This window comes from Escherichia sp. WS3063, assembly GCF_046486595.1.
In the GTDB taxonomy this organism is placed as follows: domain Bacteria; phylum Pseudomonadota; class Gammaproteobacteria; order Enterobacterales; family Enterobacteriaceae; genus Escherichia; species Escherichia coli.
This window is the reverse complement of record NZ_JBJQKY010000008.1, coordinates 115,343-173,013: the sequence shown is the minus strand read 5'-3', so window position 1 is coordinate 173,013 and position 57,671 is coordinate 115,343. Positions and strand designations below refer to the sequence as shown.

Below are 57,671 nucleotides of genomic sequence, written 5' to 3'. Positions count from 1 at the left end.
GGAGTGAAAGCGGGCACTATCAGCCACGGGCAAATGTGGGCAATCCTGCCGCAAACCTGGCTGGGTAACCTGGTTGGTTCCGTCTTTGTTGCCATGCTCTATAGCTGGGGCGGCGGTAGCCTGCTGCCGGTAGATACCAGCATCGTTCACTCCGTCGCGCTGGCTAAAACCACTGCACCGGCAATGGTACTGTTCTTCAAAGGTGCATTGTGTAACTGGCTGGTTTGCCTGGCTATCTGGATGGCGCTGCGCACTGAAGGGGCGGCGAAATTTATCGCTATCTGGTGGTGTCTGCTGGCATTTATCGCGTCCGGCTACGAGCACTCCATCGCGAACATGACGCTGTTCGCCCTCTCCTGGTTTGGCAACCACAGCGAAGCCTACACGCTGGCGGGTATTGGTCATAACCTGCTGTGGGTGACGCTGGGTAATACTTTATCAGGTGCCGTATTCATGGGATTGGGTTATTGGTATGCTACGCCGAAAGCGAATCGTCCGGTTGCGGACAAATTTAATCAAACTGAAACAGCTGCCGGTTAATTACTAAGGGGTTTTTACGTGGATCATTTGCCTATATTTTGCCAATTACGCGATCGCGACTGTCTGATTGTCGGCGGTGGTGATGTCGCGGAACGCAAAGCAAGGTTGCTGTTAGACGCAGGCGCTCGCTTAACGGTGAATGCATTAGCGTTTATTCCACAGTTCACCGCATGGGCAGATGCAGGCATGTTAACCCTCGTCGAAGGGCCATTTGATGAAAGCCTTCTCGACACCTGCTGGCTGGCGATTGCAGCGACAGATGATGACGCGCTTAACCAGCGCGTCAGTGAAGCCGCTGAAGCTCGTCGCATCTTCTGTAACGTGGTCGATGCGCCGAAAGCCGCCAGCTTTATTATGCCGTCAATTATTGACCGCTCACCGCTCATGGTCGCGGTCTCCTCTGGCGGCACCTCTCCGGTTCTGGCACGCCTGTTGCGTGAAAAACTTGAATCACTGCTGCCGTTGCATCTGGGCCAGGTAGCGAAATACGCCGGGCAATTACGCGGTCGAGTGAAACAACAGTTCGCCACAATGGGTGAACGTCGCCGTTTCTGGGAAAAACTGTTCGTTAATGACCGTCTGGCGCAGTCGCTGGCAAACAACGATCAGAAAGCCATTACTGAAACGACCGAACAATTAATCAACGAACCGCTCGACCATCGCGGTGAAGTGGTGCTGGTTGGCGCAGGTCCGGGCGATGCCGGGCTGCTGACACTGAAAGGACTGCAACAAATTCAGCAGGCAGATGTGGTGGTCTACGACCGTCTGGTTTCTGACGATATTATGAATCTGGTACGCCGCGATGCTGATCGCGTTTTCGTCGGCAAACGCGCGGGATACCACTGCGTACCGCAGGAAGAGATTAACCAGATCCTGCTGCGGGAAGCGCAAAAAGGCAAACGCGTGGTGCGACTGAAAGGCGGCGATCCGTTTATTTTTGGCCGTGGTGGCGAAGAGCTGGAAACACTGTGCAATGCAGGCATTCCGTTCTCGGTGGTTCCGGGTATTACCGCAGCTTCTGGTTGCTCTGCCTATTCGGGTATTCCGCTCACGCATCGCGATTATGCCCAGAGCGTACGCTTAATTACCGGACACTTAAAAACCGGTGGCGAACTGGACTGGGAAAACCTGGCGGCAGAAAAACAGACGCTGGTGTTCTATATGGGGTTGAATCAGGCCGCGACTATTCAGCAAAAGCTGATTGAACACGGTATGCCTGGCGAAATGCCGGTGGCAATTGTCGAAAACGGAACGGCAGTCACGCAGCGCGTGATTGACGGTACGCTCACGCAGCTGGGCGAACTGGCGCAGCAAATGAACAGTCCATCGCTAATTATTATTGGTCGGGTTGTTGGCCTGCGCGATAAATTGAACTGGTTCTCTAACCATTAATTTAACCAGGGCCAGAGAATTCTGGCCTTTTTCGTTTACAACTCTCTTTATATATTCAGCAGATAAAAATACCCCCCTTAATAAATATTATCTGCTAATGGGTTATATTCACCGTTACAGCGACTTACAAAATTAAGTCATTCGTTCACTGACGCCAATTAAATATTCCTGTATCATTCTTAATGAGCAGTCTGCTTATATTCATATAATCAATGAATATTAATCAATATATAATACATAGGGAATGTAAATGAACAAATTTATTAAAGTTGCACTGGTAGGTGCGGTACTGGCTACGTTAACTGCATGTACTGGTCATATTGAAAACCGTGATAAGAACTGCTCTTACGACTACCTGCTGCACCCAGCTATTTCTATTTCTAAAATCATTGGCGGTTGCGGTCCTACTGCACAGTAAGTCTCTGACAGAAATTGGCTGATGCTGATTTAATTGCCTGACGCCCTCGAGATTTTCCGAGGGCGTATTTTTTCTCCATACTCTTCGAAAAACATCGTTCCCAGAATTAAACGTCGGCAATACTCTCGCGCAAAATCCGCAATACCGTCTCTTCACCGCTGCGATTTGGGTTAATGCGAATCGCGCAATGTTCTAACTGCGGATTCGCCTGGCGAAACGTTCCGGAAAGTCGATAAAAAAGTGGCGGAATTTCATATTTCGACTCTGCACCAACCGGGTAAGGCAAGGCACCGCGCTTTTGCGCCTCTTCCAGTACTCTGGCGGCAATCGGCTGATGAAACTCCACAATCAACACCTTCGACTGCGCATTGGCAATCACCGCGCTTTTCACTTCCGCCACTGCGCCACCGTTAAGTAAAGCCAGCAACCGTTCAGATACCCCCGCCTGCACCGCGTGCATCACTGGCGCAAACACCAGCCCACGCAAGACTTCCAACGCCTGAGCGCCCTGAATCTGGCTGCCGCCGGAGTAGAGCGTGGCGCGAATACGGTTAATAACATCAGCATCGCCTACCACCGCGCCAACACCCTCTGGCCCAAATAGCTTGAAGCAGGAAAATGTCGAGACATTCGCCCCGCATTCACAGCCAATGCGCGCCACCTTCATCACCGCATAGTTGTCATCGGTTAAGGCTGGAACACCTGCTGCGCGCAGCGTTGCCAGCACATCTGCCAGAATGTAGCCGTCCTGCGGCTGCTGGCGCGTATGCTGCACCAGCGCGGCATCTGGTTGTTGCTCGTCGACGACCTGCTTCAGTGCCGACAGGTCATTGAAATTAGCAGTAATAAGCGTCAGCCCCATCTGCTCAATAATGACCTGAGTCGTCGGGTAAACAGGCGCGTCATGCACCAGAAGACGCTGCCCCGGTTTGAGCAAAGCCGCCAACGCCGCACGGATCGCGCCAGTACCCGCGCCCTGTACCAGCGCTGCAGCCTGTGCGTGAAATGCATCAGCCAGCACCTGTTCCACTCGCTGGGTAATGCGCGGTTGATTCAGCCCCGGCGTTAAGCCTAAATCACCGCCAGCAAGAAACTCGCTGCCGGGAAAATGGCGACAAATGCTATCCACCAGCGCAAACTGCTTTTGCTGCGCCTCAATAAGCGTCAGGCTTTGCAGAGGAAACGTCTTCATAGGTGCCTTCCTTAAGCCGGAACGAACAGGCCAAGCCAGTAAAGAACATTCAGCAGAATACCGGTGATCATTACTGCCACGACCGGTGCCGCCATTTTCTGTACCGGACGGCCCAGGGATTCGTTGAGGAAGTAAATGGCAACCGCGATAGAGAATCCGGTATAGCCCGCCATTTTGATTGCTGCAAAGATCGAACCGACCAGCAACGCCACTTCCATCAGCATATTCATGGCGTTACGGATGTTATCCGACGCATTACGCACCGACGGGTAGCGCCCCAGCCATTTGCCGATCGAACGAAGCAGCAGGACTTCCGCCGAAATAACCACTGCGCCTAATACCGCTGCAACCATCGGATTCGGCGAGAGATAGCCCACCGCATAAACAAAGGTAAAGCCCGCAACTGCATATACGCCGGTGGCTAACGCGGTGGTGGCAATCAACGGCACAAAACCCAGTCCGCGCATAAATTCCGCCAGAGCTGCCTGGTTGATCAGCGTTTGCGATTGTTCCGGCGTTACGCCTGCGGAGTACGCTTTCTCCAGAGTGAAGATCGACACTTCACTACCGGCGAAAATCTTCATGCTGGCAACGGCGGCAATCAATGCTCCCACGATGGCGATATACGGTAAGTTTTTGATAATCCGTGACGTGCGTTCTTCAAACACCGAAAGCCCGCTGGCATCAATGTCATTTTCATCACGATGACGCAGGTCGTGAGTTATCGCGATCCCCAGCAGCATCACCATACCAATAAAGATTTCGATGGATTCAGGGTTAAGATGTGGGAAATAGCGCACGACGACCACACGGGTCATCAGTACCACCACGGCGGCGATCAGACTTTGCTTCCAGCCAAACTGGTAGAAAATCGCCACCAACGGGAACAGTGCAAAAGCTGAAACCACCGGCGAGCTTAATTCCCCCAGGCTACCTAATACATCCACCGGAAGCGCGGTCAGCAGCTGGTTTACTGGCAACAGACAGGTGAGGATCAATATTCCCCAGATAGCACCAAGACCAAACGCCATCAGGCTGTTTATCGCCAGTACGCCGAGGATATCGGTAGGAAGAAAGAGTAACCATGCGTTGAGTAGGCCGGTTTTCAGGGTAAAGGAGATCCCCACCGAGGCCACAAAACCAATGCTCAGACCAAAAGCGATACTCCCCGCCTCGCGACGGTTCATATAGCCTTCAATCAGTTGCGGCAGGATCGGGCGGATACCGTCATGAAAAACGGCTGCCGAGCGATGCGCCAGAAGCGATGTCATACCCGTCAGGCACGCCACCACGATAATCTGAATATACAGATCCATAGTCGTGCCTTTTATTTCAGATGGTTAATCAGCATCGGAATCGCGTGTTCGACGTGCTCAACGGAAAGGCCAAACGCCACTTTTCCTTCAGCGATCATTTTGGCGATATGCTCGTCTTTCGCTTTAATGCCTGGTTTGGCAATGGTGCAACTTTTGTTATAGCCAATCACCGCGATGGCAATCGACAATGCCGCGCCCGCACCGGTATTACACGCGCCGATGTAGTAATCCAGTTGCCCGGATTTCACTTTCATCGCCGCTTCCATGTCGTTATGAATGAAAACTTCAAAACAGCCAGGAGCCGTCGCTTCAATGGTTTTTTTAATCTGCTCACGCTGTAAGCCTGCAACACCAATCTTTTTCATGAGTCTGTCCTTATTGGAAAAATTGAGAGGGATTTTCACGTAACATCACATCCACATCGGCCTGACTGAATCCTGACTGGCGCAATTGCGGAATAAAGGTGGTCAATAAAAAGTCATAGCCATAACCACCGTTGGCTTTTAAATGAGAGCGCCGCGTAATATCCATCGACAGCATGACGCGGTTCAGCAACCCACGGTCACGTAGCGCATGGAGCATCGCAATCCGCTTTTCGTCCGGGTAGTAACTGTTCTTGCCGATGGTGTCGAACTGCACATACGCGCCGAGATCGATCATCTTCAAAATGTTGTCGAGATTGTCTTTCAGATCGCAGTGGCCGACGGTGACGCGCGAAAGATCAACTCCGTGGGCTTGCAACAGAGCCAGTTGCTCCAGCCCCATGGTGCTAAAAGAGGTATGCGTGGAGATCGGACGTCCGGTCTGGTTATGTGCCAGCGCGGCGGCAATAAACACCTTCTCTTCCAGCGGCGTAATCTTCCCTTCGCTGGAGCCGATCTCCGCGATGATCCCGGCTTTCAGCTCCGTGCCATCGATACCCTGCTCAATTTCATCGACCATCTCCTGCGCCAGTTCCTGCACGCTGCGGGTCGCCACATGTTCCGGGAAAAACGCGTCCTGGTAATAACCGGTACAGGCCACCACGTTGATCCCCGTCTCGTGCATTACATCGAGCATAAATTGTGCATTGCGCCCCATGTAACGGTTGGTCATCTCAATCACATTACGCACACCCAGTGCCATCAGGTCGTTCATCTCCTGGCAAATGAACGCATACTGATCAAGGCGGCAGTCCACGTTGTTTTTAAAGCCGGAGAGATCAATATGCAGATGCTCATGGGCCAGGGTGTAGCCCGTTGAATCAAAACTCATAGGGTGTCTCCTGCAAACCGGAGGGAGGAAAGAAAAGAGCGACCATTTTGTGGCGGTGGCGCACGGAAAAATTCACACACGGTAGCGCCCACATCGGAGAGCGTGGTGCGAACACCAAGCTGCGTGGCAGCCAGGCCTTGCTGATAAACCAGCACCGGCACGACTTCGCGGGTATGGTGGCTGTGACCGATTGTCGGATCGTTACCGTGATCCGCCATCACGACCAGGCAATCATCTGGCTGCATCGTCTCAACCAGGAGAGCAAGATTACGGTCAACGACCTGCAAACGTTCGGCATAACGTGCGACGTCTTCTGCGTGACCAGCGAGGTCGGTTTCCTGAATGTTGGTGCAAATAAACGCTGTCTGATGGGTGATAAATTCGTCGAGGGTGATATCCATAATCCGCTGGCTATCCACCAGGTTTTGCCAGCTCACGCCATAAGGATTGTTGACGATATCTGCCACCTTACCCACCAGCACGGTTGGCACGCCTGCTTCATACAGTTTTTGTGGCACCTGCACTTTTTCATCGACGCCATAGCCCATATGCACGACCTGGAAACCGTTGTCATAAGCGCCAGAACGCGGCGCGTTGATGCCAATAAAGCGCCCTTCTTTGCTTTCTGCGGCATCGAGAATGCGTTGACTGTCGGTTAACAGGCCGCCAAATGTAATGACCCGCCCGACCGGTACCTGCTCACGCACGATACGACCAATTTTGATTGCGTCGTCAAAAGAGACCACAGAGAGATTGGCGGTGATGTTATAGACCTGGCCTAAATCCGCCTCGAGATTATCGCCAATCGCAACCGCCTGATTGACCCACAGAAATTGCAACTCTTCGCCACGGCGCTCCACCTGCCAAGCGGCGGAAACTAATGCCTGCTCAACACGGTCAATCACATCGCGAAAAGGCATCCGCAGCGGCGGTAACGGGCGCGTGCCTAAAATTTCCTGATGCCCCATAAAGGTATCGCCACCTTCATGTTGCAGCTCTGCCACACCCCAGGTTGCGGAGTCTGACGGCTGCATATCACCTGGCGCATAACCCAATGCGTTGATTAGCCCCAACTTCTCCAGCGTTGGTAGCTGCAAATGCGGCAGCTGGCTCAGGATGTGACCACAAGTATTCGCCCCGGCATCCTGTGGACGCACCAGCGTGACATCTTTCATTGCGCCTACGCCAAAGCTATCAATCACTAACACCACAAATCGCGCCATTACGCCCCCAGAGAGTTTCCAAGACTGTCATAACGACCGACGATTTCCGGTTCGCCACGGTGAATACCGGACAGCAACACCACATCGCTACGGGTGACAAAAATCTGCGTGCGAAAACAGAGCACTACTGCACTGCTTACCGGAAACTCGCCTGCCAGCGGCAGGGTGTAGTCGATACTGCTGTCATCCACAGTTTTGAGATTGGTTTCAGTAATCTTTTGATTTTCTGGCGTAAACACCAGCGCATGTTGCGCGTGACCACGACGGTAGTAACCGCCGCCGTAGCAGTAGCTGTCGCCACGGAAATGATGGGAGATTTCACTTAACCAGAGCATCGCGATACGTTCAGGCTGATCGCCCTGCTGGTTTGCCGGAATAGTGCCCGTCAGCGCATGACCGGGTTCGGCATGAGTCACACCGTATTCCGCCAGCAATGGCAGCGAAGTGCAGCTGGTCGCTGAAGGCGCGTTCAGTTGCTCAATCGCAATACCAGATTTCGCCAGTTGATCCCGTGCTTGTACCAGCGTGTGAAGATTCGGTGTCGGCAAAACTTTCCCGACAGCTTCATCCCAAAGCAGGCAAGGGAAATGGGTAAGTCCCGCCAAATGTAACCCCGGCAGATTCTGGATTTCGGCGACAATCTCCGGCAACACCTGGAGGGCAAAACCGCTCTCCTGGCCCGGATAAAGAAAATCATCGTCGCTATAAACTTTGAGTAGCACAGACTGCACACGTCCGGTCTTCAACGCTGCCGCAGAAACTTCCCGCGCTTTGTCGAGAGTAAACACGGTGATGACATCAGTTCCCTGTTCAACGGCGTCAGAAACCAGATGACAAGGGATTTGTACCAGATGCCCCTGATGCGCCACCGGCAAACCAGCGCGGCGCATGACTCGCGCCTCTTTGTAATCCACCGCCACAATGCCGCTGTAGCCTAATGCCAGCAATTTTTCCGCCAGCCACGGATTACGACCAAACTGCTTGGTCATCAGATACAGTTCAATGCCGTAAAGCCGCGCCGTCTCAATCAGCCGCTTACCGTTTTCCAGTATCTGATCCACGTCGATCACCCAGCTGTCCGGGGCGATCTTGCCCTTTTGCCACAAACTTAGTGCGGCGGAAATTAGCGCCGGGTTCTGGCGTTTCAATGCTTCTACAAACATCTTGTTGCCTCGTTTCTGTTCCTTGAATTAAATATTCATTTTTTTGAATATTTAGGTTGTGCGACGTGGATTTGTCGGGAGCTTCAAACCTCTTCGTTAACAGCCATCCATAATCCATAAAGGTTGGCCAGCAAATAGCCTTCTTCACACGGGTTAACTTCCAGTGCAAATTCCTTCAACAACACCTGATGCAATTGCACAACGGCTTGCCAGTGGCTGGATTGCGCCAGTTCTGCCAGCAATTCGTTATCCAGCGGCTCTATTTCTTCACCGCGGCGACTGCGCATCAGTGCGCTCGCCATATGTGTCATCGCCATCATTCCTTGCTCGCTGCGCACCGGTAGATGACACTCTGTTTCCAGTACGTTGACGACCTGCATCATGCCTTTGCAGATGTCCTTATCAATAACGCCTGCATCGCAAAGCAGGTTGAGTCTGGTTTCCATTTCAGATGCCTTTCGTTTAATAACTGGGTTCCTGTTCCCCACTGACCACTCGTTGTTGATGGGCAAGCAGGGCCTGTTTATCAACAACTGCACGCAGCAATTGTTGCATCGGGTAATCATCGACTCGCGTCAAAACCACGGCTTCGGTGGCCTGTAAAAATCGCGGATCGTCTGTGAGCGGCGTCGCTTCTAATCCCAGCATGGTCAGTTCGTTTTCCGCCACCACGTTCCAGATCACCGCATCGACATCGCCTTTAACAATGCGTTGTAAACTCTCGTGATAAGAGAGATCGACACGTTCCACATCACTATCGCCAAAAAAGACATCGGTCATGATTTTCTGATCCGCCGAACGGTTATCCAGCCCCACGCGCTTCACGTTTGCGGACTCGCCTTTACGGCAAATCAACTGGTGCTCGCCAACGTAGGTGTGCGGCCCCAACTCCAGCGCGAGGCATAAGCCTTTTTGCGTGAGATAACTTTCCGCCGCCAGTCGGGAAACAACCGCCATGTCATACACGCCGTTAAGTAAACACTCCACGCGAATATCCGCGCCGCGCATATGCGCATAGTAAAAAGGAATACCATCAAACTGAGCTTTCAATCCGCTCGCCAGGCCTTCGTACAAACGGGTATAGGGCAAGGGCATCGCGCACACCACATTGTTGATATCTACATGAGTCAGCAATGCTTTGTTATCCATCTCGACCAGATAACTGCCATTGCGCCCACGGCGTTCAATCCGTATCGCTCCGCTTGATTCCAGCGTTTTCAACGCGGCCTGCGTCAGGCCAACCGATGAACGGCATTCAGTTGCCAGCTCATCTATGGTTTTCAGTCGATTACCGCACTTTTCACCCAACAAATAACGGGCCAGTGTCGTGATAACGACGCCTTCTTTTTTGATAAACGTTCGACGCATAATATATTTTCAATAAAATGAATGTTTATATCTTCATTAAAATGAAGATAAGTGGCAACTGTGAGATGTGGAAACGGCGAGGTGCTTCACATTTTTTCGGATTATTGCAAATGAGGATAAAAAAACCGGGTTTCCCCGGTTTTTGGCATTAATGTTAAATTACGGCTTCGCCACAAAACCAATCGCTTCGTACACCGCTTTCAGCGTACGAGAAGCGTGTGCACTGGCTTTTTCCGCGCCGTCTTTCATCACCTGTTGCAGGAAGGCTTCATCGTTGCGGAAACGGTGATAACGTTCCTGCAATTCAGTCAGCATACCGGAAACGGCATCAGCCACTTCGCCTTTGAGATGACCATACATCTTGCCTTCGAACTGTTTTTCCAGTTCCGGGATGCTCTGGCCCGTTACCGCAGAAAGGATATCCAGCAGGTTGGAAACGCCCGCTTTGTTCTGCACATCGTAGCGAACTACCGGCGGCTCGTCGGAGTCAGTGACCGCACGTTTGATTTTCTTCACTACCGATTTCGGATCTTCCAGCAGGCCGATAACGTTATTGCGGTTATCGTCAGACTTGGACATCTTTTTGGTCGGCTCCAGCAGCGACATTACGCGCGCGCCAGATTTCGGAATAAACGGCTCCGGCACTTTAAAGATCTCGCCATACAGCGCGTTGAAACGCTGGGCGATATCGCGGCTCAGTTCCAGGTGCTGTTTCTGGTCTTCACCCACCGGTACCAGATTAGTTTGATACAGCAGGATGTCCGCAGCCATCAGCACCGGATAGTCAAACAGACCAGCATTGATGTTCTCGGCATAACGCGCAGATTTATCTTTAAACTGCGTCATGCGGCTCAGTTCGCCGAAGTAGGTATAGCAGTTCAGTGCCCAGCCTAACTGCGCATGTTCCGGCACGTGGGACTGAACAAAAATGGTGCTTTTCTCAGGATCGATACCACAAGCCAGATACAAGGCCAGCGTATCCAGCGTCGCTTTACGCAGCTTCTGTGCATCCTGGCGCACGGTGATCGCGTGTTGGTCAACGATACAGTAAATGCAATGGTAGTCATCCTGCATGTTTACCCACTGACGCAGCGCACCCATGTAGTTACCAATGGTCAATTCACCTGAGGGCTGTGCGCCACTAAAAACGATGGGCTTAGTCATTTTTCGATTCCTGATTTTCGCTATGCGGAAGCCCTAATGCGGGCAGAAGGTCATTTATAGACTGATAAATTACATCAGGCTGGCTGAGATCGATAGCCTCGCCGTAGTTATATCCGTAGGTTAAGCCAACTGATGGGCAACCTGCCGCTTTTGCTGCCTGAATATCATTGCGTGAGTCGCCAACAAACAGCATCTGTTGTGGAGCAATTCCCATCCGCTCAGCCACCAGTAACAGCGGGTCCGGATGCGGTTTTTTGTTTTGCACATCATCACCACCAATTACCACGCTGAAGTATTTGGCGATATCTAAGGCTTCGAGCAGCGGCGCGACGAACGGCGTCGGTTTGTTGGTGACCAGACCTAGCGGCAGGCCTTTAGCCTGCAATGCGCCCAGCGTATCGGCAACGTGCGGGAACAAAAACGTCCCCTCTTCGGCAACCTCGCCATAGTAGCGATCGAACAGTTTACGCAGAATACGTACTTGTTCTTCTGCCGGAATGTCGTCATCAACGGGCGGTTTACCCATTGTTTTACGCAGAGTCGCACGTTCCTGACGCGCCCAGGTCAATGCGCGCTCCATCAGAACATCTGCGCCGTTACCAATCCAGGTTATAACGCGTTCTTCACCTGCGACGGGCAACTCCAGCGCATACAGCGCCATATCTACTGCGGTAGCCAAGCCAGGAGCACTGTCCACCAGCGTACCGTCGAGATCAAAAGCGACGCCGCGAATATCTTCAAACTTATTCATGACTTACCTTTGCCAGTTCACTGCGCATTTCATCAATGACTTTTTTGTAGTCTGGCTGGTCGAAGATTGCCGAACCGGCGACGAACATATCCGCGCCCGCCGCAGCGATTTCGCCAATGTTGTTCACCTTCACGCCACCGTCCACTTCCAGTCGAATGTCAAAGCCAGACTCGTCGATACGACGACGTACTTCGCGCAGTTTATCCAGTGTTTGAGGAATGAAAGACTGACCGCCGAAACCAGGATTAACGGACATCAGCAGGATCACATCCAGCTTATCCATCACGTAATCCAGATAGCTCAGCGGTGTCGCCGGGTTAAATACCAGCCCCGCTTTACAGCCATTTTCTTTAATCAGTTGCAGCGTGCGGTCAACATGCTCGGAGGCTTCTGGATGAAAGGTAATGATGCTGGCACCAGCGGCAGCGAAATCAGGCACAATGCGATCGACGGGTTTCACCATCAGATGCACGTCGATAGGGGCGGTAATGCCGTAGTTACGCAAGGATTTCAGCACCATTGGCCCAATCGTCAGATTGGGAACATAGTGGTTATCCATGACGTCAAAATGCACGACATCAGCGCCAGCTGCCAGGGCTTTTGCGGTATCTTCACCCAGGCGGGCAAAATCAGCCGACAGAATTGAGGGGGCAATCAAATACTGTTTCATCCGCTTCTCCTTGAGAATTATTTTTTCGCGGGTGAAACGACTCCTGGTTTGTACAAAGCCAGCAGTTCGTCCACCTTTTTACGTGTGCCGCCGTTGCTGCTTATACTGCGTCGAACTTTGACGACATGCAATTTTGCGCGCTGATACCACTCACGCGTTAACATCGTATCGTGATTGGAGATCAGCACAGGAATATGGCGATCAACCAGACCTTCGGCGATCTCCGCCAGATGCGCTTGTTGTTCAAGCGTAAAACTGTTTGTGTGATACGCCGTAAAGTTGGCGGTCGCAGACAGCGGTGCATAAGGCGGATCGCAATAGACGACGGATGCATCATCTGCGCGTGCCATGCTATCGGCGTAAGACTCACAATAGAAAAAGGCATTCTGCGCTTTTTCAGCGAAGTGATACAACTCTGCTTCCGGGAAATAGGGTTTTTTGTAGCGGCCAAACGGCACGTTAAACTCACCGCGCAGATTGTAACGACACAGGCCGTTGTAACCGTAGCGGTTCAAATATAAAAACAGTACCGCCCGACGGAACGGATCCTGGCTTTTGTTGAACTCTTCGCGGAACTGATAGTAAACCTCGGCGCAATTTGTTTCGGGAACAAACAGCTCGCGTGCGGCCTGTACGTACTCATCAGTACGCATTTTCACAATGTTATAGAGACTGATCAGGTCGCTATTGATATCGGCAAGGATATAACGAGAAAAGTCGGTGTTGAGAAACACCGACCCGGCACCTACAAAAGGCTCAACCAGACATTCGCCCTTGGGCAAATGCCGTTTAATATCATCAAGCAGGGGATACTTGCCCCCTGCCCACTTCAAAAAAGCGCGATTTTTCTTCATGCTGACTAACTAATTACACCTTCTCCGGCTGTGGAGAAAGCTCCGACAGCATCCAGCGCTTCAGGCAACTCCCGCGATGATAAACCATTGCGGGAGATAACCTTGATTACTTCAGATCGGCCTGTACCTGACGCAGCGGTTTCGCCCACGGGTTTTTGGCCTGGACATCGGCTGGCAATGTAGATACCGCTTTTTTCGCCTCTTCTTTCGAAGCGTACACGCCAGAAACCAGGACATACCACGGCTGACCATTACGCGTCGTTTCATAGACAACGTAGTTTTTCAGATTCTCTTTCTTCGCCCAACCGTTCAGGTTGTCGTAGTTAGAGGAACTGCTCAGCTGCAGAGTGTAATGGCTGGACGGTGCCGATTTCAACGAACCCACATTACCTGCGGTCTTCCCTCCAGCGGCTGGTGTTGCCGTGGTTTGCGCCGGGGATGCCGTCTGTACTGGAGCCGTAGTTGCGGTCTCTTTTGGTGCTGGCGTAGAGGTCGCAGCCGGTGCCTTCGTGCTTGCCACAGGAGCAGCTGGTTCAGTACGCTTCGGCGTCTGTGCTACCGGCTTCGGCTCCGTTTTCACGGTTGCTTGCGGTTTTTTCGGTTCAATCACCGCCTGCTGGCGAGCTGGACGCGTAGTGGCCGGACGTTCAGCGGTTTGCGTTTTCGCCGTGTCACGCGATGCATTGCCATTGCGAACAGGCGCGACCGTCGCGGGTTCAGTCGGCAACGTGGAATTGACCGCCACATTATTCAACTGTTGCTGATTTTGTGGCTGGGTCAGCGCATTGTTCAGGTCACCCTGCACTTCAACACGTTGTTGACCATCCGTTGCCGCCGGGGTTTGCCCTTGAGTCGGCGTAGAAGAGATCGGCGGCAGAGAAACATCCTGCTGAGTATTTTCCGCAGACGTGGTTCCCGGCGCTGGCTGCACACCATTCGCCTGATCGGTCGCATTGCCTGCAAGATCAATACTCTTCTCGCCAGACGCGGTTTGATCGCTGGAAGAGGTCGAGGGGGCTTTTAGCGCAGAACCGATACCGATGATCAACAGTAGGAGAACCAGAATGCCGACCCCCATCATCATATACTGACGAGAAGCGGGTTTACTGGCTGCTTTTTTGCGCTTACGCGGACGACGCTCTACGCGCTCTTCATCCACGATTTCATCTTCGGATTCGTCAATTTCTTCTTCGATTTCCGGCTCATCATTGCGCTCTTTTTGCGCACGAGTCGGACGGCGATCGTCAGTGTCATCAAGTTCAATATCATCAAAATTGATCTGCGGTTCGCCACGTTCAGTACGCTCAGAACGTTCAGAAGATTGACGAGAACGACCAGTACGACGATCGCTGGGATCGGGTTTCAGCTCGTCTTCTGGTTTGAATTCATCCATTTAACACCCCACTAAAAGGTTAATGCTTACCACGTTGCAATTAACCTGAAGCTAATAGACCGCTTGATAAGCGGCCTGACCTTTCTTGTTGTTACGCTGATTGACAATCGGCAATGGCGTTAAGAACAAGCTCGTGCGAAACGCCGCTGCGAACTTCACTCTTACCAATTGCCAACGGAAGAATTAAGCGCATCTCTCCCGCAAGGACTTTCTTGTCACGCAGCATATGCGGTAAATACGCCTGCGCAGACATTTCGCGCGGCCCATTGACCGGTAACCCAGCCCGCGTGAGCAGGGTTATAATACGCTGCGTTTCGGCAGAACTAAACTGCCCGAGACGTTCCGACGTCCGCGCCGCCATCACCATACCCGCAGCAACCGCTTCACCGTGTAACCAATTGCCATACCCCATTTCAGCTTCAATGGCATGACCAAAGGTGTGTCCCAGATTCAGTAAAGCACGTAACCCGGTTTCGCGCTCGTCGGCGGCGACAACTTCTGCCTTCAGTTCACAACAACGGCGAATACAGTACGCCATTGCCGGACCGTCCAGACGCAACAACGCATCCAGATTCTCTTCCAGCCAGTTAAAAAACGCACCGTCAAGAATAATGCCGTATTTGATGACTTCTGCCAGCCCCGACGCTAACTCACGCGGGGGAAGCGTTTTCAGACAGTCGAGATCCACCACCACTGAAGCAGGCTGGTAGAACGCGCCAATCATGTTTTTACCGAGGGGATGGTTGACCGCAGTTTTGCCGCCAACGGAGGAATCGACCTGCGACAGTAACGTCGTCGGGACTTGAATGAAACGTACACCGCGCTGATAACTCGCCGCCGCAAAGCCGGTCAGATCGCCCACTACGCCGCCGCCAAGCGCCACCAGCGTAGTATCGCGACCATGCGGCTTTTGTAACAACGCCGTAAAGACGGTATCGAGTACAGCCAGGCTTTTATACTGCTCGCCGTCAGGGAGGATAACGCTATCGACGTTAACACCCGCCTGTTCAAGTACGCCGCGGACCTTATCGAGATACAGAGGAGCCAGGGTTTCGTTGGTAACCAACATGACCTGCTCGCCCGATTTCAGCGGTAAGAATGAAGCTGGTTCATTAAACAAACCAGATGCGATGGTAATTGGGTAACTACGTTCCCCGAGAGTAACGACAATCCTCTCCATAACGCGACATCCACCTTAATTACTGTACCCGCAGACGAGTGTATATAAAGCCAGAATTAGTTGCTTTCCAGCATGTGAATAATCTGGTTTGCGACCACTTTAGCGCTTTGATCATCAGTACGAATGGTCACGTCGGCAATCTCTTCATACAGCGGATTGCGTTCATTGGCCAACGCTTCCAGAACTTCACGCGGCGGTGTTTCAACGTGCAGCAACGGGCGTTTTTTATCACGCTGCGTGCGTGCAAGTTGCTTTTCGATGGTCGTTTCAAGATAAACGACAACGCCACGTGCGGAAAGACGGTTACGCGTTTCGCGGGATTTCACAGAGCCGCCGCCAGTAGCCAGCACAATACCCTGTTTCTCGGTCAACTCATTGATGACCTTTTCTTCGCGATCGCGGAAGCCTTCTTCACCTTCTAAATCGAAAACCCAGCCCACATCAGCTCCGGTTCGTTTCTCAATCTCTTGATCGGAATCGTAAAATTCCATATTGAGTTGTTGAGCTAACTGGCGCCCAATAGTGCTTTTTCCGGCACCCATAGGCCCAACCAGAAAGATATTGCGTTTCTCTGCCATTTTTTCGGTACTACTAAGACTATTCGTTAATGATAAACCCGCTTCGCTCAGAGAGCGCCGCAGGACATGAACTGAAACCTCATAAGATATTGCGAGAGTCAGACTGAAAATTATCTCAATACTCCAGCGGGTTTGGCAACTGAATAAATCACCCATCCCTCTGCATATCTGGTCGCTGCAAGCGCGCTGCCTTGCTACCACCGCTCTGGCGATAAATCACCGGGTAAGATTAGCGTAAAAAAGACAGCAAAATGCCGCCTGAATGATAAATCATCATCATGGAACGCAGGCAGCGAAGAGCACCAACTCTCAAATCGGTACTCCTTGTATGCTAAATACCTGCGCGCGTCAAATAGATGAAACACGTTCAGCGTAAAAACATTACCGCTTTTACGGCTGTTTACTCACTGGAAACCAGTCGTGGCGTGATAAACACCACTAACTCGCGTCGTTCATCTTCTTTTCCGTCATGACGAAATAATTGCCCGAACCAGGGAATGTCGCCAAGCAACGGTACGCTATCCTGACCCGATTTATTTTTACGGGTAAAAATGCCGCCCAGCGCCAACGTTTCTCCGCTTTTGACCTCGACCTGCGTTTCGATCTCTTGCTTATCAATCGCCAGCACTTCGCCATCTGCCTGCTGTAGCACCTGCCCCGGAACGTTCTGGCTGATGTGTAATTTCAGCCGGATGCGACCTTTTTGTAACACCGTGGGCGTGACCTCCATCCCCAGGACTGCCTCTTTAAATTCCACCGACGTCGCGCCACTTTCCCCGCTGGAAACCTGATATGGAATTTCGCTCCCCTGTTTAATGCTGGCAGGCTGAAGATGTGAGGCCAGCAGACGCGGACTGGCGATAATATCCAGCTGCTGTTTTTGTTCGAGCGCGGAAAGCTCAAGATCCAGTAAACGTCCGTTGATGCGTCCAATGTTAAAACCGACATGCGTTGTCGCCGTCGCTACGGAGAGGTCGCTGCCAAGCGTGGTGACTTGCCCAACGCCACCAGCTTGTTGCGCATCGGCCAGCGTCCATTTCACGCCTAACTCACGCAAACTTTTTTCATTAATGGTGACAATATGCGCCGACAGCTCAACCTGCCCGACCGGCAGATCCATTTGCGCTACCCACTGTTCAAGGGCGCTTAACGCCGTTTTGTTATCTCGCAGCAAAAGGCGATTGGTGCGTTTATCGACGGTCATACTCCCTTTGGCACTCAGTAGCTTCTCCCCCGCTTTCGCCAGCTCTCCGGCGTCGGCGTATTGCAGAGTAATATTGCGATTTTCCAGCGGCAGATTTGCCTGCGCCCGCGTCTGCTCCGCCTCCTGGCGGGCGATATTGTCATTCTGCCAGGCAACGGAATGCACCGAGAGAATATTGCCTTCCTGCCGCGTTATCAGTCCGGCGCTTTTCACTACAGTTTGTAGTGCCTGCTTCCAGGGAACATCTGTTAGATGTAACGACACCGTACCGCTGACGTCTGGCGACACCACCAGGTTCAACTTCTCCTGTTCAGCCAGCGCCTGCAACACCTGAGCTACCGGAACGTCATCCACCATCAGCGTCACTTTTTGCGGCTTTGCCGCCTGTACGCCGGGTATCAGCATCAACAGTAGTGCGGCTATCCATTGCTTCATTTGTATCTCCTTGCCGTTGCCACAACCATTGTGGCGGTTCGCAGTTTGTTCCGGTTCCCAGCGTTAGTGCGTCTGGCGTCAGCTGTAAAATTGTCCAGCCGTTTTCCAGCACATCGTTTTGCTGCACCCGTCGCCATTTCTTTTGCCCGTCTTTTATTACACCGATGATGCGCTCGCCTCGCCCTACTATCCCCTGATAGCGCCACTGGCTAAGTTCGCTAATCCGGCATAGATCTTCCGGCGGTTTAAAAGGGTCACGCATACCGGTTAAAAGGCACAATGCAATACCTGCCAACAACCAGCGTTTACCCCTCATGCGGCGTCTCCAGTTGTAGCGTGAACAAAAGATCATCACCTTCCACGCTTAACGAAAAACGGCTCACGCTGACGTTGCGCTCTGCCAGCCGTGTAAATGCCGACGGCACTGCTTCCCACAGCGTTTTCAACGCCAACTCACCTCCCTGCGCGGATGGATGCCAGGAAACCAGTTGCGCGCCGGGCAACTGAAAATCCAGTGGCGAAAAGGGCAGCGTTTTTTCTTCGCTGAAGGAAGTGGTGTCTACCAGGCGATACAGTGCGGCCCACTGCTGGTGATGACTCGCCCGTAGTCGAATTAATGCGTCGCTCTCTTCCTGGTGTGTCGATGACAGAAAAATGAGCGTAACTAACATCATCAACCAGAATGCCCAGCAAAGCTGGCGGAGGCGGGGTGATGCGGCGAACCACCAGTCAAAGAGCATGTCCATCGCTAACCTTCCTTGTTAACTGATACTCAAATTGCCAGCGTCCCTGCGCATCCTGCTGCGTGGCCCCCCGCTGATTGAGATGAAAAGATGCATCCTGGCGGAGTGACGTTTCCAGCGCGTTTAACGCGGTAATGCTTGTTGTCAGCCCCTTGATCTCCAGCGTTCCCTGCTGCCAGCTTATCGTTGTCAGCCAGGCGTGCTCGGGTAAAAGCGCCGCCAGTGCTTCCAGCGCAGATTGCCAGTCGCGGGTAAATTGTCGCTGGCGCTGCCTTTGCAAACGCTGTTCGCGTAACTGCTGTTGCTCCAGCAAACGTGGTTTCGTTATCTGTAAGCTGCGAGCGAGTTGTTGTTCCGCCTGAAGCAAAACGGCGTTTACGCGTGCTTCGGCGTTGCTTGTCAGACGCAGTATTAGCGTAATCCCGACGGCCAGCAGCAGAGGCGCAACGAACATCAGCAACCAGAAACGCAGAAAAGCAGTCCGGCGTTGCTGTCGCCAGGGCAAAAAATTAATTGGCGGGTTCATCAGTTCGCCTTCCCTAGCGCCAGCCCCAGCGCGATGGCAAAGTCTCCACCTGGCGGCGGTAGCGGCGGCTGACGAACAGAAACGGCCTCCCAGGGATCAAATCCGCCTTCGCCACATAGCGCGACGCTTTCGGGATCAACGGATAACGCTGCCGCCAGCTCCTTCGCGCTAGTCATCCCCACCGCCAGTTTGCGCCCCCAGCGATAGCGCGTCGCCCACAGCCACTGTTCGTTATCACGCCAGGCCAGACATTGCTGATGAGAAGGTAAAAAAGGCAGGAATCGCTGTAATGCACTGGCATCCGGGGTGATCGCGCTAACATGAACACGCAACCTTTCTGCCAGAGTAAGCAGCGTTGCCAGCTCTTTGCTTTGCGCGGCAGTCACGTTATAGGCGGGACTGAGTGAGTCTTCGCTGTAATCGAAGCGCAGGGAGTCCGGATCCATATCCAGTTCACGGGCCATCGTCCCGGACAGCCAGGCCGTTTGCTCCCGCTCACCAAGGGACATCGACGGGCGCGGAAATGACCGCTGTAATGTGCGACTGGCGGGAAACGCCAACATAATGTGATGACGCTGCGGCAGTTCGCGGCTCCACGGTAACAACGTGTTAGCCAGCCGCTGCGCATCAACAATCCGCCCATCTTTGATAATGTCATTCTCCAGCGGCAACCGCCACCAGCGTTGCAAAAAGCATTCTTTTGCGCCCCGCACGATCGCAACCGCTACCGCTTCTTGCTGTTGTAAATGCAAACCAATTTGCCAGATCTTAAATGCCATTGTGATGATCTCCTTATCACCCGTCACTCTGACGGGTATATCAATGCGTCTGGCTTGCCTTTATACTACCGCGCGTTTGTTTATAAACTGCCCAAATGAAACTAAATGGGAAATTTCCAGTGAAGTTCGTAAAGTATTTTTTGATCCTTGCAGTCTGTTGCATTCTGCTGGGAGCAGGCTCGATTTATGGCCTATACCGCTACATCGAGCCACAACTGCCGGATGTGGCGACATTAAAAGATGTTCGCCTGCAAATTCCGATGCAGATTTACAGCGCCGATGGCGAGCTGATTGCTCAATACGGTGAGAAACGTCGTATTCCGGTTACGTTGGATCAAATCCCGCCGGAGATGGTGAAAGCCTTTATCGCGACAGAAGACAGCCGCTTCTACGAGCATCACGGCGTTGACCCGGTGGGGATCTTCCGTGCGGCAAGTGTGGCGCTGTTCTCCGGCCACGCGTCACAAGGGGCGAGTACCATTACCCAGCAGCTGGCGAGAAACTTCTTCCTCAGTCCAGAACGCACGCTGATGCGTAAGATTAAGGAAGTCTTCCTCGCGATTCGCATTGAACAGTTGCTGACGAAAGACGAGATCCTCGAGCTTTATCTGAACAAGATTTACCTCGGTTACCGCGCCTATGGTGTCGGTGCTGCGGCACAAGTCTATTTCGGAAAAACGGTCGACCAACTGACGCTGAACGAAATGGCGGTGATAGCCGGGCTGCCGAAAGCGCCTTCCACCTTTAATCCGCTCTACTCAATGGATCGTGCCGTCGCGCGGCGTAACGTCGTACTGTCGCGGATGCTGGATGAAGGGTATATCACCCAACAACAGTTCGATCAGACACGCACTGAGGCGATTAACGCTAACTATCACGCGCCGGAGATTGCTTTCTCTGCGCCGTACCTGAGCGAAATGGTGCGCCAGGAGATGTATAACCGTTATGGCGAAAGTGCCTATGAAGACGGTTATCGCATTTACACCACCATCACCCGCAAAGTACAGCAGGCCGCACAGCAGGCAGTACGTAATAACGTGCTGGACTACGACATGCGCCACGGCTATCGCGGCCCGGCAAATGTGCTGTGGAAAGTGGGCGAATCGGCGTGGGATAACAACAAGATTACCGATACGCTGAAGGCGCTGCCGACCTATGGTCCGCTGCTGCCTGCTGCAGTCACCAGCGCCAATCCTCAGGAAGCGACGGCGATGCTGGCGGACGGGTCGACCGTCGCATTGAGTATGGAAGGCGTTCGCTGGGCGCGTCCTTACCGTTCGGATACTCAGCAGGGACCGACGCCGCGTAAAGTGACCGATGTTTTGCAAACGGGTCAGCAAATCTGGGTTCGTCAGGTTGGCGATGCATGGTGGCTGGCACAAGTGCCGGAAGTGAACTCGGCGCTGGTGTCGATCAATCCGCAAAACGGTGCCGTTATGGCGCTGGTCGGTGGCTTTGATTTCAATCAGAGCAAGTTTAACCGCGCCACCCAGGCACTGCGTCAGGTGGGTTCCAACATCAAACCGTTCCTCTACACCGCGGCGATGGATAAAGGTCTGACGCTGGCAAGTATGTTGAACGATGTGCCAATTTCCCGCTGGGACGCAGGTGCCGGTTCTGACTGGCAGCCGAAGAACTCACCACCGCAGTATGCCGGTCCAATTCGCTTACGTCAGGGACTGGGCCAGTCGAAAAACGTAGTGATGGTACGCGCAATGCGGGCGATGGGCGTCGACTACGCTGCAGAATATCTGCAACGCTTCGGCTTCCCGGCGCAAAACATTGTCCACACCGAATCGCTGGCGCTGGGTTCAGCGTCCTTCACCCCAATGCAGGTGGCGCGTGGCTACGCGGTCATGGCGAACGGCGGCTTCCTGGTGGACCCGTGGTTTATCAGCAAAATTGAAAACGATCAGGGCGGCGTGATTTTCGAAGCGAAACCGAAAGTAGCCTGCCCGGAATGCGATATTCCGGTGATTTACGGTGATACGCAGAAATCGAACGTTCTGGAAAATAACGATGTTGAAAATGTCGCTATCTCCCGCGAGCAGCAGAATGTTTCTGTGCCAATGCCGCAGCTGGAGCAGGCAAATCAGGCGTTAGTGGCGAAGACTGGCGCGCAGGAGTACGCACCGCACGTCATCAACACACCGCTGGCATTCCTGATTAAGAGTGCCTTGAACACCAATATTTTTGGTGAACCAGGCTGGCAGGGTACTGGCTGGCGAGCAGGTCGTGATTTACAAAGGCATGATATAGGCGGAAAAACGGGTACCACTAACAGTTCGAAAGATGCGTGGTTTTCGGGTTACGGTCCGGGCGTTGTGACCTCGGTCTGGATTGGCTTTGATGATCACCGTCGTAATCTCGGTCATACAACGGCTTCTGGAGCGATTAAAGATCAGATCTCAGGTTACGAAGGCGGTGCCAAGAGTGCCCAGCCTGCATGGGACGCTTATATGAAAGCCGTTCTTGAAGGCGTGCCGGAACAGCCGCTGACGCCGCCGCCAGGTATTGTGACGGTGAATATCGATCGCAGCACCGGGCAGTTAGCTAATGGTGGCAACAGCCGCGAAGAGTATTTCATCGAAGGTACGCAGCCGACACAACAGGCGGTGCACGAGGTGGGAACGACCATTATCGATAATGGCGAGGCACAGGAATTGTTCTGATTAAAAAGGCGCTTCGGCGCCTTTTTCTGTTTGCTGACAAAGTGTCACTTTATTTATACCGGATACGGCGTGAACACGTTATCCGCCTGGCAACATCGAGAAAAATCAATATATTGCAGGAGCCGCGCAGGCCTGATAAGCATTGTGCATCAGGCAAACTTCACGCATTTACAACCGCCCCTGCCCCTTCAACCATTCGCGCACGAGGAACAGCGCGCTGACATTACGCGCTTCGTTGAAGTCAGGGTCTTCCAGCAAATCCATCATATGCGCCAGCGGCCAGCGCACCTGTGGTAGCGGCTCTGGCTCATCGCCTTCCAGTGATTCCGGGTAGAGATCTTGCGCTACCACGATATTCATTTTGCTGGAAAAGTAAGACGGTGCCATGCTGAGCTTCTTCAAAAAAGTCAGATCGTTCGCACCAAATCCCACTTCTTCTTTTAGCTCGCGGTTAGCGGCTTCGTAGACGCTTTCACCCGGATCAATTAATCCTTTCGAAAAACCTAATTCGTAGGATTCCGTTCCCACTGCGTATTCGCGGATCAGGATCAGGTGATCGTCCACAATCGGCACAATCATCACCGCTTCCCGGTTGGTTGGACGCATTCGTTCATAAACACGCCGCACGCCATTGCTGAACTCCAGATCCACGCTTTCGACGGTAAACAGTCGTGAACGGGCTACAGTTTCAATATTCAGAATGGTGGGTTTTTGTAATGATTTGCTCATCGTGGGATCTATGCTGTGAAATCAGCGGTTATTGTGCGATATCGGACACGCTTTCGGCAATGTGAATTGCATGTTATTTACATTTATGTAACTTATTAAATAATCATCCTCAAATCAAATTAAAAGTCAATAGGTTGAAATAACTCCAGGAATTTGCTGATATTCCGCCTTCAGAGGGTTTGCTATGATCAGCGGTTACTGTGATGTGCTTAATGATGCTCAAGTTAAACTCCACGCTTGCCGATAGCCAACCGCAGAATCATGTATTGTGTCCGGTGCGACTGACCACGCCTGACAGACTAAGTAAGATGGGGAAAGCATGAGCACCATTGTGATTTTTTTAGCTGCTTTGCTGGCCTGCTCACTACTTGCGGGATGGCTGATAAAAGTGCGATCCAGACGGCGTCAACTGCCCTGGACCAACGCTTTCGCAGACGCGCAAACGCGCAAACTCACACCTGAAGAACGTAGCGCCGTTGAAAATTATCTTGAGAGCCTGACGCAGGTATTACAGGTGCCTGGCCCAACGGGAGCCAGCGCGGCACCGATCTCTCTGGCGCTGAATGCCGAAAGCAACAACGTCATGATGCTAACACACGCTATCACGCGTTACGGCATCTCTACCGACGATCCGAATAAATGGCGTTACTACCTCGATTCGGTAGAAGTCCACCTGCCCCCTTTCTGGGAGCAGTACATCAACGATGAGAATACCGTTGAACTGATTCATACCGATTCGCTGCCGCTGGTTATTTCACTCAACGGTCATACGCTGCAGGAGTACATGCAGGAAACTCGCGGCTATGCCTTGCAACCTGTTCCGTCAACACAGGCGTCGATTCGCGGGGAAGAGAGTGAGCAAATCGAGCTACTCAATATTCGCAAAGAAACGCACGAAGAGTATGCGCTAAGTCGTCCGCGCGGGCTGCGCGAAGCGTTGCTGATTGTCGCCTCCTTCCTGATGTTCTTTTTCTGCCTGATTACCCCGGATGTATTTGTTCCGTGGCTGGCAGGCGGCGCGTTACTGCTGCTGGGCGCAGGACTGTGGGGGCTATTCGCGCCCCCGGCAAAATCCTCCCTGCGGGAAATTCATTGTCTACGCGGCACACCCCGTCGTTGGGGATTGTTTGGCGAAAACGATCAGGAACAGATCAACAATATTTCACTCGGTATTATCGACCTGGTCTATCCCGCACACTGGCAGCCCTACATTGCTCAGGATCTTGGTCAACAAACCGATATCGATATCTATCTCGACCGCCACGTAGTGCGTCAGGGGCGATATCTTTCGCTGCATGATGAAGTAAAAAACTTTCCGTTACAGCACTGGCTGCGCAGTACGATTATCGCTGCGGGCTCGCTGCTGGTGCTGTTTATGCTGTTATTCTGGATCCCGCTGGATATGCCGCTGAAATTCACCCTCTCGTGGATGAAAGGCGCACAGACCATTGAAGCCACCAGCGTAAAACAACTGGCTGACGCTGGCGTGCGGGTTGGCGATACATTGCGTATTAGCGGTACGGGAATGTGTAATATTCGCACTTCCGGAACCTGGAGCGCGAAAACCAATTCACCTTTTTTACCGTTTGACTGCTCGCAGATCATCTGGAATGACGCCCGCTCATTGCCATTACCAGAATCTGAACTGGTCAACAAAGCGACGGCTTTGACCGAAGCAGTTAATCGCCAGCTGCACCCTAAACCGGAAGATGAATCTCGCGTCAGCGCCTCATTACGTTCAGCAATTCAAAAATCCGGCATGGTATTGCTTGATGATTTTGGCGACATAGTACTGAAGACAGCGGATCTGTGTTCTGCCAAAGATGACTGTGTGCGACTGAAAAATGCGCTGGTCAATCTCGGCAACAGTAAAGACTGGGACGCGCTGGTAAAACGCGCCAACGCCGGGAAACTCGATGGCGTGAATGTGTTATTACGCCCGGTGAGTGCGGAATCACTGGATAACCTGGTGGCAACCTCCACCGCGCCGTTTATCACGCATGAAACGGCGCGAGCGGCACAATCACTAAACAGTCCGGCCCCCGGCGGATTCCTGATTGTCAGCGACGAAGGCAGCGATTTTGTTGATCAGCCCTGGCCTTCGGCATCACTTTACGACTATCCGCCGCAAGAACAGTGGAACGCTTTCCAGAAACTGGCACAAATGCTGATGCATACGCCGTTTAACGCCGAAGGTATCGTCACAAAAATCTTCACTGACGCCAATGGTACGCAGCATATTGGCCTTCATCCGATCCCGGATCGTTCCGGCCTGTGGCGCTATCTCAGCACCACGCTGCTGCTACTGACGATGCTGGGTAGCGCCATTTATAATGGCGTACAGGCCTGGCGTCGTTACCAGCGTCATCGCACTCGCATGATGAAGATTCAGGCCTATTATGAAAGCTGCCTGAACCCGCAACTGATCACCCCTTCAGAAAGCCTTATCGAATAACACGTTTGCGCGGCAGGTTATGCTACCCTGTCGCGCAAATTGCTTCACTCTGGAGATTTCCCTCATGCATATCAACATTGCCTGGCAGGACGTAGATACCGTTCTGCTGGATATGGACGGCACGTTGCTCGACCTCGCCTTCGATAACTATTTCTGGCAAAAGCTGGTGCCTGAAACATGGGGCGCGAAAAACGGGGTTACGCCACAGGAAGCGATGGAATATATGCGCCAGCAATATCACGACGTACAGCATACGCTAAACTGGTACTGTCTTGATTACTGGAGTGAGCAACTGGGTCTGGATATCTGTGCGATGACCACCGAGATGGGACCGCGCGCCGTACTGCGTGAAGATACCATTCCGTTTCTTGAGGCACTGAAAGCCAGCGGTAAGCAGCGAATTTTGCTCACCAATGCGCATCCGCACAACCTGGCGGTAAAACTTGAGCATACCGGTCTGGACGCACACCTTGATTTATTACTTTCCACCCACACATTTGGTTATCCGAAAGAGGATCAGCGGTTATGGCATGCGGTGGCCGAAGCTACGGGTCTTAAAGCTGAAAGAACGCTGTTTATTGATGACAGCGAAGCGATTCTCGATGCTGCCGCGCAATTTGGTATTCGTTACTGCCTCGGTGTGACTAATCCTGACTCCGGGATTGCCGAGAAACAGTATCAACGCCATCCGTCACTGAATGACTACCGCCGCCTGATCCCCTCGCTAATGTGAAGGAGATGCCATGAAAGAAAAACCTGCTGTTGAGGTTCGACTGGATAAATGGCTATGGGCTGCCCGTTTTTATAAAACCCGCGCGCTGGCCCGTGAAATGATTGAAGGCGGTAAGGTGCATTACAACGGGCAGCGCAGCAAGCCAAGCAAAATCGTCGAGCTGAATGCCACGCTCACTCTGCGCCAGGGAAATGACGAACGCACGGTGATTGTAAAGGCGATTACTGAACAGCGTCGCCCCGCCAGCGAGGCAGCCTTGCTGTATGAAGAGACTGCGGAAAGTGTAGAGAAACGCGAAAAAATGGCGCTGGCACGTAAACTTAATGCCTTAACCATGCCGCATCCGGACCGACGCCCGGACAAAAAAGAGCGCCGCGACCTGTTACGATTTAAACACGGCGACAGTGAATAACTGTCACCTGCAAGAGAGATGATTATGCCGCAACATGACCAATTACATCGCTATCTGTTTGAAAACTTTGCCGTTCGCGGCGAACTGGTAACCGTTTCGGAAACCCTGCAACAGATCCTTGAGAATCACGATTATCCGCAGCCCGTTAAAAACGTGCTGGCAGAACTGCTGGTTGCGACCAGCCTGTTAACCGCTACGTTGAAGTTTGATGGTGATATCACCGTACAGCTGCAAGGCGACGGTCCGATGAATCTGGCGGTTATTAACGGTAACAACAACCAGCAGATGCGCGGTGTAGCGCGCGTGCAGGGCGAAATTCCAGAAAATGCCGACCTGAAAACGCTGGTCGGCAATGGTTACGTGGTGATCACCATCACCCCAAGCGAAGGCGAACGCTATCAGGGCGTGGTGGGTCTGGAAGGTGATACCCTGGCGGCCTGCCTGGAAGATTACTTTATGCGTTCTGAACAGTTGCCGACGCGCCTGTTTATTCGCACCGGCGACGTAGACGGCAAACCGGCTGCAGGCGGTATGTTGTTGCAGGTAATGCCTGCGCAAAATGCCCAGCAGGACGACTTTGACCACCTGGCGACGCTAACCGAAACCATCAAAACCGAAGAACTGCTGACCTTACCGGCAAACGAAGTGTTGTGGCGTTTGTATCACGAAGAAGAGGTGACGGTTTACGATCCGCAGGATGTGGAGTTCAAATGCACCTGCTCGCGTGAACGTTGCGCCGACGCGCTAAAAACGCTGCCGGATGAAGAAGTCGATAGCATCCTGGCGGAAGATGGCGAAATTGACATGCATTGTGATTACTGCGGTAACCACTATCTGTTCAATGCGATGGATATTGCTGAAATCCGCAACAACGCGTCTCCGGCAGATCCGCAAGTTCATTAATGAGTATGTCCGGCAGAGAGGGCTCTGCCGGATTTTACGACGTAATGGCCTGATGCGCTGCGCTTACCAGGCCTATGAAATAAATCGCAAGTTATTTTGGTCAGATACAGCGTCGTATCCGTTAAAAGCGTTGTCACTTACTTAAGTTTATTTCCAGCGTTTCACCATCTACCGTCAGATCGCGCCACGCTTTAGGCCTCGTCCCCAGCTTTCCATCCTTCGCAGCAGCGAGTAATTTTTCTTTCGTTATTTGGCGCGGAAGTAAACTCATATCAAGCGCGTCCCATTCTTTTCTATCTGAGTCAAAGCCATAGACAATGACTCTGTCATCATTAAAAGCAAACAGGATCCGCTCCGCCTGACCATCACTATTCAGATCTTGCTCGACCAGTACGCAGGCGTCTTTTTCAATACAGGTCATCACGTTATAGCGATCCTGGATTAAGGCCGACCAGAATGTCGCATCCGGTTTACCAGAACCTGGGGCAATTAACACATTATCGGCTAATACTTTTTCCGATACCTGTTCCTGAAGATGTTGCTCTCCATCTAACGCCATCAGCAGATCCCGCGCGCGTTTCGGGTCTTTCATAAACCCGGCATCGCTTTTCAGCGACTCAAGCGCCGCACGTCCATAGCGACCGCTCTGTTCGAGCATGTAGATAGTTACCTGGTCTGGCGTGTTTTTGCCGCTCTGATAACGCGCCATATGACTGTTCACGCTAATGCGCATACTGTCCAGCACCGGCGAATTAAGAAGCACCAGCATTACCAACACCAATAACGAAACCGCAAGGTTCACTTTGCCCTGAAGATCAAGGGGATTTTGCCCTTTACGCCAGACGATACTGACAAAATACCCCAGTGACCATACCAGTAACACCAGCACCGCCAGCGCGCCCTGCAAGCGGTCGACAGTCCAGCCGTACTGAGCGACCCGCAGCCATAACGCCCAGGCGGCGACGAACACATACAGCGGAGCAACCAGCAAAGCGGTTTTAATCAGGCAACGCAACGGCCCCGTCCAGGGAAGAGACGCTTTTTGCGGATCGCGGACAATAGCCATTAAGATCAATTGCAAAAAGGCCAGCGTTAACAGCAACCCAACGGCGGAGATGTGGCGAGAAATCGCGCTCAGGCCCGTAAACGGCAGGGTGATAATAAACATCAGGGTTAGCAATGATACTAACGGCAGCAACCCCGTGGCGATTAACGTGAACAACTTTTGAATAGAGTCGATTAAACGTGACTGTGTACGCGCGAGGATCACCGCCAGTGCGGTAACCAGACCTAACGTGAGATAAATAAACCAGTCGGTTGCAAAAAAGAGCGTTTTGAAAAACGTGATGCCAACAAGTTTAAACAACTCACTCCACAGTAAAAGCACCAGCCACGTCAGGCCATTGGCGAGAAAAATCACCAGTAATATAAGTACATTATGCCATATTGACTGGTAAAAATAGCGATAGCGGCTACTGTCATTGCGGATGCGAAGGCTTTGTTGTATCCACGGTAGCAACAACATTGCCATCAGCAGCAGATAGCAGCCAAAATCCCAAAGCGCCTTTTCAGCTCTCCAGGGGTTCATGCCATCAATTTGCCACTTTAGCCAACCGCTCATCCCTAGCGTGGCAATAAACACCAGCGCCAGCCATCCCCAAAGGCGCTTCTGTTTAAAGGAGATCACGGAGAAGAGTAAAACGGATGAAAACGCGACGGTCGCAGGCACGCCATAAACAATCCAACTGAGATTTTTTCCGGCAAGCCAGGCGATCAGCAGGTAGCAAACCAGACCCTGAAGTAATCCGGTAGCAATCATCCCCCAACGTGTTGCGGGTGAAAGTTCAACGTTATCCATGTTAGTTATCCAGAATCAAAAAGTGGGTTAATTATCGCATCCAGGCCGTAGTATTTTGCTTTTTTCAGAAAATAATCAAAAAAAGTTAGCGTGGTGAATCGATACTTTACCGATTGAATTTGCATCAATTTCATTCAGGAATGCGATTCCACTCACAATATTCCCGCCATATAAACCAAGATTTAACCTTTTGAGAACATTTTCCACACCTAAAATGCTATTTCTGCGATAATAGCAACCGTTTCGTGACAGGAATCACGGAGTTTTTTGTCAAATATGAATTTCTCCAGATACGTAAATCTATGAGCCTTGTCGCGGTTAACACCCCCAAAAAGACTTTACTATTCAGGCAATACATATTGGCTAAGGAGCAGTGAAATGCGCGTTAACAATGGTTTGACCCCGCAAGAACTCGAGGCTTATGGTATCAGTGACGTACATGATATCGTTTACAACCCAAGCTACGACCTGCTGTATCAGGAAGAGCTCGATCCGAGCCTGACAGGTTATGAGCGCGGGGTGTTAACTAATCTGGGTGCCGTTGCCGTCGATACCGGGATCTTCACCGGTCGTTCACCAAAAGATAAGTATATCGTCCGTGACGATACCACTCGCGATACTTTCTGGTGGGCAGACAAAGGCAAAGGTAAGAACGACAACAAACCTCTCTCTCCGGAAACCTGGCAGCATCTTAAAGGCCTGGTGACCAAACAGCTTTCCGGCAAACGTCTGTTCGTTGTCGACGCTTTCTGTGGTGCGAACCCGGATACTCGTCTTTCCGTCCGTTTCATCACCGAAGTGGCCTGGCAGGCGCATTTTGTCAAAAACATGTTTATTCGCCCGAGCGATGAAGAGCTGGCAGGTTTCAAACCAGACTTTATCGTTATGAACGGCGCGAAGTGCACTAACCCGCAGTGGAAAGAACAGGGTCTGAACTCCGAAAACTTCGTGGCGTTTAACCTGACCGAGCGCATGCAGCTGATTGGCGGCACCTGGTACGGCGGCGAAATGAAGAAAGGGATGTTCTCAATGATGAACTACCTGCTGCCGCTGAAAGGTATCGCTTCTATGCACTGCTCCGCCAACGTTGGTGAGAAAGGCGATGTTGCGGTGTTCTTCGGCCTTTCCGGCACCGGTAAAACCACCCTTTCCACCGACCCGAAACGTCGCCTGATTGGCGATGACGAACACGGCTGGGACGATGACGGCGTGTTTAACTTTGAAGGCGGCTGCTACGCAAAAACTATCAAGCTGTCGAAAGAAGCGGAACCTGAAATCTACAACGCTATCCGTCGTGATGCGCTGCTGGAAAACGTCACCGTGCGTGAAGATGGTTCTATCGACTTTGATGATGGTTCAAAAACCGAGAACACCCGCGTTTCTTATCCTATCTATCACATTGAAAACATCGTTAAGCCGGTGTCCAAAGCGGGCCACGCAACTAAGGTTATCTTCCTGACTGCTGATGCTTTCGGCGTGCTGCCGCCGGTTTCTCGTCTGACTGCCGATCAAACCCAGTACCACTTCCTCTCTGGCTTCACCGCCAAACTGGCTGGTACAGAGCGCGGCATCACCGAACCGACGCCAACCTTCTCCGCCTGCTTCGGCGCGGCATTCCTGTCGCTGCACCCAACTCAGTACGCAGAAGTGCTGGTGAAACGTATGCAGGCGGCAGGCGCGCAGGCGTATCTGGTTAACACCGGCTGGAACGGCACTGGCAAACGTATCTCGATTAAAGATACCCGCGCCATTATCGACGCCATCCTCAACGGTTCGCTGGATAACGCAGAAACCTTCACTCTGCCGATGTTTAACCTGGCGATCCCAACCGAACTGCCGGGCGTAGACACGAAGATCCTCGATCCGCGTAACACCTACGCTTCCCCGGAACAGTGGCAGGAAAAAGCCGAAACCCTGGCGAAACTGTTTATCGACAACTTTGATAAATACACCGACACCCCTGCGGGTGCCGCGCTGGTAGCGGCAGGTCCTAAGCTGTAATCAGCTGATATCTCATTGACCCCTTATCCAAACGGATAAGGGGTTTTTTTATCTAATTAGCTACCAATATGTACACGGTACACTTATAATTATCAATAGACCGCAGGATGCATTATGTTCACCTTTATTGAACTACAAGGATTTAGCAAACGCCGCCAGTTATTGCTACCTGATGATGAGTTCCGGGCTTTTCAGGAACTACTCATTCAAGATCCCACTGCCGGTGACATTATCGCAGGCACAGGCAGTTTTAGAAAAATTCGCTGGAACCGTTCTGGAATGGGGAAACGGGGTGGCATTCGGATAATTTATTACAACGTAACACGCAATGGCCGAATTTATCTGGCGTTGATTTATCCTAAAAATGAACAGGATGATTTAACAGAAGAACAAAGAAAGGCATTGAAACTATTGTCCGAGAAGCTGCTTTAATGTTGAAGCTCCACAAATTCCACCATGGCCGAAATGTCAACGGAGGCATTGAAAACAGATGAAAGATGAATTATTTGCTGATCTTCTTGCCAGCGCAGAAGAAATGGTACGCATCGAAAAGGGTGAAGAAACGCCAGAACCAGAGCACGTCCATACTTTTAGCGAAATCGATGTAAAAGCGATCCGTGAAGCAACGGGTTTACGTCAGCAAGATTTTGCTGTCGCCGTAGGGGTAAGTTATGACCTGGTCAAAAGCTGGGAAACCAAACGCCGTCAGCCTACCGGAGCACCCCGAAAATTGCTCCTGCTTTTGCAAGCGAATCCTTTCATTATCAATCAATTGAAAACAATCTAAAAACGGGAGGCACCTTCACCTCCCGTTTTATTTACCCTTCTTTTGTCATGCCCTGCGCCCGCGTTACCGGCACTGGCAGCCAGGCACGAATGGAAAGCCCGCCCCGCTCGCTGGTGCCAAGCTCCAACATGCCGTTATGGTTATCCACGATACGCTGCACAATCGCCAGCCCTAATCCCGTGCCGCTAATAGTGCGCGCACTGTCGCCACGAACAAACGGCTGGAACAGGTGCTTACGTTGTTCCGGCGCAATACCCGGACCGTCATCTTCTACCTGGAACCAGGCGCGATTCGGCTCCGTGCCGCTGCTGACTTTGATCCAGCCATTGCCGTAACGGGCGGCGTTGACCACCATATTCGCCACCGCGCGTTTGATCGACAGCGGGTGCATTTTCACCTCAATGCTGCCGGGGTAAAGCGCGGTTTCAATTTCCCGCTCATAGCCACTTTCGGCGGCAATCACCTCACCGAGCACGGCGTTGAGATCCGCCATTTCCATCGGCATCTCCTGCCCGGTGCGCAGGTAGTCGATAAACTGCTCAATGATGGCGTTGCACTCTTCGATATCTTTATTGATCGATTCTGCCAGGTAGCCATCCTGCTCGCTCATCATCTCGGTCGCCAGACGAATACGCGTCAGCGGCGTGCGCAGATCATGGCTTACCCCCGCCATCAGCAGCGTACGGTCATCCGCCAGTTGCTTAACACCAGCCGCCATATGGTTAAAGGCGCGGGTAACGGAACGCACCTCCGAAGCGCCATATTCACGCAGCGGCGGCGGAATAATCCCTTTACCCACCTGCAAGGCTGCGTGTTCGAGATCGACCAACGGTCGGTTCTGGATACGAATAAACAGCCACGCCCCGCCTATCGCCAATAGCATAATCGCCAACGTATAGCGGAACAGCGGGGAGAAATCGCCCTGATGAATTTCGGTTAGCGGCACGCGTACCCAGATATTGGGCGACAACCAGGTTTTCAGCCAGACGACAGGCGAACTTTTGTTGACCTCGACGCGCACTTCCGTCGGGCCGCCCAGTTGCTGCGCCATCTGATGGCTTAAGAATTCATAGTGTTGTGCCCAACGCAGACCTGCCTCTTCGGCAGCTTCGTTGGAATAGAGAGAGATCCCCAGCTCACGGTAGATCTCCCGACGGAAAGCGGGAGGCACAACCAACTGCGTGCCGTCCTCCAGTTGCAGTTTGTCGGTCATCAACATACGCACTTCGTACGCGAGGACTTTATTAAACTGCTGGAGGCTCGGCAAAATCGCGAAGTTCAGCACCACCAGATAAGTCGTCACCAGGCTGACGAACAGCAAGGTGACGATGAGCAATAACGTGCGGGCAAATGAACTTCGTGGCGAGAAGCGCAATCGCCTCATGCTTTAGAACCGTCCGGTACAAAGACGTAGCCCAGACCCCAGACGGTCTGAATGTAACGCGGATGCGCCGGATCTTCTTCCACCATGCGGCGTAGACGCGAAATCTGCACGTCGATGGAGCGTTCCATTGCGGAGTATTCACGGCCACGGGCAAGGTTCATCAGCTTATCGCGGGAGAGCGGCTCACGCGGATGGCTGACCAGTGCCTTCAGTACCGCAAACTCACCGCTGGTGAGCGGCATCGGCTCATCTTCGCGGAACATTTCACGCGTACCGAGGTTAAGTTTGAACTTACCGAAAGCAATTACCGCCTCTTCCTGTGACGGCGCGCCCGGCAGTTCGTTCGCCTGACGACGCAGCACCGCACGAATGCGGGCCAGCAATTCACGCGGGTTAAACGGTTTTGGAATGTAGTCGTCAGCGCCAATCTCCAGGCCAACGATACGGTCCACTTCTTCCCCTTTCGCCGTCACCATAATGATCGGCATCGGATTGCTCTGGCTACGAAGACGTCGGCAAATCGACAAACCATCTTCACCAGGTAACATCAAATCCAGTACCATAAGATGGAAAGATTCACGAGTCAGCAGGCGATCCATCTGTTCTGCATTAGCGACGCTTCGAACCTGGAAGCCTTGTTCGGTGAGATAACGTTCCAGCAGCGCGCGCAGGCGCATGTCGTCATCAACCACCAGAATCTTGTAGTTCTCTTGCATTGTTTGTACTCCCAAAGGTTCGCAACAATTTGTAAGCGTGTATTCTTAAAAAAGCTCACGTTCGTCACCAGCTAAATCTGGTATGAATTTCAGCCTAAATTGTTACAAAGCATATTAAACAGCAGCTTAAGTATACAATTTATTCGGCGAAACATTATTGATTCTGTTGATATGATCACGTTATACCCAATGTGCGCATTATCAAACAGACAAAGGGAATCAACGAGATGAAAACGCCCCTGGTTACCCGGGAAGGGTATGAAAAACTCAAACAAGAGCTTAATTATCTCTGGCGTGAAGAACGCCCGGAGGTCACAAAGAAAGTGACCTGGGCCGCAAGTCTGGGCGACCGCAGCGAAAATGCTGACTATCAGTATAATAAAAAGCGCCTGCGTGAAATCGACCGTCGCGTGCGCTATCTCACTAAATGCATGGAAAATCTCAAAATCGTCGATTACTCCCCGCAGCAGGAAGGCAAAGTCTTTTTTGGCGCGTGGGTGGAGATTGAAAACGACGATGGCGTGACTCACCGTTTCCGTATTGTCGGCTACGATGAAATTTTTGGCCGTAAAGATTACATCTCTATCGATTCCCCGATGGCCCGCGCATTGCTGAAAAAAGAAGTCGGCGATCTGGCGGTGGTGAATACCCCTGCCGGGGAAGCGAGCTGGTATGTTAATGCTATCGAGTACGTGAAACCGTAAGGAAGAGTCTTAACCTCCTGCCGATGGCTGGCATTTTTGCCAGCCAGTCCGTATAACTATCCCCTGATTTTTGATCCGAAAAGATGAACTCAAACCATGATGAATGATTCGTTCTGCCGCATTATTGCGGGTGAAATTCAGGCGCGCCCGGAACAGGTTGACGCTGCCGTTCGCCTGCTTGACGAAGGGAATACCGTGCCGTTTATCGCACGTTATCGTAAGGAAATCACCGGCGGTCTGGATGACACGCAGCTGCGTAATCTGGAAACGCGTCTGAGCTATCTGCGCGAGCTGGAAGAGAGACGTCAGGCGATCCTCAAGTCCATTTCCGAGCAAGGCAAACTCACTGACGAGCTGGCGAATGCCATCAACGCCACACTAAGCAAAACCGAACTCGAAGACCTCTACCTACCCTACAAACCTAAACGCCGCACCCGCGGGCAAATCGCCATTGAAGCAGGGCTTGAGCCGTTGGCTGACCTGCTGTGGAGCGATCCGTCACACACGCCAGAAGTCGCGGCTGCACAATATGTTGATGCAGATAAAGGCGTGGCAGATACCAAAGCCGCGCTGGACGGCGCGCGCTATATCCTGATGGAACGGTTTGCCGAAGATGCCGCGCTGCTGGCAAAAGTGCGTGATTATCTGTGGAAGAACGCGCATTTGGTTTCGACGGTGGTGAGCGGTAAAGAAGAGGAAGGGGCGAAATTCCGCGACTATTTCGATCATCACGAACCGCTATCCACGGTGCCTTCTCACCGCGCGCTGGCGATGTTCCGTGGGCGTAACGAAGGCATACTTCAGCTTTCGCTGAATGCCGATCCGCAGTTCGAAGAGCCGCCGAAAGAGAGCTATTGCGAGCAAATCATCATGGATCACCTTGGCCTGCGCCTGAACAATGCCCCGGCGGATAGCTGGCGCAAAGGCGTGGTGAGCTGGACGTGGCGCATCAAGGTGCTGATGCATCTGGAAACCGAACTGATGGGCACCGTGCGCGAACGCGCGGAAGATGAAGCAATCAACGTCTTTGCCCGTAACCTGCACGATCTGCTGATGGCGGCCCCAGCCGGACTGCGTGCAACGATGGGCCTCGATCCGGGTCTGCGTACCGGGGTAAAAGTAGCGGTGGTCGATGCAACTGGCAAACTGGTGGCGACCGATACCATTTATCCACATACCGGACAAGCCGCAAAAGCAGCGATGACCGTTGCTGCCCTGTGTGAAAAGCATAACGTTGAACTGGTGGCGATCGGCAACGGTACAGCTTCTCGCGAAACCGAACGTTTCTATCTCGACGTGCAGAAGCAGTTCCCGAAAGTGACCGCGCAGAAAGTGATCGTCAGCGAAGCTGGCGCGTCGGTTTACTCGGCTTCCGAGCTGGCAGCACAGGAATTCCCGGATCTCGACGTTTCGCTGCGTGGCGCGGTGTCTATCGCCCGTCGTTTGCAGGATCCGCTGGCGGAGCTGGTGAAAATCGATCCGAAATCTATCGGCGTAGGTCAGTATCAGCATGACGTCAGCCAGACGCAACTGGCCCGCAAACTGGACGCAGTAGTAGAAGACTGCGTAAACGCCGTTGGCGTCGATCTCAACACCGCTTCTGTTCCGCTGTTAACTCGCGTGGCGGGCCTGACGCGCATGATGGCGCAAAACATCGTTGCCTGGCGCGATGAGAACGGTCAGTTCCAGAACCGTCAGCAACTGCTGAAAGTGAGCCGTCTGGGGCCGAAAGCCTTCGAGCAGTGCGCGGGCTTCTTGCGCATTAACCATGGTGATAACCCGCTGGACGCGTCTACCGTTCACCCGGAAGCCTATCCGGTGGTGGAACGCATTCTGGCAGCAACACAGCAGGCACTGAAAGATCTGATGGGTAACAGCAGCGAGTTGCGTAACCTGAAAGCGTCTGACTTTACTGATGAAAAATTCGGTGTACCGACGGTAACTGACATCATCAAAGAGCTGGAAAAACCGGGTCGCGATCCGCGTCCGGAATTTAAAACCGCTCAGTTTGCCGATGGCGTCGAAACGATGAACGACCTGCAACCGGGTATGATCCTCGAAGGTGCGGTGACCAACGTCACCAACTTTGGCGCGTTTGTCGATATTGGCGTTCATCAGGACGGCCTGGTTCACATCTCTTCATTGTCGAACAAGTTTGTGGAAGATCCGCATACCGTGGTGAAAGCGGGCGATATTGTGAAGGTGAAAGTGCTGGAAGTGGATCTTCAGCGCAAACGTATCGCCCTGACTATGCGTCTGGACGAGCAGCCTGGCGAAACCAACGCTCGTCGCGGCGGCGGTAATGAACGTCCGCAGAACAACCGCCCGGCAGCCAAACCGCGTGGGCGTGAAGCGCAGCCTGCCGGTAATAGCGCGATGATGGATGCGCTGGCGGCGGCAATGGGCAAAAAACGTTAAACGCCCGGACTGGCCCCTAAACCTGCGCGATTAGGCGTTCACGCCACATCTGGCAACGAACGCCTTGCCTGACATAAAAGTGCCGGAGAATATCTCCGGCCTTTTTATTCCACAAGCAAACTCATAATATATCCCGTTAATATTTATCACTTCATTAACAACTGAAACCTTAATTAAACATTAACCAGCCCTAATAATTCGTCATGCGAATTATATTTTCGCTGCGATATAATCTTGAGCCATATCAACATTGAGTCAGATTATTATTCAAACCAACATTCACACACATTTTAAGTATTGCTGATAGAAACCATTCTCATTATCATTGTACTGTTGATTATTTAATCTCTCCTTCGTTGGCAAATCATCTGGTCTCATGTCGCTGTCAAACGCCCCATGAGGTAGTTATCCAGTTAATGAGAAACAAGTAGGCACCTATGCAATACACTCCAGATACTGCGTGGAAAATTACTGGCTTTTCCCGTGAAATCAGCCCGGCATATCGCCAAAAACTGCTTTCTCTAGGCATGTTACCTGGCTCCTCTTTTAATGTGGTGCGCGTCGCTCCACTCGGCGACCCCATTCATATCGAAACCCGTCGTGTGAGCCTGGTATTACGCAAAAAAGATCTGGCCTTATTAGAAGTGGAAGCGGTTTCCTGTTAATACGGTGATAACAACAATGAAAAAATTAACCATTGGCTTAATTGGTAATCCAAATTCTGGCAAGACAACCTTATTTAACCAGCTCACTGGCGCACGTCAGCGTGTAGGTAACTGGGCTGGCGTTACCGTCGAACGTAAAGAAGGGCAATTCTCCACCACCGATCATCAGGTCACGCTGGTGGACCTGCCTGGCACCTATTCTCTGACCACCATCTCATCGCAGACCTCGCTCGATGAGCAAATCGCCTGTCACTATATTCTGAGTGGCGACGCCGACCTGCTGATTAACGTGGTGGATGCGTCTAACCTTGAGCGTAACCTGTACCTGACGCTGCAACTGCTGGAACTCGGCATTCCCTGCATCGTGGCACTGAACATGCTCGACATTGCCGAGAAGCAAAATATTCGTATTGAAATTGATGCTCTGTCGGCACGTCTTGGCTGCCCGGTGATCCCGCTGGTTTCAACCCGTGGTCGCGGTATTGAAGCGCTCAAGCTGGCGATTGATCGCTATAAAGCTAACGAAAATGTGGAACTGGTGCATTACGCTCAGCCGCTGCTCAACGAAGCAGATTCACTGGCAAAAGTGATGCCTTCCGACATCCCGCTGAAACAACGTCGCTGGCTGGGCCTGCAAATGCTGGAAGGCGATATCTACAGCCGCGCCTACGCCGGTGAAGCGTCGCAGCATCTGGATGCCGCCCTCGCCCGTCTGTGTAATGAGATGGACGATCCGGCGCTGCACATTGCCGATGCGCGTTACCAGTGCATTGCTGCCATCTGTGATGTGGTAAGCAACACCCTGACGGCAGAACCCAGCCGTTTCACCACTGCGGTAGATAAAATCGTGCTCAACCGTTTCCTCGGTCTGCCGATTTTCCTCTTTGTGATGTACCTGATGTTCTTGCTGGCTATCAACATCGGCGGGGCGTTACAGCCGCTGTTTGACGTCGGTTCCGTGGCACTTTTTGTGCATGGTATTCAATGGATTGGCTACACGCTCCACTTCCCGGACTGGCTGACTATCTTCCTCGCCCAGGGCCTGGGCGGTGGTGTTAACACCGTTCTGCCACTGGTGCCGCAGATCGGCATGATGTACCTGTTCCTCTCCTTCCTCGAGGACTCCGGCTATATGGCGCGTGCGGCGTTTGTGATGGACCGTCTGATGCAGGCGCTGGGCTTGCCCGGGAAATCCTTTGTACCGCTGATCGTTGGTTTCGGTTGTAACGTACCGTCGGTAATGGGCGCACGTACGCTTGATGCACCGCGTGAACGTCTGATGACCATCATGATGGCACCGTTTATGTCCTGCGGCGCGCGTCTGGCTATCTTCGCCGTATTCGCGGCTGCCTTCTTCGGGCAGAACGGTGCGCTGGCGGTCTTCTCGCTGTATATGCTCGGTATTGTGATGGCGGTGCTGACTGGCCTGATGCTCAAGTACACCATCATGCGCGGTGAAGCGACGCCGTTTGTCATGGAGCTACCGGTCTACCATGTACCACACGTTAAAAGCCTGATTATCCAGACCTGGCAGCGTCTGAAAGGCTTCGTTCTGCGTGCTGGTAAAGTGATTATCATCGTCAGCATTTTCCTGAGTGCTTTCAACAGCTTCTCGCTGAGCGGGAAAATCGTCGATAACATCAACGACTCGGCGCTGGCGTCCGTCAGCCGGGTGATCACCCCGGTCTTCAAGCCAATTGGTGTGCATGAAGATAACTGGCAGGCAACGGTTGGCCTGTTTACAGGTGCCATGGCGAAAGAAGTGGTAGTGGGTACGCTCAACACCCTCTACACCGCAGAAAATATTCAGGACGAAGAGTTCAATCCGGCAGAGTTTAACCTCGGTGAAGAGCTGTTCAGTGCGGTAGATGAAACCTGGCAGAGCCTGAAAGACACCTTCAGCCTTAGCGTACTGATGAACCCCATTGAAGCAAGCAAAGGCGACGGCGAAATGGGTACCGGGGCGATGGGCGTGATGGATCAGAAATTCGGTAGCGCAGCTGCCGCATACAGCTACCTGATTTTCGTCCTGCTGTACGTACCGTGCATCTCGGTGATGGGGGCCATCGCCCGTGAATCAAGCCGTGGCTGGATGGGCTTCTCCATCCTGTGGGGGCTGAATATTGCTTACTCACTGGCAACATTGTTCTATCAGGTCGCCAGCTACAGCCAGCACCCAACTTACAGCCTGGTGTGCATTCTGGCGGTTATCCTGTTTAACATCGTGGTTATCGGTTTGCTGCGTCGCGCGCGTAGCCGGGTGGATATCGAACTGTTGGCAACGCGCAAGTCGGTAAGCAGTTGCTGCGCAGCCAGCACCACCGGTGATTGCCATTAATGGCTTCACTTATTCAGGTGCGTGATTTGCTGGCGTTACGGGGCCGTATGGAAGCGGCCCAGATAAGCCAGACATTGAACACCCCGCAGCCAATGATTAACGCCATGCTGCAACAGCTGGAAAGCATGGGCAAAGCCGTGCGGATTCAGGAAGAACCTGACGGCTGCCTCTCTGGCAGTTGTAAAAGCTGCCCGGAAGGCAAAGCCTGTCTGCGCGAGTGGTGGGCGCTGCGTTAACCTTACTCCATCGCCTGTTTTGAAAAGCCCGGTATGCGTTTGCATCCGGGCCTTTTTGCGTGCGACTTTCCATAAAAATGCAACCCTTGCAGCACGGCGCAAGTTCCTCTGAAAGCGTCTCGCAGGGATGAAAACTCGCTAATGCACAGGTGTGGAGTGGCGCGTAGAGTCGCGGCATTCAAACAACAGGTGAAGGAACGCCATGAGCAAAAAGCAGAGTTCCACCCCACACGATGCGCTGTTCAAACTCTTTTTACGCCAACCGGAGACGGCGCGCGATTTTCTTGCGTTCCATTTACCGGCACCTATTCACGCGCTCTGTGATATGAAAACCCTCAAGCTGGAGTCGAGCAGCTTTATTGATGACGATCTGCGTGAAAGCTATTCCGACGTGCTGTGGTCGGTGAAAACGGAACAAGGACCAGGATACATCTATTGTCTGATTGAACATCAAAGCACCTCAAACAAACTGATCGCATTTCGCATGATGCGTTACGCTATTGCCGCAATGCAAAATCACCTGGATGCCGGATACAAAACGTTGCCGATGGTGGTGCCATTGTTGTTTTACCACGGCATTGAAAGCCCCTATCCCTATTCACTGTGTTGGCTGGATTGTTTCGCCGATCCCAACCTGGCAAGGCAGCTTTATGCCTCCGCATTTCCGCTGATTGATGTCACCGTCATGCCTGATGATGAAATCATGCAGCACCGACGTATGGCGCTGCTGGAGTTAATTCAAAAACATATTCGTCAACGCGATCTGATGGGGCTGGTAGAGCAAATGGCCTGCTTATTAAGTAGTGGATACGCTAATGACAGACAAATCAAAGGGCTGTTTAATTACATCTTGCAAACCGGCGATGCGGTACGTTTTAACGATTTTATCGACGGCGTTGCCGAACATTCACCGAAACACAAGGAGAGCTTAATGACTATTGCGGAAAGATTGCGGCAAGAGGGGGAACAATCCAAAGCCTTGCATATAGCAAAAATAATGCTTGAATCCGGAGTCCCTCTTGCGGACATCATGCGTTTTACCGGGGTGTCAGAAGAAGAGTTGGCTGCGGCGAGTCAGTAAAGTTCTGTCTCGCCATTTCAAAAGCCACCTACACCCTCTGCTTCAACGCCACCAGCATGCGACAAAACTCGGCCGGATGCGAAATAAACGGCGCATGGGCCGCTTTGGCGAAGATGTATGATTCGCTGTGAGGCCAAAGTTTATCCAGCATCGGCACCACTTTGCGCGGCACCAGACCGTCGAGATAGCCATACAATCGCAAAAACGGCATGAACACGTTTTGCAGCGGCTGACGGAGATCGACCGTTTTCAGGATTTCCAGCCCGCCATTAAGCACGTCAACCTCCGGCATCGGTAACGCCAGAACGGTTTTCTTCAGCGCCCGCGCATCCTGGCGCGCCGTTTCAGTACCCATGGTTTGTAACGCCAGGAACCGCTCCACTGTACGCTGAAAATCATCACTGAGTTGCTGCTGAAATCCCGCCAGCACGTCCGGTTTTATCCCCGGCCACTCGTCACGAGCACTAAAACAAGGTGACGACGCCACGGTGACCAGCGCCTGAACACGCTCGGGATGGGTTAACGCAATCTGGCTTGCCACCAGCCCGCCCAGACTCCAGCCTAACCAAATGGCTTTATCAGGTGCCTGTCGCAGCACGGCTTCGGCCATATCAGCAAGTGACATCGCACCAAATCCCCGGCTACGCCCGAAGCCGGGCAGGTCAACAAGGTGCAGCGTAAAATGCGAGCTCAGTTCCTCGTCAATGCAACGCCACACTTCGGCATTCAGTCCCCATCCGTGCAGCAGCACAAGATGAACATTCCCCTGACCTTTGGTCTGCCACCAGATGTTATTCATCCGCTATTGTTCTCTTTTGACTTACAAGGATGAACATATGCTAACAGTACCGGGATTATGCTGGCTATGCCGAATGCCGCTGGCGTTAGGTCATTGGGGGACTTGTTCGGTCTGCTCACGCGCCGCCCGTACAGATAAAACGTTATGCCCACGATGTGGATTACCCGCCACACACTCACATCTTCCCTGCGGTCGCTGCCTGCAAAAACCACCGCCCTGGCAAAGACTGGTCACGGTTGCCGACTATGCGCCACCGTTAAGCCCGCTAATCCACCAGCTTAAGTTTTCCCGGCGCAGCGAAATCGCCAGCGCCCTGTCACGTCTGTTACTATTGGAGGTCTTACACGCTCGTCGCACCACCGGGTTGCAATTGCCGGATCGCATCATCAGCGTTCCGTTATGGCAGCGGCGTCACTGGCGTCGGGGATTTAATCAGAGCGATTTGCTGTGTCAGCCGTTATCACGCTGGTTGCACTGCCGATGGGATAGCGAAGCCGTCACACGAACACGGGCCACTGCGACCCAGCATTTTCTCAGTGCCCGGCTGCGCAAGCGCAACCTGAAAAATGCCTTTCGCCTTGAATTGCCTGTGCAAGGTCGCCATATGGTGATTGTGGATGATGTCGTTACCACCGGAAGTACCGTCGCAGAGATTGCGCAGTTGCTTTTACGCAATGGTGCGGCGACTGTCCAGGTCTGGTGCCTTTGTCGAACCTTGTAGAGCCTCGATGATGGGCGTATTATAACCAACTAAAATAGTCAACTATTAGGCCATTACTATGATCCGTATTTCCGATGCTGCACAAGCGCACTTTGCCAAACTGCTGGCAAATCAGGAAGAAGGGACACAAATCCGCGTATTTGTGATTAACCCTGGCACGCCTAACGCTGAATGTGGCGTTTCTTATTGTCCGCCGGATGCTGTGGAAGCCACCGACACTGCCCTGAAATTTGACCTGCTGACCGCGTATGTTGATGAGTTAAGCGCTCCTTACCTGGAAGATGCAGAGATCGACTTTGTTACCGACCAGTTGGGTTCCCAGTTAACGTTGAAAGCGCCTAACGCCAAAATGCGTAAAGTCGCAGACGATGCGCCGCTGATGGAGCGCGTTGAGTATATGCTGCAGTCGCAGATCAACCCGCAACTGGCTGGTCACGGTGGTCGCGTTTCGCTGATGGAAATCACCGAAGACGGTTACGCCATTCTGCAATTTGGTGGCGGCTGTAACGGTTGTTCCATGGTCGATGTGACGCTGAAAGAAGGGATCGAGAAGCAGCTGCTAAACGAATTCCCGGAGCTGAAAGGTGTGCGCGATCTCACCGAACACCAGCGCGGCGAACACTCCTACTACTAAGTTATCCCCTCTTTTGTAGATTGCCCGATGCGACGCTAAAGCGTCATTTCGGGCCTACGTTGAACATGTGCCAGACGTTGGCGCTGCATTGCTTTGGCAAATCCCTCCCTTCGTTTCCCCGCGATAATATGACCAACCTCTCATAATTTAAATTTACCCCGCTCTGGTGATTCTCAAACGCCAGATGTTACCCGTATCATTCACGTGGGTACCAAACATACTCCTGACATCTGACTACAATAATTAGTTTTAGTGGGTATCAGTCGTGGTGCCGCAATATCTCTGTTCCCGATTGGGATAATTAGAGTTTGTCGTCAGAAAATTGACGTTACCCATAACAAATGAAAGGCCAGGTAAATCATGCCATTAGTCATTGTTGCTATCGGTGTAATCTTGTTGTTGCTCCTGATGATCCGCTTCAAAATGAACGGTTTCATCGCTCTCGTCCTCGTGGCGCTTGCTGTTGGATTAATGCAAGGGATGCCGCTGGATAAAGTTATTGGCTCCATCAAAGCTGGTGTCGGCGGAACGCTCGGTAGCCTTGCCCTGATCATGGGTTTTGGCGCAATGCTGGGCAAAATGCTGGCAGACTGCGGTGGCGCACAACGTATCGCCACCACGCTGATTGCTAAATTTGGTAAAAAACACATCCAGTGGGCGGTGGTACTGACCGGTTTTACCGTTGGTTTTGCCCTGTTCTATGAAGTGGGTTTCGTGCTGATGCTGCCGCTGGTGTTTACCATCGCGGCTTCCGCGAATATTCCACTGCTGTATGTTGGTGTACCAATGGCGGCTGCACTGTCTGTGACCCACGGCTTCCTGCCACCGCATCCGGGTCCGACTGCGATTGCCACCATTTTCAATGCCGATATGGGTAAAACTCTGCTGTACGGGACTATTCTGGCAATTCCGACCGTGATTCTCGCCGGTCCGGTTTACGCTCGCGTGTTGAAAGGTATCGATAAGCCGATCCCGGAAGGTCTGTACAGCGCGAAAACCTTCAGCGAAGAAGAGATGCCGAGCTTTGGCGTCAGCGTCTGGACCTCTCTGGTGCCGGTAGTGCTGATGGCGATGCGTGCGATTGCCGAAATGATCCTGCCGAAAGGTCACGCTTTCCTGCCGGTAGCGGAGTTCCTCGGTGACCCGGTAATGGCTACGCTGATTGCCGTACTGATTGCGATGTTCACCTTTGGTCTGAACCGTGGTCGTTCAATGGATCAGATTAACGACACGCTGGTTTCTTCCATCAAAATCATTGCGATGATGCTGTTGATTATCGGTGGTGGCGGTGCGTTCAAGCAGGTGCTGGTAGACAGCGGCGTGGATAAATACATTGCTTCCATGATGCACGAAACCAACATTTCTCCGCTGCTGATGGCCTGGTCGATTGCTGCCGTACTGCGTATCGCGCTGGGTTCTGCAACCGTTGCGGCAATCACTGCGGGTGGTATCGCGGCACCGCTGATTGCAACGACGGGTGTTAGCCCGGAGCTGATGGTTATTGCGGTTGGTTCCGGTAGTGTGATTTTCTCTCACGTGAACGATCCGGGCTTCTGGTTGTTCAAAGAGTACTTTAACCTGACTATCGGCGAGACCATCAAATCCTGGTCGATGCTGGAAACCATTATCTCGGTGTGCGGTCTGGTAGGCTGTCTGCTGCTGAATATGGTGATTTGATAACACTGACTGCCGGATGCATCGCATCCGGCATCAACCGCACTCTACTTCTTCTTCGCTGCCGCTCTGCGCCGTCTGTCCAAATCCTTCAGCAACTTGTTCACGCCATCATCGGCAAACATCGCCTCAAGCGTTGCGGAGAGCTTGCGCCGCCAGTTTTTATACTGGTAACTGGTGCCGGGAATATTTACCGGGTCCGCCATATCCAGCCAGTCTTCTGGCTGTAGTCCTAACAGGGCGCTGTTGCTATCGGCGATGTAGCGCTGTAAGCCACGATTCAGCGTCGGCGTCATCGACATCAACGATGCCTTATGCCCGGCACGTTTTGGCAGACAACCATATTTATGCAGAGCATCCAGTAGTCCTTGCTTCGCCAGTTCGCGATCCTGATACAGACCGCGCAGTACCACTTCATCCGGATACAACCCCAGCGTTTTGCCCAGCGTTAGATCCCCGCTCTCCCAGTAGCCGCGTAGCGTAGGCAGGTCGTGTGTCGCCGCAACCGCCATCGACTGCTCTGGGTACGCTTTCGGCGCGCGGAATGTCTTCTCGTGGTCGTTTTCGAAATAGAGCACTTTGTAGGAGTACACACCGCTGCTGCGCAGCTTACCGACAATCTCTACCGGTACGGTACCGAGATCTTCACCAATCACCATACAGCGATGACGCTTACTTTCGAGTGCCAGAATCGAGAGCAGATCATCCACCGGATAGTGAACATATGCCCCCTGATCTGCCGTCTCGCCATACGGTATCCACCACAAACGCAGCATCGACATCACATGGTCAATTCGTAATGCGCCGCAGTTTTGCATATTGGCACGCAACAGCTCGATAAACGGTTCATAGGCACGCGCGGTGATAATATGCGGGTCCATTGGCGGCAATCCCCAGTTCTGCCCCAACGGGCCGAGGATATCCGGCGGTGCTCCAACCGACGCTTTCAGGCAATACAACTCCCGGTCGCACCAGGTTTCTGCTCCACCCTCTGCTACACCAACGGCCAGGTCACGATACAAGCCAATCGGCATTTCAAAGCCCTGGCTTATCTCCCAGCAGGCGGCAAACTGGCTGTAAGCCAGCCACTGCAACCAGAGATAAAAATCGACGTCATCACGATGTTCTTCGCAGAACTGGCGCACTTCTGGTGAATCCACGTTCTGATACATCTCTGGCCATGCAGGCCAGCCCCAGCGCATTTCGTCCTCTTTCACTTGCTGGGCATGTAGCGCGTCAAACGCCGCCTGCCAGAACAGGCTGTCGCCTTGCTCTGCAACAAACTGGCGAAACGCGGCCATCTGTTCATCATCACGTTGCGCGAAACCTTTCCACGCCATTCGTAATGCTGTCATTTTTAGGGCGGTAACCGTGGAGTAATCGACCCAGTCGGCATCCCGCGCCTGTTGCAGCGTCTGTTGCGTGGTCGGCAACTTCCACCAGGCCTGAGCCTCTTCGCTAAGATGGAAATCTTCAACGGCGTTAACGTCGATATAAATCACATTCAGCCAACGGCGAGAAGACGGGCTATACGGGCTGGCACTTTCCGGATTTGCCGGATAGAGCGCATGAATCGGGTTCAGACCGATGAACGACCCGCCACGTTTTGCCACATCCACCAGCATCGCTTTGAGATCGCCAAAATCCCCAATACCCCAGTTTTTTTCCGATCGCAGCGTATAAAGCTGAACGCAGGCACCCCACAGCTTTTGTTTGTTCAGCAACGCCTGCGGTTCGTAACAGCGTTTCGGTGCCACAATCACCCGGCAATGAGCACGCTGGTCGTCCTGGGTGAGTGTCAGCGTGTGATAACCTTCCGGCAGCTTTGTCGGTAGATTGAACGCTTTGCCCCCCGTTACATGGCCTTTGTACTGCGTTCCTTCTTCGGTGGTCAGCAGCCAGCTATATTCGCCGCTGCCCTCCACCACCATCGGCATTTTTTTGCCGCTGGTATAAACCATGACATTCGGGACTGGCGTTACCGCCACTTTCGTGGCGGTACGTTGATGCATCGCGTCAAGCAAACGCCGTTTGGTTTCGGCGCTAATCGACTGCGGTTTACCGTGGGCATTGATGTAATTGGGGCTGATCCCCGCCGCCAGCGCGGCATTATCCAGACGTTTGCTTTCCATCGAGCTTCCTTAGCGTTTTGCCTGCCAGATACGAGCCTGATAATCGCGAATAGAGCGATCCGAGCTAAACATACCGCAGCGGGCGGTATTGAGGATCGCCGCGCGAGTCCAGGCCTCCTGGTCGCGGTACAGCACATCCACCTGCTTTTGTGCCTCTACATAGGCTGCGAAATCCGCCATCACCAGATACGGATCGCCGCCCTGTTTGCCGATACTGTGCAGCATCTGATCGAAGGCATGCTTATCGCCGTCGCTGTATTTACCGCTTTCCAGCTCTTTCAATACTGCGTCCAGCACCTTATCTTTCTTCCGCCATTTCACCGGGTCGTAGCCTTTGGCCAGAATTGCCTTCACTTGTTCCACGGTATGACCAAAAATAAAGATATTTTCTTCACCAACTTTCTCGGCGATTTCAACGTTCGCACCATCCAGCGTACCGACAGTAAGCGCACCATTGAGCGCCAGTTTCATATTGCCGGTACCGGAAGCTTCTTTACCTGCCGTCGAAATTTGTTCGGAGATATCCGCCGCCGGGATCAGTTTTTCCGCCGCCGAAACGCAATAATCCGGCAGGAACACCACCTTCAATTTGTCGCCAACCTGCGGATCGTTGTTGATCACGTCAGCCACTTTGTTGATCGCAAAGATAATGTTTTTCGCCAGGTAGTAGCCCGGTGCCGCTTTCGCGCCAAAGAGGAAGACGCGCGGTACGCGATCAGCCTGCGGGTTTTCACGAATTTCTTTGTACAACGCCAGAATATGCAGCAGATTCAGGTGCTGGCGTTTGTACTCATGCAGACGTTTGATCTGAATATCGAAAATCGCCTGTGGATTGATCTCAATACCGGTACGAACTTTCACAAACTCTGCCAGACGGACTTTATTCGCCTGCTTGATCTCGCGATATTGCTGACGGAATTTCGCATCATCAGCGAATTTTTCCAGATTGATAAGTTGATCGAGATCGTTAGCCCACTCTTTTTTCAGTGATTTATCCAACAGAGCCGCCAGTGCCGGGTTGCACTGTTTGATCCAGCGACGTGGGGTAATACCGTTGGTGACATTATGGAATTTGTTCGGCCATAGCTGGTGATATTCCGGGAACAGATCTTTCACCACCAGATCCGAGTGCAGCGCCGCAACACCGTTCACCGCGAAACCGCCAACCACACACAGGTTCGCCATATGCACTTGTTTGTCGTGCACCACCGCCAGTTTGGCCCACACTTTTTCATCGCCCGGCCAGGTTTTTTCCACCAGCGTTTTAAAGCGTGTATTAATTTCGTTAATAATCTGCATGTGGCGCGGCAGTAAGCCTTTCACCAGTTTCACATCCCAGCGTTCCAGCGCTTCTGGCATCAGGGTATGGTTGGTGTAAGCGAAAGTTTTACTGGTGATAGCCCAGGCGTCATCCCAGCTCATCTGGTGCTCATCGATCAGCACGCGCAGCAGTTCTGGAATCGCGATAGTTGGGTGGGTATCGTTCAGCTGAATAACTTCGTACTCCGCCAGTTCGTGCAGTTTACGCCCCGCCAGATGATGGCGACGCAAAATATCCGCTACCGAACAGGCACACTGGAAGTATTGCTGCATCAGGCGCAGCTTTTTACCGGCAGTATGGTTGTCGTTTGGATAGAGAACTTTGGTCAGTTTTTCCGCGTTGATGCCCTGCTGTTCGGCGCGCAGGAAATCACCGTCGTTAAATTTAGTCAGATCAAACGGATGCGCATGCGTCGCCTGCCACAGACGCAGTGGCTGCGCCACGCCATTACGATAGCCGACAACGGGGAGATCCCACGCTTGACCGGTAATGGTAAATTCCGGCTCCCAGCGTCCGTCTTTCGTCACTTTACCGCCAATTCCTACCTGCACATCCAGTGCTTCATTGTGGCGGAACCACGGGTAGTTACTGCGATGCCAGTCATCCGGCGCTTCAACCTGTTTGCCATCGACAAATGACTGGCGGAACAAGCCATATTGATAATTAAGGCCGTAGCCAGTAGCTGACTGCCCGACAGTTGCCATTGAGTCGAGGAAGCACGCCGCCAGACGTCCCAGACCACCGTTACCCAGCGCCGGGTCGATCTCTTCTTCCAGCAGGTCAGTCAGGTTGATGTCATAAGCCTTCAACGAATCCTGTACATCCTGATACCAGCCGAGATTCAACAGGTTGTTGCCCGTCAGGCGACCAATCAAAAACTCCATTGAGATGTAGTTAACATGCCGCTGATTCGCCACCGGTTTGGCAAATGGCTGAGCACGCAGCATTTCGGCCAGTGCTTCGCTCACTGCCAGCCACCACTGACGAGGGGTCATTTCAGCCGCAGAATTTAAGCCATAACGCTGCCACTGACGTGAAAGCGCTTCCTGAAATTGCTTATCGTTAAAAATAGGTTGTGACATAGGAGTTCCACTTTTCTTAGATTTTCAACACAACGTTATCGCTAGTTTGCCAGGCTCGATGTTGACCTTCCTCATCCTGCAGGGGATTAGGCAGGGAGGAGTTGCGGGGATGAGCAAGGAAATGTGATCTCGACCACTTAAAGCTAGTGCAAACCACAGGATTAGCAGCAAATCAATGCCATACAGCGCAGAAAATCTGTATCTAAGTGCAAAAAATGGCCGTTGTGTATTTTCAAAAAGCGGAAGGTAACTCTATAAATTAAGTAAAGGAGTGAAACAGTTACATAAGTAAAATATCAAGTGTGCTCCATCTTATTCTTAATAGATTTATTAAGATCATCTTTTTAGATGGCACTTTCATCAGGGATAAAGAAAAAACCCTTGCTTAAATGAAACTGATGAACATAAGGGAAATACCGTACAACCCAGCATTCACGCTGGATCAGCGTCGTTTTAGGTGAGTCATTAATAAAGATTTGGAATTGTGACAGAGTGCAAATTCAGACACATAAAAAAACGTCATCGCTTGCATTAGAAAGGTTTCTGGCCGACCTTATAACCATTAATTACGAAGCGCAAAAAAAATAATATTTCCTCATTTTCCACAGTGAAGTGATTAACTATGCTGATTCCGTCAAAATTAAGTCGTCCGGTTCGACTCGACCATACCGTGGTTCGTGAGCGCCTGCTGGCTAAACTTTCCGGCGCGAACAACTTCCGGCTGGCGCTGATCACAAGTCCTGCGGGCTACGGAAAGACCACGCTCATTTCCCAGTGGGCGGCAGGCAAAAACGATATCGGCTGGTACTCGCTGGATGAAGGTGATAACCAGCAAGAGCGTTTCGCCAGCTATCTCATTGCCGCCGTGCAGCAGGCAACCAACGGTCACTGTGCGATATGTGAGACAATGGCGCAAAAACGGCAATATGCCAGCCTGACGTCACTCTTCGCCCAGCTTTTCATTGAGCTGGCGGAATGGCATAGCCCACTTTATCTGGTCATCGATGACTATCATCTGATCACTAATCCAGTGATCCACGAGTCAATGCGCTTCTTTATTCGCCATCAACCAGAAAATCTCACCCTGGTGGTGTTGTCACGCAACCTTCCGCAACTGGGCATTGCCAATCTGCGTGTTCGTGACCAACTGCTGGAAATTGGCAGTCAGCAACTGGCATTTACCCATCAGGAAGCGAAGCAGTTTTTTGATTGCCGTCTGTCATCGCCGATTGAAGCCGCAGAAAGCAGTCGGATTTGTGATGACGTTTCCGGTTGGGCGACGGCACTGCAGCTAATCGCCCTCTCCGCCCGGCAGAATACCCACTCAGCCCATAAGTCGGCACGCCGCCTGGCGGGAATCAATGCCAGCCATCTTTCGGATTATCTGGTCGATGAGGTTTTGGATAACGTCGATCTCGCAACGCGCCATTTTCTGTTGAAAAGCGCCATTTTGCGCTCAATGAACGATGCACTCATCAACCGTGTGACCGGCGAAGAAAACGGGCAAATGCGCCTCGAAGAGATTGAGCGCCAGGGGCTGTTTTTACAGCGGATGGATGATACCGGCGAGTGGTTCTGCTATCACCCGCTGTTTGGTAACTTCCTGCGTCAGCGCTGCCAGTGGGAACTGGCGGCGGAGCTGCCGGAAATTCACCGTGCCGCCGCAGAAAGCTGGATGGCCCAGGGATTTCCCAGCGAAGCGATTCATCATGCGCTGGCGGCAGGCGATGCGCTGATGCTGCGCGATATTCTGCTTAATCACGCCTGGAGTCTGTTCAACCATAGCGAACTGTCGCTGCTGGAAGAGTCGCTTAAGGCCCTGCCGTGGGACAGTTTGCTGGAAAATCCGCAGTTGGTGTTATTGCAGGCGTGGCTGATGCAAAGCCAACATCGCTACGGCGAAGTTAACACCCTGCTGGCCCGTGCTGAACATGAAATCAAGGACATCAGAGAAGGCACCATGCACGCAGAATTTAACGCTCTGCGCGCCCAGGTTGCGATTAACGATGGTAATCCGGATGAAGCGGAACGGCTGGCAAAACTGGCACTGGAAGAACTGCCTCCGGGCTGGTTCTATAGCCGCATTGTAGCAACCTCAGTGCTGGGTGAAGTATTGCACTGCAAAGGCGAATTGACCCGCTCACTGGCGCTAATGCAGCAAACCGAACAGATGGCGCGCCAGCACGATGTCTGGCACTACGCCTTATGGAGTTTAATCCAGCAAAGTGAAATTCTGTTTGCCCAAGGGTTCCTGCAAACCGCGTGGGAAACGCAGGAAAAAGCGTTCCAGCTGATCAACGAGCAGCATCTGGAACAGCTGCCAATGCATGAGTTTCTGGTGCGCATTCGTGCGCAGCTGTTATGGGCCTGGGCGCGGCTGGATGAAGCCGAAGCGTCGGCGCGTAGCGGGATTGAAGTCTTGTCGTCTTATCAGCCACAGCAACAGCTTCAGTGCCTGGCAATGTTGATTCAATGCTCGCTGGCCCGTGGTGATTTAGATAACGCCCGTAGCCAGCTTAACCGTCTGGAAAACCTGCTGGGGAATGGCAAATATCACAGCGACTGGATCTCTAACGCCAACAAAGTCCGGGTGATTTACTGGCAAATGACCGGCGATAAAGCCGCCGCTGCCAACTGGTTGCGTCATACGGCTAAACCGGAGTTTGCGAACAACCACTTCCTGCAAGGTCAATGGCGCAACATTGCCCGTGCACAAATCTTGCTGGGCGAGTTTGAACCGGCAGAAATTGTTCTCGAAGAACTCAATGAAAACGCCCGCAGTCTGCGGTTGATGAGCGATCTCAACCGTAACCTGTTGCTGCTTAATCAACTGTACTGGCAGGCCGGACGTAAAAGTGACGCTCAGCGCGTGTTGCTGGACGCATTAAAACTGGCGAATCGCACCGGATTTATCAGCCATTTTGTGATTGAAGGCGAAGCGATGGCGCAACAACTGCGCCAGTTGATTCAGCTTAATACGCTGCCGGAACTGGAACAGCATCGTGCGCAGCGTATTCTGCGAGAAATCAATCAACATCATCGGCATAAATTCGCCCATTTCGATGAGAATTTCGTTGAACGTCTGCTAAATCATCCGGAAGTGCCAGAACTGATCCGCACCAGCCCGCTGACCCAACGTGAATGGCAGGTCCTGGGGCTGATTTACTCCGGTTACAGCAACGAGCAAATTGCAGGCGAGCTGGAAGTGGCGGCAACCACCATCAAAACGCATATCCGCAATCTGTACCAAAAACTCGGTGTCGCCCACCGTCAGGCCGCGGTACAACACGCGCAGAAACTGCTGAAGATGATGGGATATGGGGTGTGAGTTTAGCCGGATAATACGTCGGATCCGGCTTACATCTTTATATCATTCAATGCTCACCCGCGTTACGCCATCCGCCTCCACCAGACTAAACCGCACTGGCAAGAAACGCTCCACCACCGCGATATTGGTCAGCAGATGGCATGAGGGATGGGCGACCGTAAATTCTCCCGCACCCGCCAGCGCCATCGGTAGCACCAACTGGTCGGCGAGATATTCCCCCACCGCCGCCGGGCTTGCCAGGTAGCGTTTCACCTCTTTCACCAACTGCGCAGCGACCACCTCGGCGCTGACGCGCTTTTCACCGACGATAAAAAAGCGTTCGGTGATATTTTCACTTTCGACTTCAAGCGAGACGGTATTACCCGGTCCCTGGTCACGCGGCAGGTTATGAATATTCTGCTCATGCAGGGAAAAACTACCCACCAGCGTAGCGATTTCACGCTCAGCAACATGTCGCGGTACGCCAGCTAATAACACCTCACCACGCAGCCGCACAATGTTCCCGCGCTCGCCAAGTTGCAAGGAGTTAAACGATGCCACCGGTGAGACTTCCGTTGCCACCACGCCGCCTCCGGCAGGGTAAAAACCGTGACGTAACAGCGTGGTTTGCTGATGAATTCCTATTTTCGCCAGCAGCGGCTCCAGCACCCGGCGGATAAAATCCGCAGGCGGTGCCGACGGGTTATCGGTGCCGCCGCTCACTTCAACACGCGAAGGCCCGTCAGCAAACCACAGCGCGGGCAGCACCGTTTGCAGCACCAGCGTGCTGCTTCCGGCGCTACCGATAGCAAAGCGGTAATCGCCGCCGCGCACGGTGCCAGGCCGGAAGACCAGACGCTGCGACCCCAGCTCCGCGCCTTCCACCGTTGCTCGGCAAATTTCCGTCGCCGCCTTAACCGCGGTCAGATGCTGGCGCAACAGCCCCGGTTTCGCCCGCCCGGCACGAATGCCAGTGATGGTAAATGGCTGGCCAGTTATCATCGACAGGCTCAGCGCCGAGCGCAGGATCTGCCCGCCGCCTTCGCCCTGTGCGCCATCCAGCGCAATCATCCTTTTCATCATTTATCCTTTTACACACACCACCTGACGCAGGGTGTAGATAACTTCCACCAGATCGCTTTGTGCCGCCATCACCGCGTCGATATCTTTATACGCCATCGGGATTTCGTCGATCACTTCGGCATCTTTACGGCATTCCACATGCGCGGTGGCACGAATTTGATCTTCCACGCTGAACAGTTTTTTCGCTTTAGTACGGCTCATTACCCGCCCGGCACCGTGGCTGCACGAACAGAACGACTCTACATTTCCCAGCCCACGGACGATAAAGCTTTTCGCTCCCATCGAACCGGGAATAATTCCATATTGACCAGCACGCGCAGACACCGCGCCTTTACGCGTCACGTAGATCTCTTCGCCAAAGTGCTGTTCTTTTTGCACATAGTTGTGGTGACAGTTGATCTCTTCCATCGCCAGCGTTTGTGGCTGTCTGACCGTTTTCTGCGTAATGCTCTGCAACGCCGTTACCACGTTTTCCATCATCGCATCGCGGTTAAGGCTGGCAAAAAGCTGCGCCCAGGCCACGGCTTTCAGGTAATCATCAAAGTATTCCGTACCTTCCATAAAGTACGCCAGATCACGCGACGGCAATGTTTCAAGCGTTTCCTGCATCTCTTTTTGCGCCAGATCGATAAAGTAAGTCCCGATGGCGTTACCAATTCCGCGTGAACCGGAGTGCAGCATAATCCACACCTGGTCCGACTCATCAAGGCAGATTTCAATAAAGTGGTTACCCGTTCCCAGCGTTCCCAGGTGTTTATAGTTGTTAGTGTTAAGGAAACGGGGATATTTTTGCGTTAACCACTGATAACCGGCTTCAAGCTCAGCCCATTTCGCATCGACGTTAACAGGCGGTTTTTCCCATGCGCCTTTATCACGTTTACAACGGCCTGTGGTACGCCCATGCGGCACGGCAGCTTCAATCGCCTGACGCAGCTCCGCCAGGTTTTCAGGCAGGTCAGCCGCCGTTAACGCGGTACGCAGCGCGTTCATTCCACAACCGATATCTACCCCCACCGCCGCCGGAATAATCGCTCCTTTGGTTGGGATCACGCTACCAATGGTGGAACCTTTACCCAGATGTACATCAGGCATTACCGCAATATGTTTGAAAATAAACGGCATCTTCGCCGTATTTATCAGTTGCTGACGCGCATCGTCTTCTACCGGTACGCCTTTGGTCCACATTTTTACCGGGACATTTTCAGTGGTCAGTAATTCGTAATTCATTTTATTTTTCTCTTTTCGTTGTTTGCTGTCCAGATAATTGCAACCGTCGTGCCAGAAAATTAAATGAGTAGATTAATTTTTTAATTCATTGTTTTTAAATAGATAAAATCTTTACGTCCGTAAACGGAGATTTCCCGCAAAGCCAATTCGCCGATAATGAAATATCGTCTTTTATAAGGATATCTAAGATGCGTAAAACAGTGGCTTTTGGCTTTGTCGGCACCGTACTGGATTATGCCGGGCGCGGCAGTCAGCGATGGTCGAAATGGCGTCCGTCACTCTGTCTATGCCAGCAAGAATCGTTAGTCATCAATCGACTGGAATTGTTGCACGACGCCCGCTCGCGCTCGCTGTTTGAAACGCTTAAACGCGATATCGCCAGCGTTTCGCCAGAAACAAAAGTGGTGGGCGTTGAGATTGAACTGCATAACCCATGGGATTTCGAGGAGGTTTACGCCTGCCTGCATGATTTCGCCCGTGGTTACGTGTTCGAACCTGATAAAGAAGACTATTTAATTCACATCACCACCGGTACCCACGTCGCGCAGATTTGCTGGTTTCTGCTGGCGGAAGCACGTTACCTGCCCGCCAGGTTAATACAATCTTCGCCACCGCGTAAAAAAGAACAGCCGCGCGGTGCAGGTGAAGTGACGATTATCGATCTCGATTTAAGCCGTTATAACGCCATCGCCAGCCGCTTTGCCGAGGAACGCCAGCAAACGCTCGATTTTCTTAAGTCCGGCATTGCCACGCGTAACGCCCACTTCAACCGCATGATTGAGCAGATCGAAAAAGTGGCGATCAAATCCCGCGCACCGATCCTGCTCAACGGCCCAACCGGTGCGGGAAAGTCGTTTCTGGCACGACGCATCTTCGAGTTAAAACAGGCGCGGCATCAGTTTAGCGGCGCGTTTGTGGAGGTGAACTGTGCCACTCTGCGCGGCGATACCGCCATGTCAGCGCTGTTTGGTCATGTGAAAGGCGCGTTTACCGGGGCGCGGGAGTCGCGGGAAGGATTATTACGCAGCGCCAACGGCGGGATGTTATTTCTTGATGAGATTGGCGAACTGGGCGCAGACGAACAGGCAATGCTGCTGAAAGCCATTGAAGAGAAAACCTTTTATCCGTTTGGCAGCGATCGCCAGGTGAGTAGCGACTTTCAGCTGATCGCCGGAACGGTGCGCGATTTGCGTCAGCTGGTTGCCGAAGGCAAATTCCGCGAAGATCTGTACGCGCGGATCAATCTCTGGACCTTCACCCTGCCGGGTCTACGCCAGCGCCAGGAAGATATTGAACCGAACCTGGATTATGAAGTGGAGCGCCACGCCTCACTCACTGGCGACAGCGTGCGTTTTAACACCGAAGCGCGGCGCGCCTGGCTGGCCTTTGCGACATCTCCCCAGGCAACATGGCGCGGTAACTTTCGCGAACTTTCTGCCAGCATCACGCGGATGGC

At 52.5% G+C, this 57,671-nt stretch carries 51 protein-coding genes (2 of these 51 running past the window's edge); 22 read left to right on the top strand and 29 right to left on the bottom strand.

Annotated features, from left to right (window positions below; genetic code table 11):
* From nirC to ACJHYW_RS10885, 3 genes are all read left to right on the top strand, one after another.
* Nucleotides 1–540 carry the 3' portion of a nitrite transporter NirC gene (gene nirC, locus ACJHYW_RS10895; RefSeq protein ID WP_000493563.1) on the top strand. Its footprint begins 267 nt before the window's first position, so the window shows 540 of its 807 coding nt (coding positions 268–807); its start codon lies beyond the left edge, outside the window; its stop codon occupies nt 538–540.
* Between the two features lie 18 nt (nt 541–558).
* A complete protein-coding gene (cysG, locus tag ACJHYW_RS10890) occupies nt 559–1,932 on the top strand; it encodes a siroheme synthase CysG (protein ID WP_000349855.1) in 1,374 nt (457 codons plus the stop codon).
* A 250-nt stretch (nt 1,933–2,182) separates the two neighbouring features.
* On the top strand, nt 2,183–2,350 hold the full coding sequence (locus ACJHYW_RS10885) for a YhfL family protein (RefSeq protein WP_001031834.1): 168 nt from the start codon (nt 2,183–2,185) through the stop codon (nt 2,348–2,350).
* A 106-nt stretch (nt 2,351–2,456) separates the two neighbouring features.
* Here ACJHYW_RS10885 and ACJHYW_RS10880 read toward each other — a convergent pair whose 3' ends face one another.
* From ACJHYW_RS10880 to hofM, 20 genes are all read right to left on the bottom strand, one after another.
* A complete protein-coding gene (locus ACJHYW_RS10880) occupies nt 2,457–3,542 on the bottom strand; it encodes an aminotransferase class I/II-fold pyridoxal phosphate-dependent enzyme (protein WP_000847167.1) in 1,086 nt (361 codons plus the stop codon).
* A gap of 11 nt (nt 3,543–3,553) precedes the next feature.
* On the bottom strand, nt 3,554–4,858 hold the full coding sequence (locus ACJHYW_RS10875; RefSeq protein WP_000366844.1) for a YhfT family protein: 1,305 nt from the start codon (nt 4,856–4,858) through the stop codon (nt 3,554–3,556).
* An 11-nt stretch (nt 4,859–4,869) separates the two neighbouring features.
* Nucleotides 4,870–5,223 carry a DUF2620 domain-containing protein gene (locus ACJHYW_RS10870; RefSeq protein WP_000719728.1) on the bottom strand — a complete coding sequence of 118 codons (354 nt, stop codon included), beginning with the start codon at nt 5,221–5,223 and terminating at the stop codon, nt 4,870–4,872.
* 10 nt (nt 5,224–5,233) lie between these two features.
* Nucleotides 5,234–6,112, bottom strand: a complete 879-nt coding sequence (locus tag ACJHYW_RS10865; RefSeq protein WP_000007152.1) for a phosphotriesterase-related protein — start codon at nt 6,110–6,112, stop codon at nt 5,234–5,236.
* On the bottom strand, nt 6,109–7,335 hold the full coding sequence (locus ACJHYW_RS10860) for a phosphopentomutase (protein WP_000090603.1): 1,227 nt from the start codon (nt 7,333–7,335) through the stop codon (nt 6,109–6,111). Before ACJHYW_RS10860 ends, ACJHYW_RS10865 begins: the two co-directional genes overlap by 4 nt.
* Nucleotides 7,335–8,498, bottom strand: a complete 1,164-nt coding sequence (locus ACJHYW_RS10855; protein WP_000497318.1) for a YhfX family PLP-dependent enzyme — start codon at nt 8,496–8,498, stop codon at nt 7,335–7,337. The genes ACJHYW_RS10860 and ACJHYW_RS10855 overlap by 1 nt, the downstream gene beginning before the upstream one ends.
* Before the next feature lie 83 nt (nt 8,499–8,581).
* Nucleotides 8,582–8,944 (bottom strand): hypothetical protein, encoded by a 363-nt coding sequence (locus ACJHYW_RS10850; RefSeq protein ID WP_001361654.1) that lies wholly within the window; start codon nt 8,942–8,944, stop codon nt 8,582–8,584.
* Nucleotides 8,945–8,960: 16 nt separating this feature from the next.
* Nucleotides 8,961–9,866, bottom strand: coding sequence for a GntR family transcriptional regulator YhfZ (gene yhfZ / locus ACJHYW_RS10845; RefSeq protein WP_001254832.1), 906 nt, complete (start codon nt 9,864–9,866; stop codon nt 8,961–8,963).
* Nucleotides 9,867–10,025: 159 nt separating this feature from the next.
* Nucleotides 10,026–11,030 (bottom strand): tryptophan--tRNA ligase, encoded by a 1,005-nt coding sequence (gene trpS / locus ACJHYW_RS10840; RefSeq protein ID WP_000165552.1) that lies wholly within the window; start codon nt 11,028–11,030, stop codon nt 10,026–10,028.
* Nucleotides 11,023–11,781, bottom strand: coding sequence for a phosphoglycolate phosphatase (gph, locus tag ACJHYW_RS10835; RefSeq protein WP_001031735.1), 759 nt, complete (start codon nt 11,779–11,781; stop codon nt 11,023–11,025). Before gph ends, trpS begins: the two co-directional genes overlap by 8 nt.
* The gene (gene rpe, locus ACJHYW_RS10830; RefSeq protein WP_000816280.1) at nt 11,774–12,451 is read right to left on the bottom strand and encodes a ribulose-phosphate 3-epimerase; all 678 of its coding nucleotides are present in this window, start codon (nt 12,449–12,451) and stop codon (nt 11,774–11,776) included. The genes gph and rpe overlap by 8 nt, the downstream gene beginning before the upstream one ends.
* A gap of 17 nt (nt 12,452–12,468) precedes the next feature.
* Nucleotides 12,469–13,305, bottom strand: coding sequence for an adenine-specific DNA-methyltransferase (dam, locus tag ACJHYW_RS10825; protein WP_000742141.1), 837 nt, complete (start codon nt 13,303–13,305; stop codon nt 12,469–12,471).
* Between the two features lie 106 nt (nt 13,306–13,411).
* A complete protein-coding gene (damX, locus tag ACJHYW_RS10820; RefSeq protein ID WP_000343177.1) occupies nt 13,412–14,698 on the bottom strand; it encodes a cell division protein DamX in 1,287 nt (428 codons plus the stop codon).
* 91 nt (nt 14,699–14,789) lie between these two features.
* Nucleotides 14,790–15,878 (bottom strand): 3-dehydroquinate synthase, encoded by a 1,089-nt coding sequence (aroB, locus tag ACJHYW_RS10815; protein WP_000439850.1) that lies wholly within the window; start codon nt 15,876–15,878, stop codon nt 14,790–14,792.
* Between the two features lie 56 nt (nt 15,879–15,934).
* Nucleotides 15,935–16,456: a shikimate kinase AroK gene (aroK, locus tag ACJHYW_RS10810; protein WP_000818618.1), complete on the bottom strand. Its 522-nt coding sequence runs from the start codon at nt 16,454–16,456 to the stop codon at nt 15,935–15,937.
* 400 nt (nt 16,457–16,856) lie between these two features.
* Nucleotides 16,857–18,095: a DNA uptake porin HofQ gene (gene hofQ / locus ACJHYW_RS10805; protein ID WP_000816003.1), complete on the bottom strand. Its 1,239-nt coding sequence runs from the start codon at nt 18,093–18,095 to the stop codon at nt 16,857–16,859.
* Nucleotides 18,007–18,411 (bottom strand): DNA utilization protein HofP, encoded by a 405-nt coding sequence (gene hofP / locus ACJHYW_RS10800; RefSeq protein WP_001361657.1) that lies wholly within the window; start codon nt 18,409–18,411, stop codon nt 18,007–18,009. Before hofP ends, hofQ begins: the two co-directional genes overlap by 89 nt.
* A complete protein-coding gene (gene hofO, locus ACJHYW_RS10795) occupies nt 18,401–18,841 on the bottom strand; it encodes a DNA utilization protein HofO (RefSeq protein WP_000367363.1) in 441 nt (146 codons plus the stop codon). Before hofO ends, hofP begins: the two co-directional genes overlap by 11 nt.
* A complete protein-coding gene (hofN, locus tag ACJHYW_RS10790) occupies nt 18,825–19,364 on the bottom strand; it encodes a DNA utilization protein HofN (protein WP_001069327.1) in 540 nt (179 codons plus the stop codon). Before hofN ends, hofO begins: the two co-directional genes overlap by 17 nt.
* Nucleotides 19,364–20,143: a DNA utilization protein HofM gene (hofM, locus tag ACJHYW_RS10785; protein WP_000874542.1), complete on the bottom strand. Its 780-nt coding sequence runs from the start codon at nt 20,141–20,143 to the stop codon at nt 19,364–19,366. Before hofM ends, hofN begins: the two co-directional genes overlap by 1 nt.
* A gap of 119 nt (nt 20,144–20,262) precedes the next feature.
* Between hofM and mrcA the strand changes: the two genes are divergently transcribed.
* A complete protein-coding gene (gene mrcA, locus ACJHYW_RS10780) occupies nt 20,263–22,815 on the top strand; it encodes a peptidoglycan glycosyltransferase/peptidoglycan DD-transpeptidase MrcA (protein ID WP_001361658.1) in 2,553 nt (850 codons plus the stop codon).
* A 168-nt stretch (nt 22,816–22,983) separates the two neighbouring features.
* Here the strand turns inward: mrcA and nudE are convergent, their stop codons facing one another.
* Nucleotides 22,984–23,544, bottom strand: a complete 561-nt coding sequence (nudE, locus tag ACJHYW_RS10775) for an ADP compounds hydrolase NudE (protein WP_000045731.1) — start codon at nt 23,542–23,544, stop codon at nt 22,984–22,986.
* Nucleotides 23,545–23,863: 319 nt separating this feature from the next.
* Here nudE and igaA point away from each other — a divergent pair, with 319 nt between their 5' ends.
* The 4 genes from igaA to hslO all read left to right on the top strand — a co-directional run bounded on the left by igaA (nt 23,864) and on the right by hslO (nt 28,047).
* Entirely contained in the window at nt 23,864–25,999 is a 2,136-nt protein-coding gene (igaA, locus tag ACJHYW_RS10770; protein WP_000104522.1) for an intracellular growth attenuator protein IgaA, read from the top strand.
* Between the two features lie 64 nt (nt 26,000–26,063).
* A complete protein-coding gene (yrfG, locus tag ACJHYW_RS10765) occupies nt 26,064–26,732 on the top strand; it encodes a GMP/IMP nucleotidase (RefSeq protein ID WP_001295168.1) in 669 nt (222 codons plus the stop codon).
* A 10-nt stretch (nt 26,733–26,742) separates the two neighbouring features.
* Nucleotides 26,743–27,144, top strand: a complete 402-nt coding sequence (hslR, locus tag ACJHYW_RS10760) for a ribosome-associated heat shock protein Hsp15 (protein ID WP_000660483.1) — start codon at nt 26,743–26,745, stop codon at nt 27,142–27,144.
* Nucleotides 27,145–27,168: 24 nt separating this feature from the next.
* The gene (gene hslO / locus ACJHYW_RS10755) at nt 27,169–28,047 is read left to right on the top strand and encodes an Hsp33 family molecular chaperone HslO (protein ID WP_001135574.1); all 879 of its coding nucleotides are present in this window, start codon (nt 27,169–27,171) and stop codon (nt 28,045–28,047) included.
* A 133-nt stretch (nt 28,048–28,180) separates the two neighbouring features.
* Here the strand turns inward: hslO and ACJHYW_RS10750 are convergent, their stop codons facing one another.
* The gene (locus tag ACJHYW_RS10750; protein ID WP_000370852.1) at nt 28,181–29,905 is read right to left on the bottom strand and encodes a DUF4153 domain-containing protein; all 1,725 of its coding nucleotides are present in this window, start codon (nt 29,903–29,905) and stop codon (nt 28,181–28,183) included.
* A gap of 378 nt (nt 29,906–30,283) precedes the next feature.
* On the opposite strand from ACJHYW_RS10750, the gene pckA reads away from it, so the two are divergent.
* The 3 genes from pckA (at nt 30,284) to nadS (ending at nt 32,693) form a co-directional block, all read left to right on the top strand.
* Entirely contained in the window at nt 30,284–31,906 is a 1,623-nt protein-coding gene (pckA, locus tag ACJHYW_RS10745) for a phosphoenolpyruvate carboxykinase (ATP) (RefSeq protein ID WP_001361659.1), read from the top strand.
* A 114-nt stretch (nt 31,907–32,020) separates the two neighbouring features.
* A complete protein-coding gene (locus ACJHYW_RS10740) occupies nt 32,021–32,338 on the top strand; it encodes a type II toxin-antitoxin system RelE/ParE family toxin (RefSeq protein WP_000493756.1) in 318 nt (105 codons plus the stop codon).
* Between the two features lie 58 nt (nt 32,339–32,396).
* Nucleotides 32,397–32,693: a NadS family protein gene (gene nadS, locus ACJHYW_RS10735; RefSeq protein ID WP_000650976.1), complete on the top strand. Its 297-nt coding sequence runs from the start codon at nt 32,397–32,399 to the stop codon at nt 32,691–32,693.
* Nucleotides 32,694–32,724: 31 nt separating this feature from the next.
* On the opposite strand, the gene envZ is transcribed toward nadS, so the two are convergent.
* Both envZ and ompR read right to left on the bottom strand, forming a co-directional pair.
* Nucleotides 32,725–34,077 (bottom strand): two-component system sensor histidine kinase EnvZ, encoded by a 1,353-nt coding sequence (gene envZ / locus ACJHYW_RS10730; protein ID WP_001253708.1) that lies wholly within the window; start codon nt 34,075–34,077, stop codon nt 32,725–32,727.
* Complete coding sequence (ompR, locus tag ACJHYW_RS10725) at nt 34,074–34,793, bottom strand: two-component system response regulator OmpR (protein WP_001157751.1); 720 nt, start codon at nt 34,791–34,793, stop codon at nt 34,074–34,076. Before ompR ends, envZ begins: the two co-directional genes overlap by 4 nt.
* Before the next feature lie 227 nt (nt 34,794–35,020).
* Here ompR and greB point away from each other — a divergent pair, with 227 nt between their 5' ends.
* From greB to rpnA, 6 genes are all read left to right on the top strand, one after another.
* A complete protein-coding gene (gene greB, locus ACJHYW_RS10720; RefSeq protein WP_000856744.1) occupies nt 35,021–35,497 on the top strand; it encodes a transcription elongation factor GreB in 477 nt (158 codons plus the stop codon).
* Nucleotides 35,498–35,593: 96 nt separating this feature from the next.
* The gene (locus tag ACJHYW_RS10715) at nt 35,594–37,915 is read left to right on the top strand and encodes a Tex family protein (RefSeq protein ID WP_000980760.1); all 2,322 of its coding nucleotides are present in this window, start codon (nt 35,594–35,596) and stop codon (nt 37,913–37,915) included.
* Nucleotides 37,916–38,352: 437 nt separating this feature from the next.
* Nucleotides 38,353–38,580, top strand: coding sequence for a ferrous iron transporter A (gene feoA / locus ACJHYW_RS10710; RefSeq protein WP_001200455.1), 228 nt, complete (start codon nt 38,353–38,355; stop codon nt 38,578–38,580).
* Nucleotides 38,581–38,596: 16 nt separating this feature from the next.
* Complete coding sequence (gene feoB, locus ACJHYW_RS10705) at nt 38,597–40,918, top strand: Fe(2+) transporter permease subunit FeoB (RefSeq protein ID WP_000737002.1); 2,322 nt, start codon at nt 38,597–38,599, stop codon at nt 40,916–40,918.
* On the top strand, nt 40,918–41,154 hold the full coding sequence (feoC, locus tag ACJHYW_RS10700) for a [Fe-S]-dependent transcriptional repressor FeoC (protein WP_000157586.1): 237 nt from the start codon (nt 40,918–40,920) through the stop codon (nt 41,152–41,154). Before feoB ends, feoC begins: the two co-directional genes overlap by 1 nt.
* Before the next feature lie 202 nt (nt 41,155–41,356).
* Nucleotides 41,357–42,235 (top strand): recombination-promoting nuclease RpnA, encoded by an 879-nt coding sequence (gene rpnA / locus ACJHYW_RS10695; RefSeq protein WP_000039099.1) that lies wholly within the window; start codon nt 41,357–41,359, stop codon nt 42,233–42,235.
* A 28-nt stretch (nt 42,236–42,263) separates the two neighbouring features.
* Here the strand turns inward: rpnA and bioH are convergent, their stop codons facing one another.
* Entirely contained in the window at nt 42,264–43,034 is a 771-nt protein-coding gene (bioH, locus tag ACJHYW_RS10690) for a pimeloyl-ACP methyl ester esterase BioH (RefSeq protein ID WP_001060095.1), read from the bottom strand.
* A 37-nt stretch (nt 43,035–43,071) separates the two neighbouring features.
* Between bioH and gntX the strand changes: the two genes are divergently transcribed.
* The 3 genes from gntX to gntT all read left to right on the top strand — a co-directional run bounded on the left by gntX (nt 43,072) and on the right by gntT (nt 46,066).
* The gene (gene gntX / locus ACJHYW_RS10685) at nt 43,072–43,755 is read left to right on the top strand and encodes a DNA utilization protein GntX (RefSeq protein ID WP_001361660.1); all 684 of its coding nucleotides are present in this window, start codon (nt 43,072–43,074) and stop codon (nt 43,753–43,755) included.
* 58 nt (nt 43,756–43,813) lie between these two features.
* The gene (nfuA, locus tag ACJHYW_RS10680; protein WP_000619389.1) at nt 43,814–44,389 is read left to right on the top strand and encodes a Fe-S biogenesis protein NfuA; all 576 of its coding nucleotides are present in this window, start codon (nt 43,814–43,816) and stop codon (nt 44,387–44,389) included.
* 360 nt (nt 44,390–44,749) lie between these two features.
* The gene (gntT, locus tag ACJHYW_RS10675) at nt 44,750–46,066 is read left to right on the top strand and encodes a gluconate transporter (RefSeq protein ID WP_001131758.1); all 1,317 of its coding nucleotides are present in this window, start codon (nt 44,750–44,752) and stop codon (nt 46,064–46,066) included.
* A 44-nt stretch (nt 46,067–46,110) separates the two neighbouring features.
* Here gntT and malQ read toward each other — a convergent pair whose 3' ends face one another.
* Together malQ and malP are read right to left on the bottom strand one after the other, a co-directional pair.
* On the bottom strand, nt 46,111–48,195 hold the full coding sequence (malQ, locus tag ACJHYW_RS10670; protein ID WP_061092829.1) for a 4-alpha-glucanotransferase: 2,085 nt from the start codon (nt 48,193–48,195) through the stop codon (nt 46,111–46,113).
* 9 nt (nt 48,196–48,204) lie between these two features.
* On the bottom strand, nt 48,205–50,598 hold the full coding sequence (gene malP / locus ACJHYW_RS10665) for a maltodextrin phosphorylase (protein ID WP_000081915.1): 2,394 nt from the start codon (nt 50,596–50,598) through the stop codon (nt 48,205–48,207).
* A 622-nt stretch (nt 50,599–51,220) separates the two neighbouring features.
* Between malP and malT the strand changes: the two genes are divergently transcribed.
* Complete coding sequence (malT, locus tag ACJHYW_RS10660) at nt 51,221–53,926, top strand: HTH-type transcriptional regulator MalT (protein WP_000906949.1); 2,706 nt, start codon at nt 51,221–51,223, stop codon at nt 53,924–53,926.
* Between the two features lie 42 nt (nt 53,927–53,968).
* Here the strand turns inward: malT and rtcA are convergent, their stop codons facing one another.
* Both rtcA and rtcB read right to left on the bottom strand, forming a co-directional pair.
* Nucleotides 53,969–54,985 (bottom strand): RNA 3'-terminal phosphate cyclase, encoded by a 1,017-nt coding sequence (gene rtcA, locus ACJHYW_RS10655; RefSeq protein ID WP_061092831.1) that lies wholly within the window; start codon nt 54,983–54,985, stop codon nt 53,969–53,971.
* Nucleotides 54,986–54,988: 3 nt separating this feature from the next.
* Complete coding sequence (rtcB, locus tag ACJHYW_RS10650) at nt 54,989–56,215, bottom strand: RNA-splicing ligase RtcB (RefSeq protein WP_061092828.1); 1,227 nt, start codon at nt 56,213–56,215, stop codon at nt 54,989–54,991.
* A 188-nt stretch (nt 56,216–56,403) separates the two neighbouring features.
* Here rtcB and rtcR point away from each other — a divergent pair, with 188 nt between their 5' ends.
* On the top strand, nt 56,404–57,671 hold the 5' portion of the coding sequence (gene rtcR / locus ACJHYW_RS10645; RefSeq protein WP_061092827.1) for a DNA-binding transcriptional regulator RtcR. 331 nt of this gene lie beyond the right edge of the window; 1,268 of the gene's 1,599 nt are visible here — the first part of the coding sequence; the start codon lies at nt 56,404–56,406; its stop codon lies off the right edge, out of view.

Bases quoted from the DNA above. Each gene is read 5' to 3' on its own strand.
- ACJHYW_RS10885 (WP_001031834.1), top strand. From the start codon at position 2,183: ATGAACAAATTTATTAAAGTTGCACTGGTAGGTGCGGTACTGGCTACG.
- ACJHYW_RS10880 (WP_000847167.1), bottom strand. From the start codon at position 3,542: ATGAAGACGTTTCCTCTGCAAAGCCTGACGCTTATTGAGGCGCAGCAA.
- ACJHYW_RS10875 (WP_000366844.1), bottom strand. From the start codon at position 4,858: ATGGATCTGTATATTCAGATTATCGTGGTGGCGTGCCTGACGGGTATG.
- ACJHYW_RS10870 (WP_000719728.1), bottom strand. From the start codon at position 5,223: ATGAAAAAGATTGGTGTTGCAGGCTTACAGCGTGAGCAGATTAAAAAA.
- ACJHYW_RS10865 (WP_000007152.1), bottom strand. From the start codon at position 6,112: ATGAGTTTTGATTCAACGGGCTACACCCTGGCCCATGAGCATCTGCAT.
- ACJHYW_RS10860 (WP_000090603.1), bottom strand. From the start codon at position 7,335: ATGGCGCGATTTGTGGTGTTAGTGATTGATAGCTTTGGCGTAGGCGCA.
- ACJHYW_RS10855 (WP_000497318.1), bottom strand. From the start codon at position 8,498: ATGTTTGTAGAAGCATTGAAACGCCAGAACCCGGCGCTAATTTCCGCC.
- ACJHYW_RS10850 (WP_001361654.1), bottom strand. From the start codon at position 8,944: ATGGAAACCAGACTCAACCTGCTTTGCGATGCAGGCGTTATTGATAAG.
- yhfZ (WP_001254832.1), bottom strand. From the start codon at position 9,866: ATGCGTCGAACGTTTATCAAAAAAGAAGGCGTCGTTATCACGACACTG.
- trpS (WP_000165552.1), bottom strand. From the start codon at position 11,030: ATGACTAAGCCCATCGTTTTTAGTGGCGCACAGCCCTCAGGTGAATTG.
- gph (WP_001031735.1), bottom strand. From the start codon at position 11,781: ATGAATAAGTTTGAAGATATTCGCGGCGTCGCTTTTGATCTCGACGGT.
- rpe (WP_000816280.1), bottom strand. From the start codon at position 12,451: ATGAAACAGTATTTGATTGCCCCCTCAATTCTGTCGGCTGATTTTGCC.
- dam (WP_000742141.1), bottom strand. From the start codon at position 13,305: ATGAAGAAAAATCGCGCTTTTTTGAAGTGGGCAGGGGGCAAGTATCCC.
- damX (WP_000343177.1), bottom strand. From the start codon at position 14,698: ATGGATGAATTCAAACCAGAAGACGAGCTGAAACCCGATCCCAGCGAT.
- aroB (WP_000439850.1), bottom strand. From the start codon at position 15,878: ATGGAGAGGATTGTCGTTACTCTCGGGGAACGTAGTTACCCAATTACC.
- aroK (WP_000818618.1), bottom strand. From the start codon at position 16,456: ATGGCAGAGAAACGCAATATCTTTCTGGTTGGGCCTATGGGTGCCGGA.
- hofQ (WP_000816003.1), bottom strand. From the start codon at position 18,095: ATGAAGCAATGGATAGCCGCACTACTGTTGATGCTGATACCCGGCGTA.
- hofP (WP_001361657.1), bottom strand. From the start codon at position 18,411: ATGAGGGGTAAACGCTGGTTGTTGGCAGGTATTGCATTGTGCCTTTTA.
- hofO (WP_000367363.1), bottom strand. From the start codon at position 18,841: ATGGACATGCTCTTTGACTGGTGGTTCGCCGCATCACCCCGCCTCCGC.
- hofN (WP_001069327.1), bottom strand. From the start codon at position 19,364: ATGAACCCGCCAATTAATTTTTTGCCCTGGCGACAGCAACGCCGGACT.
- hofM (WP_000874542.1), bottom strand. From the start codon at position 20,143: ATGGCATTTAAGATCTGGCAAATTGGTTTGCATTTACAACAGCAAGAA.
- nudE (WP_000045731.1), bottom strand. From the start codon at position 23,544: ATGAGCAAATCATTACAAAAACCCACCATTCTGAATATTGAAACTGTA.
- igaA (WP_000104522.1), top strand. From the start codon at position 23,864: ATGAGCACCATTGTGATTTTTTTAGCTGCTTTGCTGGCCTGCTCACTA.
- yrfG (WP_001295168.1), top strand. From the start codon at position 26,064: ATGCATATCAACATTGCCTGGCAGGACGTAGATACCGTTCTGCTGGAT.
- hslR (WP_000660483.1), top strand. From the start codon at position 26,743: ATGAAAGAAAAACCTGCTGTTGAGGTTCGACTGGATAAATGGCTATGG.
- hslO (WP_001135574.1), top strand. From the start codon at position 27,169: ATGCCGCAACATGACCAATTACATCGCTATCTGTTTGAAAACTTTGCC.
- ACJHYW_RS10750 (WP_000370852.1), bottom strand. From the start codon at position 29,905: ATGGATAACGTTGAACTTTCACCCGCAACACGTTGGGGGATGATTGCT.
- pckA (WP_001361659.1), top strand. From the start codon at position 30,284: ATGCGCGTTAACAATGGTTTGACCCCGCAAGAACTCGAGGCTTATGGT.
- ACJHYW_RS10740 (WP_000493756.1), top strand. From the start codon at position 32,021: ATGTTCACCTTTATTGAACTACAAGGATTTAGCAAACGCCGCCAGTTA.
- nadS (WP_000650976.1), top strand. From the start codon at position 32,397: ATGAAAGATGAATTATTTGCTGATCTTCTTGCCAGCGCAGAAGAAATG.
- envZ (WP_001253708.1), bottom strand. From the start codon at position 34,077: ATGAGGCGATTGCGCTTCTCGCCACGAAGTTCATTTGCCCGCACGTTA.
- ompR (WP_001157751.1), bottom strand. From the start codon at position 34,793: ATGCAAGAGAACTACAAGATTCTGGTGGTTGATGACGACATGCGCCTG.
- greB (WP_000856744.1), top strand. From the start codon at position 35,021: ATGAAAACGCCCCTGGTTACCCGGGAAGGGTATGAAAAACTCAAACAA.
- ACJHYW_RS10715 (WP_000980760.1), top strand. From the start codon at position 35,594: ATGATGAATGATTCGTTCTGCCGCATTATTGCGGGTGAAATTCAGGCG.
- feoA (WP_001200455.1), top strand. From the start codon at position 38,353: ATGCAATACACTCCAGATACTGCGTGGAAAATTACTGGCTTTTCCCGT.
- feoB (WP_000737002.1), top strand. From the start codon at position 38,597: ATGAAAAAATTAACCATTGGCTTAATTGGTAATCCAAATTCTGGCAAG.
- feoC (WP_000157586.1), top strand. From the start codon at position 40,918: ATGGCTTCACTTATTCAGGTGCGTGATTTGCTGGCGTTACGGGGCCGT.
- rpnA (WP_000039099.1), top strand. From the start codon at position 41,357: ATGAGCAAAAAGCAGAGTTCCACCCCACACGATGCGCTGTTCAAACTC.
- bioH (WP_001060095.1), bottom strand. From the start codon at position 43,034: ATGAATAACATCTGGTGGCAGACCAAAGGTCAGGGGAATGTTCATCTT.
- gntX (WP_001361660.1), top strand. From the start codon at position 43,072: ATGCTAACAGTACCGGGATTATGCTGGCTATGCCGAATGCCGCTGGCG.
- nfuA (WP_000619389.1), top strand. From the start codon at position 43,814: ATGATCCGTATTTCCGATGCTGCACAAGCGCACTTTGCCAAACTGCTG.
- gntT (WP_001131758.1), top strand. From the start codon at position 44,750: ATGCCATTAGTCATTGTTGCTATCGGTGTAATCTTGTTGTTGCTCCTG.
- malQ (WP_061092829.1), bottom strand. From the start codon at position 48,195: ATGGAAAGCAAACGTCTGGATAATGCCGCGCTGGCGGCGGGGATCAGC.
- malP (WP_000081915.1), bottom strand. From the start codon at position 50,598: ATGTCACAACCTATTTTTAACGATAAGCAATTTCAGGAAGCGCTTTCA.
- malT (WP_000906949.1), top strand. From the start codon at position 51,221: ATGCTGATTCCGTCAAAATTAAGTCGTCCGGTTCGACTCGACCATACC.
- rtcA (WP_061092831.1), bottom strand. From the start codon at position 54,985: ATGAAAAGGATGATTGCGCTGGATGGCGCACAGGGCGAAGGCGGCGGG.
- rtcB (WP_061092828.1), bottom strand. From the start codon at position 56,215: ATGAATTACGAATTACTGACCACTGAAAATGTCCCGGTAAAAATGTGG.